Genomic DNA, 57671 nt, shown 5'->3' on the forward strand with positions numbered 1-57671 from the left:
ATTCCCCCCAGGCCAAAGACCAGAACCGGTCCAAAGGAGGGATCGCGCTTGCAGCCCAGGAGTACCTCCACTCCACCGGGCCTGTAGGGCTGGATGAGCACTCCCTTGATGGTGGCGTGGGGTGCCCGGGCAGAAACGCTGGCTAACATTTCGGAATAGGCTTTTTCCACCGCCCGGGCATCGGTCAAATTAACTCTCACTCCACCCACGTCCGATTTATGGGAGATCTGCGGGCTGACAATTTTCATTACCACCGGGTAGCCCAGGGCTCCGGCTATTTTTACGGCATCCCCGGCACTTTGCGCCACCCGGGAGGGAAGCACCGGAATGCCGGCCGCCTGCAGAATTTCCAGGGCGGTTTCGTTTATGGTTTTGAGCCCTTCCTGCCTGGCTGTTTCAAGGATAGCCTCGATGCGCTCCCCATGGATGCCGGAAAAGACCGGTGGGGATAAGGAAGTGCGGCTTTTAACTTCGTGCAGGTAGCGGTATAAAGCTGCCAGAGAAGCCATGGCCCGCTCCGGGGATGGATAGACCACCACCCGGTTTTCTTTTTCCAACCTGGCCGCCAGTTCCGGGCGGTAACCGCCAAAAATCCACAGGGCCAGGGGTTTTTCCGGGTACCGGGAAGCCATCCGGTTGATCGTGGGGGAAATGTCCAGGCGCGGGTCTTCTTCGGGATCCAGGTAAGCCGGACTGATCACCAGAACCGCATCCACGCCCGGATCGTCCAATATTGTATCCAGGGCCAGTTCCAGGATGTCCAGGTATCCCCTGGCCATACCCGCCGGCCAGATGTCCGCCGGGTTATTTACTTCCATCCAGCCGGGGAAAACGGCTGCCAGCTTTTGCCGGGTTTTTTCGCTGAACTGAGCCACTTCCAGGTCGCAGGCACTGCAGGCATCCACGGCCATGATGCCCGCCCCTCCGCTGATGGTCACCACGGCCACCCGCTGCCCGGGCATGGAAGAATAAGTGAGGAAGGTTTTGTTCAAGTAGCGCATTTCCTCTACGTCCCGTACCCTGATGATGCCGCATTGTTTAAAAGCGGCGCTAAAGACGTGATCCTCCCCGGCTAAAGAGCCGCTGTGGGAACTGGCGGCCCGGGCACCCGCTTCGCTGCAGCCGGTTTTCAGACAAAGCACCGGTTTTACCCTGCTTACCCGGCGGGCCACTTCCATGAACCGGCGCCCGTCCTGAATCCCTTCCATGTGCAGGTTGATGACCTTCACCTGGGGCTGTTGTCCCAGGTAGGCCAGGCTTTCGGTAAAACTTACATCGGCCGCATTACCGATGTCCACTCCCAAACCAATGCCCGCGGTAAAGTCAGCCGCACCCAGCAAAAAGATACCCGACTGGCAAATCATGGCCGTATCGGCCTTTTGCCGCAGGAAACCAATGAAAGAAGTGTTCAGGTTTTCATAAAGGTTTACGACACCGATGGTATTGGGTCCGACAATGCGTGTTCCATTATCCCGTACTGTTTCCAACAATTCCTGTTGCATTTGTTTTCCCCATTCATCGGCGTCGGCAAAACCCTGGGTAATTATGATTATGGCTTTAATGCCTTTGGCCGTACATTCCCTGACCACATCCGGTACAGCCGTGCGGGGGGTGGAGATTACGGCCAGGTCGGGTGTTTCGGGGATTTCGCTGACCGTGCGGTAAACCGGCAGGCCTAATATGGTCCCTCCCCTGGGGTTAACGGGATAAATGCGCCCCCGGTAGCCGCCGGCCTGCACCTGCTCCAGTATGTTAAAGGCCTGCAGGCCCGTTTTGGTAGAAACGCCGATGAGAGCTACAGATCGGGGGTGAAAGAAGGGAATGAGGCTTTCCATAATTTATAAAATTCCTCCTTTGTCCGGGCTGCGGCTATTTCAACTAATCTAAATCTTACCACAATAATCATTATCCTGGTATAATTTTTGTAAAGCAATGCCGGGAGGCGATAACTGTTGTACCGGACTTTGGAAAATATGAAGGTTCTGGATTTAACGCGGCTGTTGCCCGGTCCCTATGCCACCATGATCCTGGCTGACCTGGGTGCCGAGGTGCTCAAGATCGAGGATCCGGGTGCGGGAGACTACATGCGGGAAATGGGGCCCCGGTTGGGGCGGGAGAGCGTATGGTTTCACGCCGTCAACCGCAACAAGAAGTCCATGCGCTTAAACCTTAAAGCACCACAGGGGCGGGAAATATTTCTGCGTTTGGTACGGGAATTTAACGTGTTGATCGAGAGCTTTAGACCGGGGGTAATGGAGCGCCTGGGCTTGGGTTACGAAATTTTATCTTCCGAGAACCCCCGGCTGGTTTACTGTGCCTTAAGCGGTTACGGTCAGGATGGCCCTTACAGCCGGCGCCCGGGCCATGACATCAACTATATGGCCGTTGCCGGTGCTCTCGGTTTAACCGGCCACCGGGAGGGCCCGCCCGTCCTGCCTGGCGTGCAGGTAGCCGACCTGAGCGGCGGGTTGATGGCGGTAGTTGGCATCCTGGCGGCCTACGTAAAAAGCCTTACGACCGGCCGTGGCGCTTACGTAGATGTGGCTTTAACTGATACAGTAGTATCGTGGATGGCCCTGTACCTAACCCAGTATCTGGCGGGGGCCGGTGAGCCCCACCGCGGCACGGAAGAACTGAACGGGGGTCGGGCCTGTTATAACATCTACGCTACCAGGGACGGGTGCTATGTCAGTGTGGGCAATCTCGAGGCCAAGTTCTGGGAGACTTTTTGTAGCGTTGCCGGGCGGCCGGACCTGCTGCCCCTGCAGCACAGGGAGGACGACGAGGCACGGCAGGCGGTGCAGGAGTTTTTTAGCAGTAAAACGCGCGCCGAAATCATGGAACTATTTGGTACAGTTGACACCTGTATCGAGCCCGTTCTGGATGTTAGCGAGGTGCCGGAGCATCCCCAGATTAAGGCCAGAAATTTATTTATGGAGCTTCCCACCAGGGAAGGGAGTATAACCACGGTTGCCCAGCCCCTCAAGTTGCGGGGTGTGGAGGTAAAAGCCGATTTTCCTGCCCCGGGGGCGGGGGAGCATACGGCGGAGATCCTGCGCCGCCTGGGCTACCGGGAGCAGGACATTGAAGCCTTGAAGTCCGCAGGGGTGGCGGGGTAGGTACCTGTGACACATTCAGCGCCACCGACAGAACCCCGCCGGAGTCCGGGGTCGAGCGCTAGTTTTGGCCTGCGAGGCGAACGGAGCGAGCGCGTGCAAACGGCAGGCAAGTGCTATGTTCAGGATTAGGATTAAAAAAGGAGCATTGCCTAAAGGCGGTGGAAAACTATGTTGCCTGCAATCCTGCAGCACGGTAAAGGATATCACGAAATGGGGCCCATAAGACCCCCCAGCGAGGGCAAAGACCGCTCGCTGCTCATTCGCGTCACCAGAAACTGTCCCTGGAACCGCTGTGAGTTCTGCCGTACCTACAAGAACAAAACTTACAGCCTGCGGGGCGTTGAAGAGATCAAAGCCGACATCGATACGGTTAAAGCGCTGGCTGAGGAAATCAAGGCTGCTTCCTGGCGGCTTGGTTTCCGGGGCGCCATCAGGCAGGAAGTGGTGACCACCTTCATCAACGAAAACCCCGCCCTCTACAGCAGGGCTTACAACGATCCCGAAGCTGTGGAGCGGCGGTTGGAGAGCCTGGCCAATGTTATCCACTGGCTTTCCTCCGGGGCCAGGACTGTCTTTCTCCAGGACGCCAACGCACCGCAAATCAGGACAGCCGACCTGGTGGAAATCCTGCGCTACTTAAAGGAAACTTTCCCCACCATTGAGCGCATAACCTCTTACGCCAGATCCAAGACCATTGCTCGAAAGCCGCTGGAAGACCTGAAGCGGTTGCGTGAGGCCGGTCTTTCCCGGTTACATATCGGTCTTGAATCCGGGTGTGATGAGGTGCTGGCCTGTATCCAAAAGGGAACCACGGCGGACGAACATATCCTTGCCGGCAAAAAAACAAAGGAAGCCGGCATCGAGTTAAGCGAATATTACATGCCCGGCCTGGGTGGAAAGAAGTGGTCAAAAAAACATGCCCTTGAATCGGCCCGGGTTTTAAATGAGATTGACCCGGATTTCATCCGCTTAAGAACCCTTGTTCCCCGCCGGGGTACCCCCCTTTATGACAGGATGCTGGCCGGGGAATTTGAACCGCTCACGGAAGATGAAGTGGTGGAAGAAATTGCCCTGTTCGTGGAGCACCTGGACTGCCATGCCTACCTGGCCAGCGACCAGATGTGCAACCTCTTATGGGAAGTAGAAGGACAGTTGCCCGGCGATAAACCGGCCATTTTACAAACCATTTATGATTACCTGCAAAAGCCCCTTCATGAAAGGCTCAAGATCCAGCTGGAACGCCGCCTGTCCTCTTACCTGTTCATTGCCGGCCATTTGAACCGGGACCTGGCTGCCGATGTGGAGGCGGCGTGGGACGCCGTCAACCGGGGAAGCCCCGATGCGCCGGGAAAGGTGCAAGAGGTGCTGGATGCCGTTAAGCCGGCTTTTATTTAAACTCAAAAAAGACAACCAGCCCCCTTGCGCTGCCGGAGTTTTTCTTTTATAATAAGGCATAAATTATATCCCTAAAGTCGATGAAGGGGAAAAGTAGGCCGGAAACAGTTCTCCAGGGAGGAGGCGTCGGCGACTGGAAGCGCCTTCAGAACATGACCGGTTGAAGTTCTCCCCGGAGATGCAGGCTGAAACCCGTTACCGCGGGCAAGTAGGCCGTGCCGTAGTCTTCCCACGTTACCGGGAAGGGGGTATCGGAAAGACACATTCCCGTACCCTGTGTTGAGGTGGGCCGTTTTTGCGGTCAAGTAGGGTGGTAACGCGGAAAGCAGTATGCTTCTCGTCCCTAAAGGTGCGAGAAGCTTTTATTTTTCCCGTTGCTGTAAGGGGTGTTTGTTTTTCCCGTACCCTGCTCGAGGGGGCCGGGTTTTTCCGGCCAATTGGGGTGGTACCGCGGAAGTCCGCTGCTTTCGTCCCCAGGGATGAAAGCGGCGGACTTTTATTTTTAAAATCATGAATGGAGGGATTAATAAATGGTAGTAGTTATGGACGGGCGGGCTTCCGCCGAGCAGGTCGAGGCGGTAATTATGCGTCTGGAGGAATGCGGTTTTTCTGCCCACCCCATTTATGGGGTCAGGCGGATTGTCATTGGCGCCGTAGGCGACCGGCGCGTACTTAATTCCCTGGGACTGGAAACCATGCCGGGGGTGGAGAGGGTCGTGCCGATCATGAAGCCTTACAAGCTGGTCAGCCGGGAAGCCAGGGAGGAAAACACCGTTGTCCGGGTAGGTCACGTGGCCATTGGTGGCAGCCAGCTGGCGGTCATTGCCGGACCCTGTGCCGTGGAAAGCCGGGAGCAGTTGCTTGCAGCAGCCCACATGGTGCAGCAGGCCGGTGCTGCTATTTTACGCGGCGGCGCTTTCAAACCCCGTACTTCCCCCTACAGCTTCCAGGGGCTGGGGGAAAAGGGCTTAAAACTGCTGGCGGAAGCGGCCCGCCAGACCGGCCTGGCCACAGTTACCGAAGTGGTGGATGAGCACAGTCTGGAACTGGCCGTTGAGTACGTTGATATGCTCCAGGTGGGGGCCAGGAACATGCAGAATTTCCGCCTCCTGCAGATGGTCGGCCGCTCGGGCAAGCCGGTACTGCTCAAACGCGGCCTGTCGGCTACAGTGGAAGAGTGGCTGATGGCGGCGGAGTACATCATGTCCGAAGGTAACGGGCAGATAGTCCTTTGCGAGCGGGGTATCCGCACCTTTGAGCATTCCACCCGCAACACCCTGGACTTGAGTGCCGTACCGCTGGTGAAGTCTTTAAGCCACCTGCCAGTGATTGTGGATCCCAGCCATGCCACGGGGGACCGCCGGCTGGTGGGCCCCATGGCCAGGGCGGCGGTGGCTGCCGGTGCCGATGGTTTGCTGATTGAAGTGCACCCTGAGCCCACGCAGGCCCTTTGTGACGGTCCCCAGTCCCTGACTCCGGCGCAGTTTGTTTCCCTGATGGAGGAATTGCGGGCGGTGGCTGCTGCCGTGGGGCGGGCGGCTTGAAAGAAAGGAGCAAGAGCCATGGACAAAAAAATTGGTTACCTTGGCCCATGTGGTACCTTTTCGGAACTGGCGGTGCGGCAATACCTGGCCCGGCAGCCGGCAGGGGATGTCCAAATGGTAGCCCTGCCGTCCATATACGAGGTGCTTGCGGCGGTGGTGCAGGGAGAAGTGACCGAAGCGGTGGTGCCGCTGGAGAACTCCAGTGAAGGGGCGGTTAACCAGACTCAGGACCTGCTGGCCCATACTTTCCCGGACTTACGCATTAAAGGGGAGATCATCCTGCCGGTGGTCCACTGCCTTATGGCTCCGCCGGGAGTATCGCTAAAGACAATTGAAAGGGTGCTTTCCCATCCCCATGCCCTGGCCCAGTGCCGGGAGTTCATCTCCAGACACCTGCCCGGAGCTCAGGTGGTGGAAACCGCCAGCACGGCCGCTGCCGTGCACCTGGTGGCTTCCACCGGTGCTCCCTGGGCAGCCATTGGCCCCGTAACGGCTGCCCGGGAGTACGGGCTGGAAGTGCTGGTGGAAAAAATCAATGATTGCCCCGGCAACGCCACCCGGTTTATCGTGGTCGGTCGTGAGGACGGCGGGTGGGCGCCGGACTGCAAAACAACCCTTATTGTTTCCGTGGCCCACCGCCCGGGAGCCCTGTACGAGGTGCTGGGAGAGTTTGCCGCAAGGGGGATCAACCTGACGCGTATAGAGTCCCGTCCCTCCAGGCGCCGTTTGGGGGAGTACCTGTTTTTCATCGATCTGGTAGGCCACCGGCTTGATGAACAGGTACAGGAAGCTTTAGAAGCAGTGGCTTCCCGGGCAGAGTTGAGGGTGCTCGGTTCCTATCCCGCGGACTTGAGCGGGCCTGAGCATACTGCCGACCCGGTCGATAAAGTAAAACGGCCAGCTGACGACATCCCCAGCAGCTCAACGGTGGAGGCCGGGTTCACCGGTCAGGCGGTATCCCCATCCCCGGTACAATGGGAGGAAATTGAAGGGTTGCGGGAGGCCATCGATGAGGTGGATGAACAAATGGTGGAATTGCTGGCCCGGCGTAACGCTCTGGCGGTCCGGATAGGGAAATTAAAGGCAGGCGTTTGCCCGGTGCGCGATCCCCACCGGGAATCCCGGGTGCTGGCCCGGGTGCGCCGCCTGGCCCAACTAAAAGGGGTGGATCCGGCGATAGTGGAAAAAGTATATCGTTTGATCATCCAGCATGCCGTACGCCTGCAAAGGGAACAGCAGGGAGGCGCCCGGGCCGCCTGCACCCCGCCTGCCGGTGACTTTTAAGGCCGGGTTTCCCCCGGCCGCTTGAAAAAGGAAGATAGTGCTACTTGACTTCCGGGTTCCTTTCCCTCCGCCCTGTTTTACAGGACATCTGCCATTTTACCGCCTTGTTGGTTCCGTGGCGGTGGACGCTTTCCAGCTGTGCCTTTTGGGATTTAATCTCCCTAGGTTGAGGGATTCCCGGCGGGCGGTGGAGGTCCGCAATGGTTTCGGGTCTTTTGTAACCGTTGCCGGTCATGGGGCACCTCCTTTTTTGACTGTTTCATGCTTGATTTAGTGTTATTTTGCCCTGTCCTTTAATCACTAATCTCCCGCGGAATGGGTAAAAGAAAGTAAAAAACCCTTCTTAGCGGTACAGAAGGGTTTTGTTAGTTTTCTTCTTTAGATTGTGCGTTAGTGAAGGGACTTTTTATATTCTTTAGTAAGCTCAAAGATCTTTTCCAATTCGGCCCGGGTTTCCTCATCAAAAAGGTCCTTGATAAAAAGCATATGCTCCGTGAGTTTGTCGGTTACATATACCGGTGCCGCCGCCCGCAAAGCCAGGGCCACGGCGTCGCTGGGGCGGGCGTCCAGCACCAGACCATGTTCGGGTAGTGCCAGGTGAACCTCCGCGTAAAAGGTGCTGTCTTTGAGATCGGTGATTACCACCTGGGAAATCCGGGCACCCATAGCTTCACAGGCGTTTTTAAACAGGTCGTGGGTCAGGGGGCGGGGTGGAGGTACCTGCCCTAAGGCTACGGCAATGGAGTGGGCTTCCAGCAATCCCACCCAGATGGGTAACACCCTTTCTTCTTCCTGATCGGTTAGCAGTATGATTGGATTACCCGACATGTCATAGGCAATTCCCTTCACATTGACACGGATCACCGCTCCCACCTCCGTAAAACTTGCCCGGGCTAAACCTGCCCGTGACCTGCCCGATCTTATTGCTATTTTATCACTAAATTATCAATTTTTAAATAAAATATTGATTACCCAGCCCGCAACACTGGTCAGGAGAGCCCCCCAGAAGGCACCGCCAAAGCTATAGACGTGAAAGCCGGGTACCAGCCAGGCAGTTATGGTGAAGGTTATGGCATTGATGACAAAGATAAACAGGCCCAGGGTAATGACCGTTAACGGCAGGGTAAGGAATAATAACACCGGCCGCACAAAAGTATTTACCAGACCCAGGACAAAGGCTGCCAGTACCGCCGGGCCGATGCCCACGATACGAAACCCGGGTACGATTAAATCAATTAACAGCAGAGCCAGTCCGTTAAGACAGATGGTCGCAAGCCAGCGCATGAGAAAACTCCTTTTACTGAACATTTACTTAAATCTTTCGCCGCTTCTGGCCCGGTTCCTGCTGACAAACTTAAAAGTTCCGTCCCTATGTTGGCAGTGACGCGCCCCCCCTTGCCGGAGCAGGAATTAAAACCCACCTGTCGAATAACATATGACTAATGGAGGTGGGTGTGTGTCTACCCGAAAAGAAGTTTCCCGCCGGCCCGGTGAGGCCGGTTTGCCTGCCGCGTCTCTTCTGGAAGGGGCGGCTGTAGCCGTCCCGGCGGTGTTGACCGGGCAGAATTTTTATCACCCGCTGGTATTCCTGCTCCTGGGGTTCTATACCTCCTGGCGGGTGGGACGCGTCCGGCAGGCTTGCTTTTTTGGGGGCTTTTGCCTGGGGGCTGTGGCCACTGCTACGGCAATCTTCGGGGTAAGCGGTAAAGTCTTGCCTGCGAAAGCACTGGCAGTTATAATGCTGGTCATTGCCGTTTTTGCTGCTTACCGCCTTTTTTCCGGGGCACACTTTTTTGCTACTTATTACCACACGCCCCTGGCCTGGGTAACTACTTTGAGCTGGGCCCTTGTTACGGGTCTTTTCGTGCGGGGTGCCGGGGTCGGTGATGTGGGGGTGATGATCACTCCCATGCTCTGGCTTTGCCTGTTGCCCCTTTGGGCGTCCTCCTGGCGCCTGCTGCACAGCCTGCTCTTTGCCGTAACCTATTTGGCCGCGGTGTACCTGCCGGAGTTACCCGGCGGCGGTATTAACCTGCTGGCCGGGCAATGGCCGGTGGGAGTTGCCGCTCTGGGTCTGGCTCTGGTGCCTGAACTTTTGGGCTACCTTTACCCCGGGCGAAAACACCCCCTGGATTCCCTGCCGGTGATCACTCCAACGCTAAACTGGCGGCAGAAATTAAAGGCCTGGCGGGAGGTATTTTTTCTCCTGGGTGATTTCTATGCCCTGAACATGGAAAAGTATGCCTGGTTTGTGCGGTCGGCTCATTACGGGCGGTACTTCATTTTCCTGGGGGCAGCAGGGGAAATTGTGGCCCCGCTGCTGGATTTGCTGCCGTGGCTTGCATGGCTGGCCGGGTTTTTAGCCCTTGCCGGTATGCTGATGGAGCTGGGCGCTGGCAACTACGGGGTGATGATCCCCGGGCTGGGTTTCTACGGTGTGGCTATGGCTGCCGGCCGGGGTTTCCTGGCCGGCCCGGTCCAGTATTTTCCCCTGGTCTGTGGTACCCTTCTGGTTCTGCTGTCCTTTGTCCTCTGGCAGGGCCGGCCCCGGGAAACCCCGCAAGAGTTGCAAAGGTGGAAAGAATTGAACTTTCCGGCTACCTTGCCTTCCGACGGGCAATGATATGGTAGAGCCTGCCGTCATGGCTGCCCCGGGGCTGGTAGTCAAAACCGGCTGCCTCCAGGATTTCCGTAACCTGGTCGGCCTGGTGGGCGTCGGTAGCTTCCATAACGATGTTGAGCTCATCATCTTCGCCCAGGCCGTTTAAAGCGGACTGCAGCCGTGCTATTCCCCGTTCGTTAATAACCGGTTCCAGGTGAATGGTGATATCTGCCATCTCCATTTATACCTCCCATGTTAGCTTTTCCATTATAGCCTTGTCTATGTATGGTGCAGATGTTCGGTAAAAACCGCTTTGTTAACTACAGGGCACGGCGTTGCCCGGAAAGATAACCTATGAGGTGGAGCTGCAGCGTTAGCTGCGGCTTCTCTTTTTTGATCGGCAACAACACCGGCCTTTTTTAATTTCCCCCTCGATGGGGGGTTTTGGCGGAGGCAGGGATTGCAGTTTGATGACGCTGCGACGTGCAGGCCGGTTTACCCAAACACTCCTGTACCGCCTTTAACCCCCTTTTCCCTGAAGTGCGGTGTATGGGAGAGCCTGAATGTTTTTTGACTTTGTGGCGGCCTGCTGTCAGTGGAGATAGTGTAAAATAAAATCGAGGTTTCCAGTATAGAGGAAAACGGGAGGGAAAAGGGGTGCTAAAGTTGAATAGGTAAGGACGACGGCGAGGCCGAAGTAAGGGTCAAGATGTTCAACGCCGAATTGGTCCTGAACAGCTACGCTCAGGTGATGACCGTCCCGCCCAACGTGAAGTACGCCGACCTTTTCGCGGAGCTCCAGCGGGAGGCGCGGGAAGCCGGGAATGGCCTGTGGGGGGCGGTGGCCGCCGCGTACAACATGTGGGATTTGCAAAGTATTAAAGAAAGACACCAGCAAATGCTAAGTAAAGCTAAAAATTGTGGCTATAATTATTGACCAAATTCGTAAAGGAGCCAAACCATGATCAAAGTTACCGCAGCCATATTAATTAAAGATGGGCGGGTTCTGATTGCTAAACGTAAGGCAAATGATAAACTGGCCAATAAATGGGAGTTCCCGGGCGGCAAAATTGAGGCCGGTGAAAGCCCGGAAGAATGTTTACGCCGGGAAATGCGGGAAGAATTCCAGGTTGAGATAGCGGTGGAGGAGTTCTTTGGGGAGAGCATATATCGTTATGATCATACTACCGTTCACCTGCTGGCTTACCTGGCCCATTTGGAAAAAGGGGAGCTTAAACCAACAAGCCACGCTGAATATCGCTGGGTAAGCGCAGACGAACTGGACAAATATGATTTTGCTCCTGCTGATAAACCGTTCGTAGAAAAAATACAAAGCAGCAGGGTGATAGAATGAGTTTCCAACCTGGACTACAACCCGAAGTTTTTGTCCCTGGTAAATATACCTATATGGGGAGAGTAGAATTGGCCGGGCAACCTTATCAGGAAATACAACCCGATGCTGATGGTAACCCGCGCCGGGTATGGGTCTTCCCTCTTCGGTTAGTAGATACCTCGTCGCCGGTTCTTATACCGGAGGAGTTTGCAATCGATGCATGTTTTAGATCTCGCTGCAGACCGGGAAAAGTTACAAAAAGAGTTGCAGTTAATTAATGGGAGGAATAGTTAATGACCGAAAACACCAGCCTGGATCTCAGTACCCTGGAGAACTGGCTTTGGGAAGCGGCCTGTGTCATTCGTGGCCCGGTAGATGCCCCAAAGTATAAGGACTACATATTACCTCTGATCTTTTTAAAACGCCTTTCCGACGTCTTTGAGGATGAAGTGGCCAGGCTGGCCGACGAGATATTTGGTAGTGTAGAAGAATCACTGGAGCAGGTGGATGAAGATCACGAGCTGGTCAGGTTTTATATCCCCCAAATCGCCCGCTGGCCGTCCATTGCCCGGCAGACCACGAACATCGGGGAATATCTCACCGATGCCGTGCGGGCGGTGGCCCGGGAGAATCCCAAGCTGCAGGGCATTTTTGAACACGTAGACTTTAACGCCCGGGCAGTCGGCCAGCCTATTATAGACAACGACCGGCTTTTTACCCTGGTCCAGATCCTTTCCCGCTACCGGTTGGGATTAAAAGACGTGGAGGCCGACATTCTGGGCCGGGCTTATGAATACTTGCTGCGTAAATTTGCCGAGGGTCAGGGACAAAGCGCCGGCGAATTCTATACTCCCCGGGAAGTGACCTGGCTCATGGCCTATATCCTGGACCCCCAACCCGGCGATGAGATCTACGATCCGGCCTGTGGCTCCGGCGGTCTTTTAATCAAAAGCGTGCTGGCTTACCGGGAAGCATATGGGACTGATAGCCAGATCGCCCCGGTCAAGATTTACGGCCAGGAGATTAACTTCACCACCTTTGCCATGGCCAAAATGAACGCTTTCATCCATGATCTGGAGGCCGAAATCCGCCTGGGGGACACAATGGCCCGGCCGGCCTTTACCAACCCCGATGGTTCCCTGCGTGTTTTTGATAAGGTGACCGCCAATCCCATGTGGAACCAGAAGTTCCCCCTTTCCATATATGAAGAAGACCCCTTTGACCGGTTTAAGTTTGGCGGTATCCCGCCGGCCTCCAGTGCCGACTGGGGCTGGATCCAGCACATGTTTGCCTCCCTCAAAGAAAACGGCAAGATGGCCGTGGTTTTAGACACCGGTTCCGTTTCCCGGGGCAGCGGCAACCAGGGCTCCAACCGGGAGCGGGACATCCGGAAAGTCTTTGTGGAAAATGACCTGGTGGAATGTGTGATTCTGCTGCCTGAAAACCTGTTTTATAACACCACCGCCCCGGGCATTATCCTGGTGATCAATAAAGCCAAAAAACATCCGGGGGAAATTCTGTTAATTAACGCATCCAGGCTATTTACCAAAGGGCGCCCGAAGAACTACCTGGACGATGACCATATAAAGCAGGTATATGAGATTTACCGGGACTGGCGGGAAGAGGAGGGCCTGAGCAAAATAATCCGTACCGAGGAAGCGGCCCGCAATGATTATAACCTTAGCCCTTCCCTAGAACTATACACTTAAGTTTCGTGAAGAGATCACCAGTGGCGTATATTGTGAAAAGGGCGATATTCTATTAGCCCGGATTACACCTTGCTTTGAAAACGGAAAGCAAGGCATCCTACGAGATATTCCCACTTATTTTGCATATGCCACTACCGAGGTCTATCCATTGAAGCCCAACCCCTCGAAACTTGAACCCCTGTTCCTGTTTCATTGCTTACGCCAGCCGGATGTTAGAAGACAACTTGCTGGTAAGATGGAAGGAGCAACCGGGAGGCAAAGAATTCCTAAATCAGTATTAGAGGCGCACCTTCTCCCCCTCCCACCCCTCCCCGAGCAGCGCAAAATCGCCCACGTCCTTTCCACCATCCAGCGGGCAATTGAACTGCAGGACAGGATCATCGCCGCCGTCCGGGAATTAAAGCGGTCGCTCATGCGGCACCTCTTCACCTATGGCCCGGTGCCTGTGGACCAGATTGACCGCGTCCCCCTGAAGGAAACCGAAATCGGCCCGGTGCCGGAGCATTGGGAAGTAGTAAAGTTGGGAGATGTTGCAGATACAAAGAGTGGTGGGACACCTAGCAGAAACGTTCCTGAATATTTTAAAGGGAATATTCCGTGGGTAAAGTCTGGAGAATTAGATGATAATATTATATTTAAAACTGAGGAGCAAATTAGCGAAAAGGGATTAGAAAATTCTTCGGCAAAAATTTTTCCTAGAGGTACACTTCTTATTGCAATGTATGGAGCTACTGCAGGTAAAACAGCACTTTTAGATATAGATGCTGCTACCAACCAAGCTGTATGTGCGGTATTTCCTAAGGATAAATCCTTTGATCCACAATATATGAAGGCCTATATTATACACAGGCGCGAAGATCTCTTGAAAGAACGGTATGGGGGAGCACAACCTAATGTTAGCCAAACCATTATTAAGGCATTTCCTGTTACGCTTCCTCCTCTTCCCGAACAAAGCCAAATCGCGCACATTATTACTAGACTAGAACAAAAGGTTGAGGCAGAAGAGAAACGTAAGGTAGCTTTACAATCCCTCTTCCAAACCATGCTCCACCTGCTCATGACCGGCAAAGTGCGGGTAAAAGACCTGGAGGTGAATCTTGATGCCCCTGGGCGGTGAAAAGGCCACGGTCCAAAATCCCTTCATCCGTTACGCCACCGAAACGGGCTGGCAGTATGTCGCCCCATCTGATCTGGAGCTCCGGCGCGGCGGCGTGGGCGGGTTGGTGGTCCGGGATGTCTTTATCAGCCAGCTCCAGAAATTAAACCCCGGCGTAGTGGATCACCTGCGTGCCGAAGAGGTATTAAAGCGGCTGGAGCGGGTACCGCCCACCATTGAAGGGAACCTCCAGGCCTGGGAATACTTGAAGGGCCTGCGCTCGGTCTATGTAGAAACAGAAAAAAGAGAACGCAACATCCGCCTTTTGGACCTGGGCAACTGGCGGGCTAATGTCTTCCAGGTTTCCGACGAGTTTACGTATACCAACGGCACCTGTACCATTCGGGCCGATATTGTCTTTTTAATTAACGGGATCCCGGTGCTGGTGGTAGAAACAAAGTCCACCAGCGAGATCGAGGGCATCGCTAAAGCCCTGGATCAGTTGCGCCGTTATCACCAGCAGGCCCCGGAATTCATGGCCCTCTTGCAGGTATGTAACCTCACCCACCTGGTCCGCTTCTACTATGGAGCCACCTGGAGCCTGAGCCGCAAAAATCTTTTCAACTGGCGGGACGAGAACCAGAGCCAGGATTTTGAATCCCTGGTGAAAAACTTCATCCATCCCCAGCGGGTTTTGCGGGTATTGACGGACTTTATCATGTTTACCCGCAAAGATGACGTTTTGAGCAAGGTCATCCTGCGCCCCCACCAGATGCGGGCCGTTGGCCGGGTGCTAAACCGCGCCGCCGACCCGGCCAAAAAGCGGGGGCTGGTCTGGCACACCCAGGGTTCGGGCAAGACCTACACCATGATCACCATTGCTAAAAAGCTCATTGAAGATCCCCGTTTTAATAACCCCACGGTGCTCATGCTGGTGGACCGCAATGAGCTGGAACAGCAGCTTTTCAACAATCTCTCCGCCTGCGGCCTTGGCGCGGTGGAGGTAGCCAGGAGTAAAAACCATTTAAGAGAACTTTTAGCTTCCGACCGGCGGGGTTTGATCGTGAGCATGATTCATAAATTTGATGACATGCCGGCGGACCTTAACCTGCGTTCCAATATTTTTGTGCTGGTGGATGAGGCCCACCGCACCACTGGCGGAGACCTGGGCAACTACCTGATGGGCGCCCTGCCCAATGCCACCTATATCGGTTTTACCGGCACTCCCATTGACCGCACGGCCCACGGTAAGGGTACCTTTAAAGTATTTGGCTGTGAAGATCCCCATGGCTACCTGGATAAGTACAGCATTGCCGAATCCATAGAGGACCGGACGACGGTACCCCTGCATTACGCCCTGGCCCCCAATGACCTGCGGGTGGACCGGGAAACTCTGGAGGAAGAATTCTTAAATCTGGCCGCGGCCGAAGGGGTCAGTGACGTTGAGGAACTGAATAAGGTTTTAGAAAAAGCCGTTACCTTGAAGAATATGCTCAAAAACCGGGAGCGGATGGACCGGATCGCCGCCTATGTGGCCCGGCATTACCGGGAATACGTGGAGCCGCTGGGTTATAAAGCCTTTTTAGTGGGAGTGGACCGGGAAGCCTGTGTTCTGTATAAAGAGGCCCTGGACGAATACCTGCCGCCTGAATATTCGTCTGTGGTGATCAGCCGGGGGCATAATGATGAAGCTCACCTGGCCCGTTATCATCTTTCCGACGACGAAGAAAAGAAAATCCGTAAGGCCTTTGCCGATCCGGAATCACTGCCCAAGATTCTCATTGTAACCGAGAAGCTGCTTACCGGTTACGATGCCCCGGTGCTGTATTGCATGTACCTGGATAAGCCCATGCGGGACCATGTGCTGCTGCAGGCCATTGCCCGGGTCAACCGTCCCTATGAAGATAAAGATGGCCACCAGAAGCCGGCCGGCTTTGTCCTGGACTTTGTGGGTATCTTTGAAAACCTGGAGAAAGCTTTAGCCTTTGATTCCCGCGACGTGGAAGGGACAATCCAGCACCTCGACCTGTTAAAAGAGCGTTTTGCGGAAATGATGGCCAAAGCGAAAAGGGATTACCTGTCCATTATTGAAAATTACAGTTATGACAAAGCAGCAGACAAAGCCCTGGAACATTTCCGGGGCCAGGAGGCCAAACAGGAATATTACTGGTTTTTCAAGGAACTGGCCAACCTTTATGAAATTCTCTCTCCCGATCCGTTTCTCCGGGAATACCTGGATGACTATGATCAGCTGGCCAGATTATACCGATTGCTTCGGTCAACGGAGACAGTTCCTTTAGACAAGGAGCTGATGCGGAAAACAGCCCGGCTCGTGCAGGAACATACCCTGCCGGGGGCAATTAAAGATGGGGTGGACATCTATGAAATTACCGAGCACACCCTGGAGAAGCTGGCCGAGGACACCGCTCCCTATACGGTTAAGGTTTTTAACCTGCTAAAAAGCATCACCGAGGCGGTCGCAGAAAGAGCCAAGCAGGCGCCTTACCTCCTTTCCATCGGGGAGATGGCCGAAAGAATCGCCCAGGCCTACCAGGAGCGGCAATTGAATACCCAGGAAGCGCTTAAGCGCCTGCAGGAATTAATTGATGAATTTATGGCGGCGGAAAAAGAGCGGGCCGAGAAAAGAATGGCTCCGGAACCTTATGCCGTTTACTGGCTTTTAAAGCGGCAAAAGGTTAATGGAGCTGAACGGGTAGCCAGGAATATGGCCCGGGCCTTTGAACGTTATCCCTACTGGCAGAGCAGTGAAACCCAGGAACGGCAGATACGTTTGGAATTATATAAAAACCTCAAAGCAGCAGCCGTTAAGGAAATAAAAAATTTGGTAGACCAAATATTAAGCCTGTTAAAGGGGGCTGGACGATGAGTCTGGCGTTAGGCCATAACTTATTCGGCAGGCAACAGGGGCCTTCAACTGATAATCCGGCGTACGTTGCCGTAAAAGATCCCTTTGGGAAGCTAATGGAGCGCGGCGATGTATCCTATGATTCGATGAATTCTCTTGCCTCCCTGGATGAGCTTGAGGAAGTGATCCCCGAAGAAGTATTCCGGGCGGAAGTGGCTACCTGGGCCAGGCGGATCGGTGTGGAACCTAAACAGGTCCAGCTCCGGGCGATGAAAAAGAAATGGGCCAGTTGCTCCAGCAAAGGGAGGCTGACCTTTGACCCGGCCATATTACGCATGCCGGCAGCCTTCCGGGCGGAGGCCATTGTCCATGAGCTGCTGCACTTGAAGATACCCAACCACGGCCCACTATTTAAGGCGCTGCTGAGGGGGTTTTTAGCGAAGTATAGGGGGGAAGCCTGACCAAAGAAAGTACTTCTTTTGCTTTGCGTGATAGTCTTAGGACAAAAAACTCAAAATAGTGGGCATAGTTATTTTAAGTCCCAATTTTTTAGCGGCAAATTCGGTCAGGCCGGACGGCCGCCGGGGAAAAATTATTGTCAAATTACTGATTTTACAGTATAATCTTTCATAAGTACCCTGACGGATGGGGGCCAGGTGGCCCTGAACCGGAGGGGTATGATAACGGCATAACAGCCTTCCCTGCGAAAAGGGTTTTTCCTGTACTCAAGGGGGCAGCGAAGAAACCGGGCAGCAGCCTGCTTTTCGTGGGAGAAAGGCAGGCTTTTTTGTTTACATTAATAGCATCTTCTAAAAAGGGCATGGTGCGCTCATTTGTGAACGAATTGCGGGGTGCGTTTAAGTTGCGGCGTTGGGAGGTGAGGTTGTGGAAAGGCGCATTGGTGTCGTCGGCATCCTGGTCGAAGACCGCCAGCATGCCGCGGGAAAGATCAACAGCATCCTGGGGGAATATGCGGAGATTATTGTGGGGCGCATGGGCATACCTTACCGTGAGAAGAACCTTTCGGTCATAGCTCTAATTGTTGACGGCACCACCGACGAAATTGGGGCTATGACTGGAAAACTGGGCAGTATCAGGGGTGTGCAGGTAAAAAGCGCCCTGGTGTCCCGCAAGTAACACATTTAAAAAATATACTGTCGCAAAATCAGAAACAAAACGGGCGGCGGTCGTCCCTTAAGGAGCGACATTGCGGAGGGCCGGATACGACACACGGCGCTGCCGAGGTTAGCGAACCGGCAGCGCGAATCGCGCTGGTACCAGTATCGATAGAATGATTGAGCTACTTAAGCTGTAATTATCTCATGAAAAAATAAGACTTCCGGCGCATATGCAGCGCTGCCAGGTTCGCTCCGAGGCAAGCCGATGTTTCGTCCGGCCCGTAGCACGGAGCGACGGGGGACGACCGCCGCGCCGGGTAGTTATGCGACAATATCAAAAAGGGTGTTGGGTTGAGGTGTCCTACCGGGTAGAAAAAGATCTGCTGGGTGAAAGGGAAATCCCCCGGGAGGCCTACTACGGCATCCATACTTTAAGGGCCAAAGAAAATTTTGCCGTGTCCGGGGTTCCCGTTCACCGGGAGCTCATCTGGGCCCTGGCCCTGGTCAAAAAAGCCGCGGCCATGGCCAACAGGGAGATTGGTTTGCTGGAACCCCGCATTGCCGGGGCCATAGTGCAGGCGGCGGAAGAACTGGCCCGGGGGCAGTGGCATGATCAAATTGTAGTCGACGCCTTTCAGGGCGGGGCGGGCACTTCCACCAACATGAATGTCAACGAGGTCATTGCCAACCGGGCCATTGAAATCCTGGGGGGGACAAAGGGAGATTACTCACTGGTCCATCCGCTGGATCACGTTAACCTGGGCCAGTCCACCAATGACGTTTACCCTACGGCCCTGCGGGTGGCGGCCATCAAACTGGTGCGGGAGTTGAGCCAGGCCATGGCCGTTCTGCAGGGGGCCCTGCAGGCCAGGGAAAAGGAGTTTGCCACCATACTCAAGATCGGCCGCACCCAGCTGCAGGATGCAGTGCCCGTTACCCTGGGCCAGGAGTTCAGCGCCTACGCTGAGGCGGTAGCCCGGGACTGGTGGCGTTTGTACAAGGCAGAGGAACGCCTGCGGCAGGTTAACCTGGGTGGGACAGCCGTGGGGACGGGACTCAACGCCAGCCGGCGTTATATCTTCCGGGTGGTGGAGATCCTGCGGGAGCTGACCGGTTTTGGCCTGGCCCGGGCGGAAAACACCGTGGAAGCCACGCAAAATGCCGATATTTTCGCGGAGGTCTCCGGCTTTGTAAAGACCGCCGCCGTCAACCTGGCCAAGATCGCCGGGGATCTGCGCCTGTTATCTTCCGGCCCCCGGGCGGGATTGGGGGAAATCAGGCTGCCTGAGGTGCAGGCCGGTTCATCGATCATGCCCGGCAAGGTCAACCCCGTGATCCCCGAAATGGTCACCCAGGTGGCCTACCAGGTGATGGCCGGCGATGCGGCTGTTAACATGGCCGCGGCTTCCGGGCAGCTGGAGTTGAATGCCTTCCTCCCCCTGATTGCCCACAATTTGCTCCACTCCCTGGAAATGATGACCGGGGCGGCCAGGTTGCTGGCGGAAAAATGCGTCCGGGGCATTCAAGCTGATGAGGCCCGCTGCCGGCAGCTGCTGGAAGCCAGCCAGGGAGTGATCACCGCTTTTGTCCCTTACCTGGGCTACGAGAAGGCTACCGCCGTGGTTCTGCGGGCGGTCCGAAGCGGTCGGCCGGTGACGGAACTGCTGGTGGAGGAGGGGTTGTTCACCAGGGAGGAAATCGAAGCAATCCTTAAACCGGAAGAGCTGACCACACCGGGTGTGGCCGGCGTGCGGCATTTAAAACGTTTTTTAACCAGGGAAGGTGATTAAGCCATGAGCCTGAATGCCACCCCCCGGGGGCAGCGGCTGCACATTGCCCTTTTCGGCCGGCGCAATGCAGGCAAATCCAGCTTAATTAACGCCATAACCAACCAGGAAGTGGCCATCGTTTCCGGCATCCCCGGCACAACCACCGATCCCGTGGCCAAGGCCATGGAGCTCCTCCCCCTGGGGCCGGTGATGATTATCGACACGGCGGGGCTGGACGATACCGGGGAACTGGGCGCCCTGCGGGTGCAGAAGACCCTGGAGGTGCTCAACAAAACCGACCTGGCCCTTTTGGTGGTGGATCCCGGGCGGGGAATTGGGGAATATGAACGGGATGTGGTGAACCGGGCCCGGGAACAAAAAGTGCCGGTGCTGGGAGTAATCAACAAAATCGACCTCTACCCCGAAGCGGTTAACCGCCCGTGGCAGCAGGAACTGGATGTGCCCTTTGTGGCGGTCAGCGCTTTGACCCGCCGGGGCATCAATGAGCTGAAAATGGCTGTCGTAAAGGCTGCCCCCAGGGACTGGGCCCTTCCCACCATTGTGGGGGACCTGATTGAACCGGGGGACCTGGTCATGCTGGTCATCCCCATTGACAAGGCTGCTCCCAGGGGGAGGCTCATCCTCCCGCAGCAGCAGGTAATCCGGGACGTGCTGGAAAACGACGCCGTGGCAGTGATGGTCAAGGAGCGGGAGCTGAAGCACGCCCTGGCCAGCATGGCCGTGAAGCCGAAGCTGGTGGTTACCGATGCCTCGGCCTATCTCAAAGCTGTGGCCGACACACCGCCGGATGTGCTTTTTACCTCCTTTTCCATCCTGTTTGCCCGCTATAAAGGAGACCTGCCCACCCTGGTGGCCGGGGCCAGAGCCGTCAAGGATTTAAAGCCCGGGGACAAAATCCTCATTGCCGAGGCCTGTACCCATCACCCCATCCAGGATGATATCGGCCGGGTGAAGATCCCCCGCTGGCTCCGGCAGGCGGTGGGAGGGGAACTGGTATTTGACGTGGCCAGCGGCGGGAGCACCCTGCCTGAAAATCTCCGGGATTACAAGCTGATCGTGCACTGCGGGGCCTGTATGCTCAACCGCAGGGAAATGCTCTACCGGATCATGCAGGCCCAGGAAGCCGGGGTGCCAGTTGTCAATTACGGCGTGCTCATGGCCCACATTCACGGGGTTTTAAAGCGGGCATTATCCCCCTTCCCCCAGGCTTTAGCCATTCTTGAAGAGGAACAGGTGGAATTTGAAGACGAGCTGGCCCTGTTGAGCAGGTATCGCGAACACAGGTGATCCTATGCGGCACGAGTTCATGGAAGCGCTGGCCAAAGCCAGAGAAGCCCATAGCCTTGAGCACCAGGAAATCCTTATTCTCCTCCAGGCCAGGGGCGAAGAGGTTGATGCCCTCAGCCGGGCGGCCGATGCCGTGAGAGCAAAGTACCTGGGAGATGAGGTGCATTTACGGGGCATCATTGAGTTTTCCAACTACTGCCGCCGGAACTGCCTTTACTGCGGCCTGCGCCGGGACAACCGGCAGCTGCGGCGCTATCGTTTAACCCCCGGGGAAATCCTGGCCGCTGCCCGTAAGGCAGCCGGGCTGGGTCTTCCGACCATTGTTCTGCAATCGGGGGAAGATCCCCATTATACGGCCCCGGTTCTGGCGGATATCATCAGGCGTTTAAAGGAAGAGGTGGGGGTGGGAGCGGTAACCCTTTCCGTCGGCGAGCGTTCCTTTGAGGATTACCGCCTGTGGCGGGAAGCGGGGGCCGACCGCTACCTCTTGAAGCACGAAACTGCCGGCGCCGCCCTTTTTGCCCGGCTGCGGCCGGGTACCACCTTGCAGGACCGGCTGCTGCGCCTGAAGTGGTTGCAGGAGCTGGGCTACCAGGTGGGGTCGGGAAACATCGTCGGCCTGCCTGGCCAGAGTTTGGAAACCCTGGCCGCCGACATCCTGCTCCTGCGGGAATTGGACGTAGAGATGGCGGGCATTGGCCCCTTCATACCCCACCCGCAAACACCCCTGGCAAAAGAGCCTCCCGGAGAGCTGGAACTCACCCTGAAGGTGCTGGCCGTGTCCAGGTTGCTCCTTCCCCGGACCCATTTGCCCGCCACCACCGCCCTGGGTACCATCCACCCCGCGGGGCGCCGTTTGGGCCTGTGTTTTGGTGCCAACGTGATTATGCCCGATACAACCCCGCCGCCTTACCGCTACTATTACCAGATCTATCCCGGGAAGGCGGGACTGCACGAGGAAATGGAAACGACACTGGTTTCGTTGAAGAACCTGATCTTTTCCTTAAACCGGCGGGTGGGGAGCGGACCGGGGCATTCTCCAAAAATTCAAGGAGGGATGGAACAGTGAAGTGTGAACCGGCTACCTTTATCAACGAAGAGCAAATTAACGGTCTGCTGGAAGAAGGCCGCCGGGCAACTCCTGCCACGGCCCGGGAGATCATCGCCCGGGCGGAAGAGGCCAGGGGGCTCTCCCCCTTTGAAGTGGCCGTTTTGCTCCATGTAGAGGACCGGGGTACCCTGGACCTCATGTATGCCACCGCGCACCGGGTTAAAGAAAAGATCTACGGCAAAAGGCTGGTTCTCTTTGCCCCCCTTTATATCAGCAACTACTGCATCAACAACTGCCGGTACTGTGGTTACCGCCGGGACAACAAAGAACTGGTGCGGCGCCGCCTGACCATGGAGGAAATACGGGATGAAGTGATTGCCCTGGAAGCCATGGGACACAAGCGGCTGGCCCTGGAAACGGGGGAGGACCCCGTCAACTGCCCTATCGATTACGTGCTGGAAGCCATCGAGACCATCTACTCCGTTAAGGACAAGAACGGCAGCATCCGGCGGGTGAACGTGAATATCGCCGCCACTACGGTGGATGAATACCGGCTTTTAAAAAAGGTTGGCATCGGCACTTATATTTTATTCCAGGAAACTTACCACCGCGATACCTACCGGGCCATGCACCCCTCCGGCCCCAAGCGGGATTACGACTGGCACACCACGGCCATGGACCGGGCTATGGAGGCTGGAATTGATGACGTGGGCCTGGGCGTTTTATTTGGTTTATATGACTATAGGTTTGAAGTGCTGGGCCTGCTCTTCCATGCTTTGCATCTGGAAGAGCGCTTTGGCGTAGGTCCCCACACCATCTCGGTTCCCCGGCTGCGCCCGGCCTTAAATATCAATCTGGAAAACTTCCCTTACCTGGTTTCCGACCGGGACTTCAAAAAAATCATCGCCATTTTGCGCCTGGCCGTACCTTACACCGGCATGATTCTCTCCACCCGGGAACGGCCCGGGTTCCGGGATGAATTGATCTCGGTGGGCATTTCCCAGATCAGTGCCGGTTCGTGTACGGGCGTGGGAGGCTACCACAGGGCTTTGACGGGCGAGCACCGGGAAGAGGGAGATACTTCCCAGTTCCAGGTGGAGGATCACCGGAGCCCCGACGAAGTGCTGCGCAGCATTTGTTTATCCGGGTACATACCCAGCTTCTGTACGGCCTGTTACCGCAAGGGGCGTACCGGTGACCGGTTTATGTCTTTAGCTAAAACCGGCCAGATCCAGAACGTCTGCCAGCCCAACGCCATTCTCACCTTCAAGGAATTTCTCCTGGACTATGCATCGCCCCGGACCCGGCAGGTGGGTGAGGAGACCATCCAGAAGCACCTGGAGTTGATCGAAAATTCCGCCGTGCGCGAGGAAACCGCAGCCCGTTTGGAAATGATCGAAAAAGGACAGCGGGACCTGTACTTTTAGTTTTATATTAATATGCTCTTTCCCCCTTTGTTACCCTGATCATTGAAAATGTCTTTGGTAGCAAAGGGGGATTTTTTGTGGAATACGTTGGGAGGTGATAAAAAGAGATTTTTGTTAAAAAGCGGCGATACTGCCGTTAAGCCGTTTTATATGACCGCTTATTCCCTTCAAATGACCATTTAGCAAACTTGTATTGCTTTTTTGAAAAAAAGTATTATTCTGTTGTAATAAACAATTTTGATGACTAACGATAACGTAATATTATTGTATAGGGCGAATGATCAAAAAAGCTTTTTATGGCAGGTGAACGACAATCAAGTTACATGTCATTAAAGAGATGCTCCATGCCGATGTGCTCTGCGGTGCCGACCTGCTTGACATAGAGGTCACCTGCGGCTTTGGCTGTGACCTGATCAGCGATTCTTTGTGTTTTGCCAGGCCGGGTTGCCTTCTGCTCACCGGGCTTACCAATGTGCAGATCATCCGTCTTGCGGAAATGGTGGAGGCGCGGGCCATCGTTTTTGTGCGGGGTAAGAGGCCCGGTGAAGACGTAATCAAGCTGGCGCGGGAAAAGGGCCTTCCCTTGCTGGCGACCGATCTATTCCTGTTTGAAAGTTGCGGCATCCTCTACCAGGCGGGACTGCGGAGTTCCTGAAACGGGGGTAAGGTGCCTTGCAACTGAAGTTTCAGGTGAAGGGGATGGATTTTGGCCGGGCAGGCCAGGCCGCAACAAAGATCAAAAAAGCCTTACAGCTGGCCGGTATGGATCCCGCGACCATTCGCAAGGCCATCATCATTGCCTACGAGGCGGAGATGAACATCGTCATCCATGCCTATCATGGCACCCTGACGGCCAATATCACTCCCCACAAAGTGGAAATCATCGCCGAAGATGAAGGTCCGGGTATTCCCGATATTCCCCTGGCCATGCAGGAAGGATATTCCACCGCTCCGCCCCACATCCGGGAGATGGGTTTCGGAGCAGGCATGGGCCTGCCCAACATCAAAAAAAGCGCCGATGAACTGGATATCCAGTCGGAAGTAAATAAAGGCACCAGACTGTGGGCGGCAGTTTTCAACAATTAGTTGATACTGTCACAAAACCAGAAACTAGATGGGCGGCGGTCGTCCCATAAGGAGCGACATTGCGGAGGGCTGGATACGAAACACGGCGCAGCCGAGGTTAGCGAACCGGCAGCGCGAATCGCGCTGGTAGCAGTATCGATATAATGATTGAGCTGCTTAAGCTATAACTATTCATGAGGAAAGTAGACTTCCGGCGCATATGCAGCGCTGCCAGGTTCGCTCCGAGGCAAGCCGATGTTTCGTCCGGCCCGCAGCACGGAGCGACGGGGGAACGACCGCGCCCCGATAGTTATGCGACAGTAGCTAGCTAAGAGCTAAACGGAACGACGGGAGACGACCGCTGCCGGGGTATGCGACAAATATGTAGAAGTGGTGATTAAAAATGCAGCAATATTTCCATTCGGTGCGTCTCGACGAAGAAAAATGCAAAGGGTGCACCAACTGCATCAAACACTGCCCTACGGAAGCCATCCGGGTTCGCAAGGGTAGAGCCCGCATTATCGAGGAGCGCTGTATTGACTGCGGCGAGTGTATTCGCATCTGCCCCAACCAGGCCAAGCTGGCCATAACCGATTGCCTGGAAAAACTAAAAGATTTTAAATATACCGTTGCCCTCCCTGCTCCTTCCTTTTACGGTCAATTTAAACCCGAAGTTACCCCCTCCCGGGTATTAAGTGCCCTGCTAGCCCTGGGCTTTCATGATGTTTTTGAAGTAGCCCTGGCGGCTGAAGCGGTTTCGTGGGCAATCAGGCATTATATGGAAGTATGTGTTGACAGGCCCCGGCCGTTGATCTCATCAGCCTGTCCTGCGGTAGTCAGGTTAATCCAGGTGCGCTTTCCCAGCCTGCTGGAACACATCATTCCCATAGAATCTCCCATGGAAATAGCCGGGCGTATGGCCCGGGAGCAGTCCTGCCGGAAGACCGGGCTTGAACCGGACGAGATTGGCACCTTTTTCATTACCCCCTGTCCCGCCAAAGTGACGGAAGTAAAACAACCGTCCGAAGGTAGATCCAGTGTCGATGGGGCCATCTCCATGGCCGTGGTTTATGGTGCTCTGCTCAAACGCCTGGAAATGCCCGCACCATACCCGGTGGCTCCCCGGGCTTCGGGAGTGGGCATTGGTTGGGGCCGGGCAGGGGGAGAAAACGAGGCCATTAAAGCCGGGTCGCTGCTGGCCGTTGACGGTATCCACAGCGTGATTAGCGTTCTGGAAGAAATAGAAAGGGGAGGCCTTACGGACATCGATTACCTGGAGGCCCAGGCCTGCACGGGAGGCTGCATTGGCGGCCCCCTTGTGCCGCAAAATCCCTTCGTGGCACGCGTGCGCATGGGTAATCTGGTCAAATTGTACCCTGCCGGGGAACCATGGGACTTTCCCCGGGATTTCGACTACTATCGCCTGAAAACACCCATTCCGGCCCGCCCGGCCTTAACCCTGGCCAAAGACCCCCAGGTGGCCCTGGCCCGGCTGGAAGAAGCGGAGCGAATTTGCGCCGAACTCCCCGGGCTGGATTGCGGATCCTGCGGTTCCCCCAGCTGCCGCGCCCTGGCTGAAGATATAGTGCAGGGGTATGCCCGCCGCAGCTATTGTATCTTTGAACTGCGGGAACGGCTGCAGCAACTGGCGGAAGAGATGGTCGAACTGGCCCAGAAACAGCCGCCGGCCATGGGGCGGGATTGGAAACAGGCAAGGGACGGGGGTGGTGAAACTGATTGACTGGCGGGAAATAATTGCTGAACTGGAACTGACAGCCCATCACCACAATGCCCTGGCCCTGCCCCCGGTATACGGCGCCTACTGTGGTGATATGATGAGCGACGTGCTGGCCCGTGCCCGCCGGGGGAGCCTGTGGATTACCATCCAGCGCCACCGGAATGTAATTGCCGTGGCTTCCCTGGTGGGTTTAAGCGGGGTTGTTATTTCCGGAGGCCGGGTTCCCCCGCCGGATACCGTGGCCCTGGCCGAGAAGGAAGGTGTGCCCCTCTTCTCCACACCCCTTGATAGTTTTCATGCCGCCGGCAGGTTTTATTACCTGCTCACCAGGGCCGGTTTGATCAACCCGGGGGAAAATAGTACCGCTGAACCACAAAAATGAACGAGGATGGGTGCACCCGTTCCGATAGATTGAAGACCAGATCATGAAGGGAGGTGATGTATCCTTTTGGGGTCCGCTACCAGCATAGATAGACCATGAGCAAGGAGGTTGTTGTGATGTCCGTTGCTTGCAAGTGTAGCGGGGAATTGAACAGTAGAATGGATGCGCTGCTTGAGCAATATCGCGGGCAGCCCTCGGCGTTAATTCAAGTGCTGCACCAGGCGCAGGGGATTTACGGTTACCTGCCCAAAAAGGTACTGCAGAGGGTAGCCGAAGCTCTCAACGTACCCTTAAGTCAGGTCTACGGCGTGGTATCTTTCTACTCCTTCTTTACCATTCATCCCAAGGGCAAGCACCAGATCAGCGTGTGTAAGGGTACGGCCTGCTACGTGCGGGGGGCGGGGCAGCTCCTGGATCGCATCAAAGAAGAACTGGGCCTCAAGCCCGGGGAGACCACCGAAGACGGCCAGTTTTCCCTGGAAGTAGTGCGCTGCCTTGGGGCCTGCGGCCTGGGACCGGTGATCACTGTGGATGAAGACGTTCACGCCCGGGTTCAACCGGAGCGCCTGTCCGGTATCCTGGCGGCTTACCGGCAATAAGTGATGGGAGGGATTCCCATGATGGAAGAACTGGCTCACCACATTCTGGATATCGCCAGAAATTCCCTGGAGGCCGGGGCTACCCGTGTGGAGATTACCGTAGAAGAGGATCCGGCCAGCGACGTATTGCGTTTTTCCGTAATTGATAACGGTTCCGGGATGCCCCCATACGTGCTGCGCCAGTTGACCAACCCGTTTTTTACCACCAAAAGCGGTAAAAAAGTGGGTCTTGGGTTGCCTTTTTTACAGGCGGCGGTGGAGCGGTGCGGCGGCGACCTGGAAATAAAGAGTGACGTTGGCCTCGGAACAACGGTTGTAGCTACATTTCCTTATTATTGCTGGGACCGTCCCCCCCTGGGGGATATGCCCCGGACCATCGTTAGCCTGCTGGTGGGCAATGGCCATCTGGACCTGTGCTACCGTCACATTTTCAACGGTCAGAGCTTTGAGCTGGATACCAGGGAAATCAGGTCCCGCCTCAAAGGGATATCTCTGGATACACCGGAGGTACTTATCTGGCTGCGCCAGTATCTTACCGAAAGTTTAAGCATACTTAGCGGAGGTGGTGGGTATGAAATCGCTCGCCGAGCTGGATAAGCTCAGGGAGAAGCTGCAGGAAGAGATGCGCCTGCGGGAGGGCAGGGAGGACGTTAAAGTGGTGGTAACCATGGGTACCTGCGGGATTGCCTCGGGGGCCCGGGAGGTGCTCACTGCCATCCTGGAGGAAATCAGCAAGAGGGGACTGAAGGGTGTAACGGTAACCCAGACCGGGTGTGCCGGCCTGTGCCATTGCGAGCCGCTGGTGGAAGTGGAAAGGCCCGGCCGGGATAAGGTTACCTACGGACACGTGGATGAGAAAAAAGCGCGGGAAATTGTGGTTTCCCACCTGGTCAACGGCCAGATAATTAAAGAGTGGACTATTAAGTAAGTAGGGGGGGTCGGTATGGAACTTTACAGGGCTCATGTTCTGGTCTGTGCCGGGGCCGGGTGTATTTCCTCGGGGTGCCAGGCAGTAAAATCTGCCCTGGAAGAGAGCATAGACAGGCTGGGTTTAAAGCGCGAAGTGAAGGTGGTTGAAACCGGCTGTATGGGTCCCTGCGACCTGGGCCCGGTAATTGTGGTTTATCCCGAGGGAGTGTTTTACCGCCAGTTAAAACCCGCGGATGCAGTGGAAATCGCCGAAGAACATTTGTTAAAGGGGCGGGTGGTGGAGCGCCTGCTGTACAAGACGCCCGAAGACGGCAAGACGGCGGTGACCTCCGATCAGATAGATTTCTTTAAAAAGCAGACCCGCATTGCCCTGCGCAACACGGGAATCATCAACCCTGAATCGGTGGAAGAATACATTGCCCGCGACGGGTACCGGGCTTTGGGCAAAGTGCTTACCAGCATGACCCCGGAAGAAGTCATCGAGTGCATCAAAAAATCCGGTTTACGGGGGCGGGGCGGCGCAGGATTTCCGACCGGCTTGAAGTGGGAGTTTTCAGCCAAAGCGCCGGGGAAGCCCAAGTACGTGGTCTGTAACGCCGACGAGGGCGATCCGGGCGCCTTTATGGATAGAAGTATTCTCGAAGGGGATCCCCATAGCGTGCTGGAAGCCATGGCCATCTGCGGCTACGCCATAGGAGCAAACCAGGGCTACGTTTATGTCCGGGCCGAATACCCCCTGGCGGTGCAAAGATTGAGCCTGGCCATCGAAAAGGCCCGGGAATACGGCCTGCTGGGAGAAAACATCTTTGGCACGGGCTTTAGTTTCGACGTGGAAATCCGGGTGGGAGCCGGCGCCTTTGTCTGCGGCGAGGAAACGGCCCTGCTGGCTTCCATTGAAGGCCGCCGCGGTGAACCAAGGCCCAGACCTCCCTTTCCTGCCCAGGAAGGCCTTTGGGGAAAGCCCACGGTGATCAACAACGTGGAAACATGGGCCAACATTCCGCCCATTATCCTGAAGGGGCCCGAATGGTTTGCCTCCATCGGCACGGAGAAGAGCAAGGGAACGAAGGTCTTCGCCCTGGCCGGTAAAGTAAACAACACCGGTCTGGTTGAGGTGCCCATGGGTACCACCTTGAGGGAAATTATCTTTGATATTGGCGGTGGCATCCCGGGAGGCAAGCAATTCAAGGCCGCGCAGACGGGAGGCCCCTCCGGCGGCTGCATCCCGGCCCGATACCTGGACGTGCCGGTGGATTACGAGTCGCTGACCCAGCTGGGAGCCATCATGGGCTCCGGCGGTTTAATTATCATGGATGAGGATACCTGTATGGTGGACCTGGCCCGGTTCTTCCTCGAGTTTGTCCAGGACGAGTCCTGCGGCAAGTGTTCTCCCTGCCGCATTGGCACCAAGCGCATGCTGGAGATTGTGGAGCGGATAACCCGGGGTGAGGGCCGGGATGGGGATATCGAGCTTCTGGAAGAGCTGGGGCACGGCATCAAGTCTTCCGCCCTGTGCGGCCTCGGACAGACCGCTCCCAATCCCGTGCTCAGCACCATCCGCCACTTCCGCGACGAGTATGAAGCCCATATATACCACAAGAAGTGTCCCGCCGGGGTTTGCCGCGCCTTGATGGTGTACGCCATAGACGAAGAAAAATGCAACGGCTGCGGGCGCTGCGCCCTGGTATGTCCGGCAAAAGCTATTTCCGGAGAGAAAAAGAAGCCCCACCGGATAGACCTGGAAAAATGCCTCCGGTGCGGCACGTGTATGGAAAAGTGCAAGTTTGGTGCTATCTATATCATTTAAAGCTGGAGGGAGAGACATGTCCCTGGTGACGCTTACTATAGATGGGCGACAGGTTCAGGTGCCGCCCGGCACCACCATCCTGGCGGCGGCCAGGCAGGCTGGGGTAAAAATCCCCACGCTCTGTTACCTGGAGGAGTTGAACGTCATCGGTGCCTGCCGCCTGTGCCTGGTGCAGGTAGAAGGAGCCCGCGCGCTGGTGGCTGCCTGTGTAACCCGGGCCGCCGAGGGGATGGTGGTTCATACCAGCACACCGGCGGTACGGCACGCGCGCCGGCTTAATTTGGAACTGCTCATGTCCAACCACCCCCAGGAGTGTCTGACCTGTGTACGCAATACCAGCTGCGAGCTGCAGCAACTGGCGGCCGAACTGGGAGTGGGAGAAATTCGCCTCCAGGGGGAGATGTCTCCCTACGAGGTGGACGATTCCAGCCCCTCTATAATCCGTGACCCGCGCAAGTGCGTCCTTTGCCGCCGCTGCGTGGCGGTGTGCGAAAAGGTGCAGGGGGTCAGCGCCATTGCCGTCCAGGAACGGGGCTTTGATACCGTGGTGGCACCGGCCTTCCTGGCGCCGCTGGGCGAGGTAAACTGTGTCAACTGCGGCCAGTGCTCGCTGGTTTGTCCCACGGCGGCCATTCACGAGCGGGATGAAACGGACAAAGTTTGGGCCGCCCTGGCCGACCCGGAAAAGCACGTGGTGGTGCAAACCGCCCCTGCCGTGCGGGTAAGTATCGGCGAGATGTTCGGGCTGGAACCGGGAAGTATTGTTACGGGTAAGCTGGTGGCCGCTTTAAGGCGCCTGGGATTTGATAAAGTCTTTGATACTGATTTTACCGCTGATTTAACGATCATGGAAGAGGGTAGCGAGTTAATTCACCGCCTGCAGAACGGCGGCAGGCTCCCCCTGATTACATCGTGCAGCCCGGGGTGGATCAAATTTATTGAGCACTTTTACCCCAACCTGCTGCCTAACTTATCAACCTGCAAGTCGCCGCAGCAGATGTTCGGTGCCCTGGCCAAGACCTACTATGCGCAAAAAGAAGGTATCGATCCGGCCAGGATCTTCGTAGTTTCCATCATGCCCTGTACGGCGAAAAAATACGAAGCCGGCCGCCCGGAGATGAACTCCAGCGGCTACCGGGATGTGGACGTGGTGCTCACCACCCGGGAACTGGGTAGAATGCTCAAGCAGGCGGGTATTGATTTCGAGTCCCTTCCCGAGGAAGATTACGACGCGCCCCTGGGTATTTCCACCGGAGCGGGAGTCATCTTCGGGGCCACCGGTGGGGTGATGGAAGCAGCCCTGCGGACCGCTTATGAACTGGTCACGGGTGCTACCCTGCTGTCCCTGGACTTTGAGGAGGTCCGCGGGCTTGAAGGGGTGAAGGAAGCTTCCGTCAACCTGGCCGGGACGGAGTTGAAAGTAGCCGTGGCCCACGGGCTTGGCAATGCCCGCAGGGTCCTGGATGCCGTGGCAAACAAGGAAAGGGAGTACCATTTCATCGAAATCATGTGCTGCCCCGGCGGATGTATTGGCGGCGGCGGCCAGCCGGTTCCCGTGGACAATGAGATCCGGGCAAAACGTATCGCAGCCATCTACCAGGTGGACCGGCAGATGCCGCTGCGTAAATCCCACGAAAACCCGGCCGTACAGGCCCTGTACAGGGAGTTCCTGGGCGAGCCCCTGGGGCACAAGTCCCACGAGCTTCTGCATACACATTACACTCCGAGGGAGCGGTTTTAAAACCTCAACATAAACCCCGGAGAACCGGGGTTCATCAAAAAACCCGAGAGTCCCGGACTATTCCGGGACTCTAATTATGTGCGCCGGGCACGAGCGTTGACCTGTCGGCCATAACATTTCTCCTACCCGGACGACATTGGAGGCAAAGGGTATCTGCCATCTAACCATGCGGTTGAAATCCCCGGCTTAGCCCGTTTTCCCCAGTAAACGGCGGCATAGTTCCCTGTCCATGAGGAAGCTTTTGAAGATGCTGGCTGTGAGGCCGTTGCTGACCTGCCGGGGCCAGGCCAGGTACAGGTAGTAACGAATTTGCAGTTCCGGGATGATTACCTGGGCCACTTTGCCTGCTTCCAGGGCATCGTGGGCCGCACGGCGGGAAACCGCGGCTATCCCCAGCCCGGCCCGGACCGCCTGCACCATGGACTGGCTGCTGCCCAGTTCAAGTATGCTGGGAAAATGCTCCACGGTAATGTTGTGTTCGGCCAGTTTGGCCTCCAGGGCCTGCCGGGTGCCCGAACCAACTTCGCGTATGATCAGCGGTTCGTGGGTCAATTCCTCCAGGGAGATGTTGTTCCCTGCCCAGGGATGCCAGGAGGGGACGATAAAAATCAACTCGTCTTCCAGCCAGGAATGGTACTCAATACCGTCCCCGCCCACTGCCGTTCCAAGCACGCCAATGTCGATTTCCCTGTCCTGCAACCAGCGTGCCACTATGGTGCTATTGCCAACCTGCAGGCTTACCCGGACCCCCGGGTATTGCTCACGGAAGCCTCCGATAAAAATGGGGAGGAGGCATTCGGCGGGCATGCTGGTAGCTCCAAGCATCAAATGGCCGCTTTTCAAACCCTGGAGTTCATTGACCATGGCCCGGATTTTCCGGTAATGGCGCACCATTTGCTTGATTTCCGGGTAGAGAAGCCGTCCGGCCTCGGTAAGCAGCACCTTTTTTTCATTGCGCTCCAAAAGGGTAACGCCCAGCTCTTCCTCCAGTGCTTTTATCTGGAAACTTACGGCCGGCTGGCTCATTCCCAGTTGCCCGGCGGCTTTAGTAAAATTGCGCAATTCGGCGACCAGCAAAAAGGCTTCCAGCTGTTTTATATTCATGGAAAGTTGCAACACCTTTCGGTAAAAAGAAAGCTTAAGTTTCAAAATTACGTTGCTCTTCGTCGAAAAATTATAAGCTTGTTCTTTCTATATGATATAATAAAAATCCTGCCGCATGCTTAATCTAAAATACCTTCGGGCCTGCTGTTGTTATTTACCTTTGACAGAACAGTAACGGCAAATATAATTAGGGTGTATATACTCGAAGGGTTAACTTTCGAAAGTTCAAGGAGCGGTTTAATCTTGAGCAAAGAGTTTCAGCGGTATGTAGTTACCCGGGTAAAACGGGCCATTGTGGATTACGGTATGATTGCAGATGGGGACCGGGTGGCGGTAGGTCTTTCCGGGGGGAAGGACAGCAGCGTGCTTTTGCATGTCCTGAACCTTGTCCGGCGGGTGGCACCCATTAAATTTTCCCTGCACGGCATTTATGTAGATCCCGGCTGGGACATGGAAGTAAACGTGTTGCGGGAATTTTGTGAGTACGAAGGGGTTCCTTTTTATTATAAACCCACCAACATTGCCGAGGTAGTTTTTGATATCCGGCAGGAGAAAAACCCCTGTGCCCTGTGTGCCAACCTGCGCCGGGGGGCTTTAAACAATACCGCCCGGGACCTGGGATGCAACAAAGTGGCCCTGGGACATCACCTGGATGATGTGATTGAAACCTTTTTCATGAGCCTTTTTTACACCGGGCAGTTTCGTACTTTTTCCCCCATTACTTATTTAAGCCGGAGCGGTGTCACCATGATTCGTCCTTTAATCTATTTAACTCAGGAGCACGTACGGGAAATGGCGCGGCAAAAAAACTTGCCCATTTTAGAAAATCCCTGTCCCGTTAACGGCAGGACCAAGCGGCAGGAAATGAGGGAGTTCGTGGCAAATCTACTTACCAGATATCCCGATCTACACCTGCGCTTTCTCAATGCTTTCAAGACGGCAGACTTACGTAACCTGTGGCCGGTAACAAAGTAAAAACTGCTGAGGTGAATAGAGCTTAAGGATCTTTTCTGGCTTCGGATGTAACTACTAGTATAGCCTTTTTATTTGAAAAATGCTACAAAACATTAAAATCTCATTTTCGTTCAATTTACAAAATTACTATTTTAATTCGTGCCCGAAGTAGATATTTACTCACACTTTTCGCCCCTTTATAATGAAGAAAAGAAACGTTTGTGTATTGTATGCTGTATAATTAGTTTTTAAGTTTTCGCTTAATTTGCACCAAGAAGGGGTGAGAATGTGGGACTACTGAACAACTTTTATAACCCGAATGCGGTAGCCGTTGTCGGTGCCTCAAAAAAACCCGGTAAAGTAGGCCACTCTATAGTGAAGAATCTAATCGAGTCAGGATTTCCGGGACAAATTTATCCGGTTAATCCCAAGGAGGAGGAAATTGAGGGTTTAACGGTTTATCCATCGGTTACAGCCATTCCAGAGCAGGTGGACCTGGTCGTTGTAGCCGTTCCCGCAGCCAGAACCCTGGATGTAGCCAGAGAGTGTGGGGAAAAGGGTGTCAAAAACCTGGTAGTGGTCACTGCCGGGTTTAAGGAAATTGGCAAAGAGGGTCTGGATCTCGAAAAAGAACTGGTAGCTATCTGCCACCAGTATGGCATGCGTATGCTGGGGCCAAACTGCGTGGGCATGATGGACACCCATACGCCCATCAACGCTTCTTTTACCAAAACTTTCCCCTTGAAAGGCGACATAGCCTTCCTCTCCCAGAGCGGTGCCACCCTGATTGCCATCCTGGACTGGAGCCGCTCCGTTGGTCTTGGTTTCAGCAAGATGGTCAGTCTGGGTAATAAAGGAGATCTTTCGGAAATTGATTTCATTGCCGAAGCTGCCGAGGACCCCTATACCCGCGTAATCGCCTGCTACCTGGAAGACGTGGCCGACGGGTCTCGTTTCCTGGAAGTGGTCCGCGAGGCCACCCGTAAAAAACCCGTAATCATTCTCAAGTCCGGTACCAGCCAGGCCGGTGCCCAGGCCGCTTCTTCCCACACCGGTGCCCTGGCCGGTAGTGACCTGGCTTACGACACGGCCTTCCGGCAGTGCGGCGTAATCCGCGCCCGGTCCATGACCGAGCTCTTTGAGCTGGCCATTGCCTTTTCCCGTTGTCCGGTTCCGGCCGGCAAGAAGGTGGCCATTGTGACCAACTCCGGGGGTCCGGGCATTGTGGCTACGGATAATGTGGAAGCCAGGTCCCTGACTATGGCGCGGTTTACCAGGGAAACCATTGAAGAATTGCGTGGGGGACTACCCGCCGAGGCCGCCCTGTACAACCCGGTGGACGTGCTGGGTGATGCCAGGGCCGACCGTTATCGTTTTGCCCTGGAAAAGGTTCTTGCCGACCCCAATGTGGACAGTATCGTGGTTTTAATGTGTCCCACCGCCGTGGCCCAGCCCCTGGAAACCACCCAGGCCGTGATTGAGCTACAAAAGAAATATCCCCATAAGCCAATTATGGGCGTTTACCTGGGCGGCGAATCCATGGCTGAAGGTGCACGACTCATGTCCGAAGCCGGCATGACCTGTTTTACTTTCCCCGAGCCGGCTATTGCGGCGATCAACGGATTGGTTAGTTACGGTGAATTTCGCAATACCCCCGTAGGGGAAAGTGATCTGATCTATCCCGATGTGGACAAGAAAGCGGTCAAGGCCATTTTTTACGATGCCATGCGGGATAACCGCCTGGTGCTGCTGGGCAGCGAAGCTGCAGCCGTTGCCAGGGCGTACGGCATCCCGGCCGCTCCCATATCCCTGGCCACCACCCCCGAGGAGGCGGTGGAGGAAGCCGAGAAAATGGGCTACCCGGTGGTGCTTAAGGTGGCTTCTCCCAAGATCCTGCACAAGACCGACGTGGGCGGCGTGAAAATTGGCCTTGATTCTCCCGAGGCAGTACGCAAAGGTTTCATCGAGATTATGGAGAACGTCCATCGCCTGCTGCCCCAGGCGGTGGTCTACGGCATAGAGGTACAGAAAATGATGCCCAAGGGCGTGGAGCTGATCATCGGCATGACCCGGGATGTCCAGTTTGGCCCCATGATTGCCTGCGGTCTGGGTGGTATTTACGTCAACCTGCTTAAAGATGTTTCCTTCCGCCTGGCCCAGGGGCTCACCCGGCGGGAGATTGAGGCCATGCTCAGCGAAACCAAGGCCTATACCCTCTTGCGGGGTTACCGGGGCGAGAAGCCGGCCGACCTGCCGGCGCTGGTGGAAGCCATCGGCCGTACGGCCCGGCTGGTGCTTGACTTCCCGGAGATCAATGAAATCGATATTAACCCCGTCTTTGTCTATAACCAGGGCTTAAGTGCCCTTGATATCAAAATTACCATATCGTGAGGTGTTGGCCTGATGAGAAATCTGTACATTATGGGCACTCCGGCCAGCGGTAAAACGGCCCTGGCCCTGGGCCTGGCTCAAAAATTGCAAAAAGAAGGCTTTCGGGTTGTATACTTCAAGCCTATCGGGAGCCCTTCCCGGGGACCGGAACGGATGGATGAGGATGCCGTTTTAATGCGGGAAGTGCTGGGGATGGACGTGCCCCTGGAATTAGTGGTGCCCCGGATGATCGGCCCATCCTACCTGTCCGGCAATGGTTGTAAAGACGCTCTTGCCCACGTCCGCGCAGCCTACGAGCAGATTTCCGCAGGTGCCGATGTGGTGATTATCGGCGGGGCAGCCTACCCCTACGCTTACGCCGCCTGCGGGTTGGACGATATTACCCTGGCCAGACAACTGGACGCTCAGGTATTGCTGGTGTTAAACATTGAAAATGATTTTGGCTTTGACCAGGCCCTGTTCTTTAACCGCAGCTTTACGGCGGCGGGGGTAAATCTTTTGGGGAACATTTTCAACAACATTCCCCGTCCTCTCCTGGCCAAGATCGAAGGCATCTACCGGCCCCTTTTAGAGGAACACGGCTACCGCACTTTGGGTGTGATCCCGCGCCGCCCGGAAATTGCTTCCCCTACCGTGGAAGAATACTATGAAGTTCTGGGCGGGGAAATCCTGACCGGCAGCGAAAATCTAAAGCGCCTGGTGGAGGATGTGGTGGTCGGGGCCATGACCGCCGAGAGCGCCCTGACCTATTTCCGCCGCACTGCCGATAAGGCGGTGATTCTGGGTGGTGACCGGGCCGATGTTGCCCTGGCCGCCCTGGAAACCAGCACCTCGGTGCTCATCCTGACTGGCGGCCTCTATCCCGACGTGAAGGTCATTGCCCGGGCGCAGGAAAAGGGAGTGCCCCTGATCCTGGTTCACTATGATACCTATACTACTATCGAAAAAATCAGCCACTTGTCCCGTCGTTTAAAGCCGGGCGATACCACCGGAATTAAAGTGGCCCTGGAAAACGTGGAACAGTATTGCCAGTGGGAGGCCATTGTGGAGGCTTTGCGCTAATTTTAGGCCAGCAGCTACACCGCCGACCGTGCAGCCGGCGGTGTTTTTATGCCACCGGGGGGGGAGGCTGCCCAGGCATTTGCCTTGACAAAGGGACGACACCCCTATATAATGAGTTTTGTTAAATTAAGGGGTGTTTGACATGCGTATTGATGTGACGGATTTAAAAAAGAGCCCCGGGGAAAGCATACAGGTGGAACTCTCTTCTCCATTGCCAGAACTGGAGTTCTACGGGGAAAGGTTGAGCTTTGAGGGTCCCGCCCGGGCTTCCCTGGAGATTAGCAATACCGGGAAAGCCCTTTTGGTGGAGGGTAAGGTCAAGGGTACGCTGGGAGTCCGTTGTGCCCGCTGTTTGGAACCTTTTCGCTGGCCGGTAGAGGCCACGCTAAGCGAAGTGTACTATCCTGCGGACAGTGAAGAGCTGGTTGTTGTAGAGCCAACTCAAGGAGAGTACCAGGAATGGATCCCCTTTTCCGGCGATGTCCTGGATATTACGCCGGAAGTACTGAAGAGCATTTTGCTTGTGTTGCCCATGCGTTTCCTTTGTAAAGAGGGTTGCCGCGGTCTGTGTCCCCGGTGTGGCCAAAACCTGAACATGGCACCCTGTGCCTGTCCCGGGGAAGATGTGGACCCGCGCCTGATGATACTCAAGGACATGTTTAAGGACAGCAACCGGTAACCATTGGTTAAAGGGGGGGTGGATTGGTATGGGTGTTCCGAAAAGGAAAACTTCTAAGCGGCGGGCCAGAATGCGGCGGGCCCACTGGAAGATAGAGGCCCCGGGACTGGTGCGTTGTTCCCAGTGCCATGCCCTGATCGTGCCTCACCGGGTTTGCCCGGAATGCGGGTATTACAAGGCAAAAGAAGTGGTGAGAGTTCAGTAGTTAATCCGGTTGCAAAAAGTTTAATCCATCTATAATCAGGTTTTAGCTCAAGCAGCTCCGGTAAAGGCGGGTATGTTTGTTGCCCTGCCTGCGCCGGAAAATTTTTTTGCCCTGGAGGAGTTGCTTTTTTTTGGCATTCCCGCTATACTTATTTTAGTACCTGGTGCTAAATTTTTTGGTGATGGGGCAATGTCCAAAAGTCATACGGGAAAACTGAAGCGCCAGCAGCTGGTTGCCCGCTACCTGAGCGGCAACCCTTTCCTCACCGATGAGGATCTCGCCGCCATCCTGGGGGTCAGCGTACAGACCATCCGGCTGGATCGCAACGAGTTACATATTCCGGAAAAACGTGAGCGTTTGGAGCAGGTGGCCCGGGGCGTTTACGGCCAGCTCCGGGCTTTGAGTGAGACCGATCTGGTGGGTGAGCTGGTGGAGCTGAACATAGGCAAATCGGGCGTTTCTATACTAACCATTACCGATGAGATGACCCTCAAACGCACCCGCGTGGCCCGGGGGCATTATTTATTTGCCCAGGCCAACTCTCTGGCGGTGGCTTTATGCGATGCCGAGGTGGCCCTTACCGGCACCACCAAGGTGAGTTTCCGCCGGCCGGTGTTTTGCGGGGAAAAGGTGGTGGCCAGGGCGTTTGTAAGGCGAAAAAAGGGCAATAAATATATGGTAAGGGTTGCCTCAAGAGTCAATAACGAGGTAGTGCTGGAAGGAAAATTTCTCATCTTCGCCATAGCAGAGGAGGTCTGGCGGCAGTGAAAATTGCCGTTGATGCCATGGGCGGTGACCATGCGCCGGCGGAAATCGTGCGGGGGTCAGTGGAAGCGGCCCGGGAATACCGCCAGGAGATCATTCTGGTGGGGGACCGGGAAAAAATTCTGGCCGAACTGGGCCAGTCACCCCCTGATCATATTGAGGTGTTTCACGCCCCGGAAATTATTACCATGGAGGAACAGCCGGCCGTAGCGGTCCGGAAAAAGAAACAGTCTTCCATTGTGCAGGCTGTGAGGCTGGTTAAGGAAGGGGAGGCAGCAGCCCTGGTTTCTGCCGGCAGTACGGGAGCGGCCATGGCGGCTTCCCTTTTAGGTTTGGGACGCATCCAGGGGATTGACCGCCCGGCCATAGCCAGTATTTTACCCCGGCGTGGGGGAACCACCGTCCTTTTAGATGCGGGAGCCAACGTGGACTGCAAACCCCACCATTTACTGCAGTTTGCCATTATGGGTTCCCTGTACGCCGAAAAGATCCTTGGCGTTCCCCGGCCCCGGGTTGGCCTTTTAAATGTGGGGGAAGAAGAGACAAAGGGCAACGAACTCACCCTGGCCACCTTTCCCCTCCTGCGCCAGGCAAGAATTAACTTTATCGGCAACGTGGAGGGGCGGGATATCTTCGCCGGTACGGTAGACGTGGTAGTTTGCGATGGCTTTGTGGGGAACATTGTTTTGAAGGCCGGAGAAGGGCTGGCCACGGCACTGCTTGGAATGATCAAGGAGGAAGTTACCAGGAGCTGGCTGGCCAAAATGGGTACGGCCATGGCCATCCCTGCATTAAAGTGTTTCGAAAGGCGCATTGATTATGCCGAGTACGGTGGCGCGCCGCTTTTAGGAGTCAACGGGGTATCCATCATTTGTCACGGCAGTTCCACTGCCCGGGCGATCAAAAACGCCATTAAAAGGGCCAGGGAAGCAGTTGAAACCGGCCTGGTAAGCGCCATCCGGAGCAGTATTGAAGACATCGCTGAGCACCAGAAAGTGGGGATAAGTTAATGTCCAAAGAAATTTTGCCCGTGGGAATTTGGGGCACGGGCATTTATGTGCCTGAACGGGTGCTTACCAATGTGGATTTGGAGCGTATGGTGGACACCAGTGACGAATGGATCCGCACCCGCACGGGCATCCGGAAAAGACATATTGCCGCGGATCACGAGGCGGCTTCCGACCTGGCCGTTCGGGCCGCCCGGCAGGCCATGGAGAATGCCGGGGTTACCGGGGAGGAAATTGATTTAATTATCGTCTCTACCAACAGTCCAGACATGCTGTTCCCGGCAACGGCCTGTCTGGTGCAGCATGCCCTGGGGGCAAAAAAGGCCGGGGCTTTTGATGTTCAGGCGGGGTGCACCGGCTTTATATACGCCCTGGCCTGCGGCAGCCAGTTTATCGCCGCCCGGGCGGCCAGAACCGTTCTGGTCATTGGTACGGAAGTCCTGAGCCGCCTGGTGAACTGGCAGGATCGCAACACTTGCGTCCTCTTTGGTGACGGCGCCGGGGCAGTGGTTATGGGGCCGGTTCCGGAGGGCTATGGCATCCTGGCCACCCGTCTGGGTGCGGATGGGTCAGGGGGGCCGCTTTTATCCCTTCCGGCGGGGCTTTCCCGTTACCCGGCATCAGAGGAAACACTGGCAAAAAAACAGCACTTTATACATATGAATGGCCGGGAAGTATTTAAGTTTGCCGTCAAGGTGATGGAGGAGAGCTGCCAGGAGGTTTTGCAGGCAGCCGGTCTGGATACGCCAGAGCTGGATTTTTTGATTCCCCACCAGGCCAACACCCGTATTATCGAGGCTGCCGCTAAAAGGCTGGGCCTGCCTTTAGAGCGGGTATGGATCAATGTGGACCGTTACGGTAATACTTCCGCCGCTTCTATTCCCCTGGCTTTGCACGAGGCCCTGGAGGCGGGGCGGATCCAGGACGGCGATCACGTGGTGCTGGTGGCCTTTGGCGCAGGTCTCACCTGGGGAGCCACCCTGCTACGCTGGTATGATTATCGATCAAAACCTTTGAGAAGGGAGACGGATAACCATCATCCGCACGAAGCTTTGTGATTTGCTGGGAATCGAATATCCCATCATCCAGGGTGGGATGGCCTGGGTTTCCACCGCTGAACTGGCGGCCGCAGTTAGTGAGGCCGGCGGGTTGGGAATCATTGGTTCCGGCCAGGCTCCCCCGGAATGGGTGCGGGAGCAGGTACGCCTGGCCCGAAAACTGACGTCCAAACCCTTCGGGGTAAATGTTATGTTACGCTCGCCTTATGTAGACGAAGTGATGCAGGTGCTTTTGGAGGAACGGGTTCCGGTAATTACCACCGGGGCGGGCAACCCGGGCAAATATCTGACCGGCCTGCAGGCGGCGGGCATCCGGGTAATTCCGGTGGTGGCTTCGGTGGCCCTGGCCAGGCGCCTGGCCAGAAGCGGTGTGGACGCCCTTATTGCCGAGGGCATGGAGAGCGGCGGCCATGTGGGTGAGCTTTGCACTTTCCCCCTGGTCCCGCAAATTGTGGACGCGGTGGGTATTCCCGTCATTGCCGCCGGCGGTATTTACGACGGCCGGGGTCTGGCAGCCGCCCTCATGCTGGGGGCGCAGGGTGTACAAATGGGTACCCGTTTCATGTGCGCGGCGGAGTGTACCATTCATCCAGCCGTAAAGGAGATGGTGATTAAGGCCAGGGACCGGGATACAGTGGTCACCGGCCGGCCCACAGGCCACCCTGTGCGGGTATTACGCAATAAATTGAGTAAACAATTCGAAGAACTGGAAAGCCGCTGCGCCCCGCCGGAAGAACTGGAGAAACTGGGCATAGGGAAACTGCGGGCGGCCATGGTTGACGGCGATGTGGAATACGGTTCGGTAATGGCCGGACAGGTGTCGGCCATGGTGCGGGAAATTCAGCCCGCCCGGGAAATCGTCCTGGAAGTGGTGCGGGGTGCGGCAGCCCTGTTGTCGGACGCATCCCGGTGGGTGGTGTCCGGGAAATGAAGCTGGCCTTTATCTTCCCCGGCCAGGGGTCGCAGTATGTGGGTATGGGCCGTCAGATGTACGAGTGCTTCCCGGTTGCCCGGCGCACTTTTGAAGAGGCCGACGCCTCTTTGGGCTTTACCTTAAGCCGCTTATGTTTTGAAGGCCCGGCAGAGGAACTGCAGCATACCATGAATGCCCAGCCGGCCATCCTCACGGTAAGTGTGGCCTGTTTACGGGTGCTCCGGGAAAAAGGGGTAGTACCGGACGTGGCTGCCGGCCACAGCCTGGGGGAATACAGCGCCCTGGTGGCGGCGGGGGCCATAACCTTTGCCGATGCGGTAAAAATAGTGCGCAAGCGGGGCCAGTTCATGCAGGAGGCGGTACCCCTGGGAGCCGGGGGGATGATGGCCGTCCTCGGACTGGATGTTCCAACGGTCGAAGAGATCTGTCGCCGGGCATCCGATGCCGGGGTGGTGGAAGCGGTCAACCTCAACTGTCCGGGCCAGGTGGTCATTGCCGGGGAAATGCAGGCTCTGGAACGGGCCTGTGTGCTGGCCAAAGAAGCGGGAGCCAGGCGTTGCGTTCCCCTGGCCGTAAGCGCTCCCTTCCACTCCAGCTTGATGCGCCCGGCCGGGGAGAAACTGGCCCGGGAGCTGGAGCAGGTGGCCATGGCCGATCTCCGGTTTCCCGTGGTGGCCAATGTTACGGCCGACTTCGTGACCTCCAAAGAGGAGGTAAAAAGGCTCCTGGTGCAGCAGGTTTACAGCCCCGTGCGCTGGGAGGAAAGCATGCGGCGGCTCATTGCCGGCGGCGTCCAGGCCTTTATCGAGGTGGGTCCCGGGACGGTGCTCTGCGGCCTGTTGCGCAAGATTGACCGTCAGGTACACTGCTGGTCGGTCCAGGATCCGGAGTCCCTGGAAAAAGTCCTTGCATGCCTTAAGGAGGTTAGCTAAAATGTTACTTGACGGTAAAAAGGCCATTGTTACCGGTGCTTCCCGGGGCATCGGCCGGGCCATTGCCCTGGCTTTGGCCCGGGCCGGGGCGGACGTGGTGGTGAATTTTAACGGTCAGGCCGCCGCCGCCGAGGAAGTAGTTACCCGGATCCGGGAGATGGGCCGGCAGGCGGTAACCTGCCAGGCGGATGTTTCCGTGCCTTCCGAGGCGGCAAAACTGGTTAATGTGGCCGCCGAGCAACTGGGCGGACTGCATATCCTGGTGAACAACGCCGGCATCACCCGGGATAACCTGGTGATGCGCATGGCGGATGAAGATTGGGACCGGGTGCTGGACGTAAATTTAAAGGGTGCTTTTAACACCATCAAGGCAGCTTCCCGGTTGATGATGAAAGCCCGCTGGGGCCGCATTATCAACATCAGTTCGGTGGTCGGCATCACGGGCAACGCCGGCCAGGCCAGTTACGCCGCCAGCAAGGCCGGGCTCATCGGTCTGACCAAAGCGGTGGCTAAAGAACTGGGCTCCCGGAACATTACCGTTAACGCGGTGGCACCGGGGTTTATCCTTACCGATATGACCGGCTCCCTTTCCGGGGCCGTCAGGGAAAAGATGTTAAGCCGGGTGGCACTGGGCCGTTTCGGGCAGCCTGAAGAGGTAGCCGCGGCAGTGGTTTTCCTGGCCAGCGATGCTGCGGGGTATATTACCGGGCAAACCATTGTCGTTGACGGCGGTCTAACTATATAGGCTGATTACATAAAGTTAGTGTGAATAGCATTGGAAGGGGGTGAAACATTTGTCCGTTTTTGAGAAGGTTAAAGCCATCATTGTGGAACAGTTGGGGGTAGATGAATCAGAAGTGACCATGGAAGCCTCCTTCATTGAGGATTTGGGGGCTGACTCCCTGGACATTGTGGAACTGGTGATGGCCCTGGAAGAGGAATTTGACCTGACTATTCCCGATGAGGATGCGGAGAAGATCCGCACTGTGGGTGAGGCCGTCAGATATATTCAGGAGCATTTATAAGTAAAATCCCAGGTCCCGCGATCATTACGCGGGACTTTTTGAAATATGCTTTCATGAATCGCTTAAGGAGGTAAGGTTTTGTCCAATAGAGTTGTGGTAACCGGTGTGGGCATAATATCCCCGGTGGGTACTGGTGTGAAGGACTTTTGGGCCAATATTACGGCGGGGAAAAGCGGCGTAGGGCCCATTACCCGCTTTGACGCCAGTGCCTACGATACCCGCTTTGCCGCCGAGGTAAAGGATTTTGACCCCACCCGGTACATAGACAAAAAAGAAGCACGGCGCATGGATCGCTTTACCCAGTTTGCCCTGGCCGCCACGAACATGGCCTTAGAAGATGCCGGTCTTGACCTGGAACAGGTGAACAGGGACCGGGTCGGTGTTATTTTGGGCTCGGGCATTGGCGGTATTGAGACACTGGAAGAGCAGCACCAGGTCCTTCTTAAACGCGGCCCGGGACGGGTGAGCCCCTTTTTCATCCCCATGATGATTGCCAATATGGGAGCAGGCCAGATTGCCATTACCCACCGGCTGCGGGGTTGTAATTTAACTGTCACCAGTGCCTGTGCCTCCAGCAATCATGCCGTGGGTGACGCCTTTCGCCTGCTCCAGTGGGGCCATGCGGATATAGTAATCACCGGCGGCAGCGAGGCGCCCATCACTCCGCTGTCGGTGGCGGGTTTTTCAGCGATGAAGGCCCTTTCCACCCGTAATGACGAGCCGGAGAAGGCAAGCCGGCCCTTTGATGCCGGGCGGGACGGTTTTGTCATTGGTGAAGGGGCGGCCATCCTGATCCTGGAGACCCTGGAGCACGCTCAAGGACGAAAGGCCCGCATTTACGCCGAGGTGGCGGGTTACGGTACCAGCTGTGACGCCTACCACATTACGGCGCCCGATCCCGAGGGCAGCGGGGCGTCTTTATCCATGGAATTGGCCCTCAAAGATGCCGGCCTGCCGCCGGAAAAGGTGGATTATATCAATGCCCACGGTACCTCCACCCCTCTGGGAGACCGGCTGGAGACAGTGGCCATTAAACGTGTCTTTGGTGATCACGCTTACCGGCTGGCCGTCAGTTCCACCAAGTCCATGACCGGCCACCTCCTGGGGGCGGCGGGTGGCCTGGAGGCGGTCGTCTGCGTGCTGGCTATTTACCACGGGGTGATCCCCCCAACCATCAATTACGAGGAACCGGATCCGGAATGCGACCTGGATTACGTACCCAACCAGGCCCGGAAGGCGCCCGTGGAGGTTGCCTTAAGCAACTCCTTTGGTTTCGGGGGACATAACGCCACCCTTATATTCCGCAAGCTTCAAGGCTAAAATGGTGATGAGATGACGGGAATTGAAGAGAAAATCAGCGTCTTGAAAGAAAAGCTGGGGTTCCTCTGGCAAAATGAGGATTTGTTGCGCCTGGCTTTGACCCATAGTTCCTATGCCTACGAAAAAAATTTCCGGAGCCAGGAAAACAACCAGCGGTTGGAGTTCCTCGGCGATGCGGTACTGGAACTGGTGGTCAGCGATTATCTCTACCGCACCTATCCCGGGCACACCGAAGGGGAATTGACCAGATTGCGGGCGGCAGTAGTGTGCGAGCCTTCTCTGGCCCGGACGGCCCGGGAACTGGATCTGGGTTCCTGCCTTTATATGGGCCGGGGGGAGGAACGTTCGGGGGGGCGGGAACGCCCCTCCATCCTGGCTGACGCCTTTGAGGCCCTTTTAGGGGCCATTTACCTCGACCAGGGGCTGGCAATGGCCAAAAAGGTTGCTCTTCAATACCTTAAGCCGGTTATTAAAGATGTGATGGAAGGTCGCGTGGAGCGGGACTATAAAACTGAATTGCAGGAAATCCTGCAAGAGGAAGGTAAAGTAGGCATCAGTTACGCCATTTTACGTGAGGAAGGTCCCGATCATCATAAAACCTTTACTGCCGCGGTATATTTTGGAGGTAAGGAGATGGGTCGGGGACAGGGGCGTTCGAAAAAAGAAGCGGAGCAACAGGCCGCATGCCGGGCACTGGCCAGGCTGGGATATCTCCACGGGACGGAGCAGTAGGAGGTTTTTAGGGATGGGGTTTTTTAACCGCCTGAAAGAGAGTTTAACGAAAACCCGCCAGGGTCTGGTGGAAAAAATCGAAAATCTCATTATCGGACGCCAGGCCATTGATGAAAGCCTCTTTGATGAGCTGGAGGAAGTGCTAATCGGAGCCGACGTGGGGGTGGAAACGGCCCTGGAGTTGATGGAAACCCTGCGCCGGCAGGTTAAAGAACGAAAGATAAAAGATCCCGAACAGTTAAAGCCCCTTTTGCAGGACCTCATCCAGGACATCTTAAGCACAGGCGAGAGGTCCCTTAACCGGGGTGGCCCCCCCACGGTAATCCTGGTAGTGGGGGTTAACGGCGTGGGCAAGACCACCACCATCGGTAAGCTGGCCCACTACTTCAAATCCCGGGGAGAGCGGGTACTTCTCGGGGCGGCGGATACCTTCCGGGCGGCGGCCATCGATCAGCTGGAGATCTGGGGCCGGCGGGTAGGAGTGGATGTGATCAAGCATAAAGAAGGGTCTGACCCGGCAGCCGTAGCCTATGATGCCCTGCAGGCGGCCAGGGCACGAAAAATGGACATGCTCATTATCGATACCGCCGGCCGGCTGCACACCAAAAGCAACCTCATGGATGAACTGAAAAAAATCCGCCGGGTGCTGGGTCGGGAACTGCCCGGGGCACCCCACGAGGTGTTGCTGGTGCTGGATGCCACCACAGGGCAAAATGCCATTTCCCAGGCCTGCCTGTTTGGCGAGGCCACCGGTGTGACGGGCATTGTCCTGACCAAGCTGGATGGTACGGCCAAGGGCGGGGTGATTATCGGCATCCGCCAGATCCTGGACATCCCGGTTAAATTCATTGGTATCGGTGAAGGAGTGGAGGACCTGCGTCCCTTTAACCCGCAGGAGTTTGTAGCCGCCTTATTTGAGAAATAGTCATTGCGAACCGGGTAGGAGGCCTGGTTTTCTTTTTACATCCCGGGGTGGATTTTTTGCTTTAATTGCTGCAAGAGGTTGAGCAATTCCGTGCCGTATTGTAATACGTCAATGTTGGTATTGTAAATGAGCTGTTTTATCCCGGGGGTGCTGACCAGTTTTACCAGGTTGTCGAAATCGGCGTTGTTCATATTGTTGAGTATCTGGCGTAAAGTTGCCAGGCGGGTGATCTTCCGTCGTAAATCGCGGGTCAGGTTGGTGTAGGATTCCCCCCGGGCCAGTGCCCGGCCGGCATAAACCCCGCTCCTAATGGAGAACATGACGCCGAATCCTAAAAAAGGCTCCATAAATCCCCCGGCATTCCCGATCATCAATATATTGCCTACTTGCGGCGGGTAGCAATAGCCACTGATATGTTGTAGGGAAAAATTATCTAACACCTGGTAATCAAGTTTTTCCATTTCCCAGAAGAGACGCCATTTCTCTTCAATCTCATCGGCATTGCTATTGCTAACTATTAAAATCAGGGAGGCGCGGTGAGCATTAAAAGGTGAGAGGTAGGCGTAGGCATGGCGTGAGTATTTAGTATTGACCCACATGATCAGGGTATTGGGGTCGAAGTTCCCCAGTACCACCGCTCCCCGCACCCAGGTTTTCAAGAAGTCCTGCCAGCAGCCCAGCGTGCGCGCGACCGTTGGTGTGCCGTCGGCCACCACCACGTAATCGTAATGGCGCGCCAGCACCTGCCAGTCGGCATAACGGTTAAAATATACCGGCGTTTTTAAAAGGGAGTAGAGCTGGCTTTCCGTGGAATTTTCGTCCTGCCCCCGCTGGATGAAATAACCCAGGTGTCCGGTAACAGTGCGGGTGACGTTGGGCATATGCATAATTACTCTTTTCCAGGGGGCCAGGGGCTTGATGGGCAAATGCAGTTCGTTTTTTAAGTAATCCATCTGGTCTTTGATGGGCCGGGACATAAGTTGTAAAAGCCCGCCTACATGGTTAAAAGCTTCCCCTGCCCGGGAGCGCTGCTCAAAAATAGCCGGGGCAATACCGTGACGCTCCAGTTCCAGGGCGCAGGCCAGGCCGGAAATACCGGCGCCGATAATGGCAATCCGGGGCGTGTGGCGACCCATGTTTTGTCCCTCCCATGAAACAAACTTTTACCTTAGTATACCCTTGAGGTTTTCATATAAGCCCTAACCCTGTATATCTACCCCCGTTTCCATACACAATACTATGGAAGTAAAAGGGGGTGCAGTCAGTGGATCAGGGTGGAGGCGATAACCTCATTGAAAAAGGGCGAATTTCCTCCCGCCAGTTAGCCATGTTGCTCTTTACCCTGGTCATATCGACCATCGATGTTTACCTGCCGGCAGTGGTGGCCGGTGTAGCCGGAAGGGATGCCTGGATTGCAGTAATCCTGGCGGTTTTCTATGCCCTGATCATCTGGGCAGTGGCCATAGCCCTGGCCGCTCGTTTTCCTCGTCAGACGATTATCCACTACAGCAAGGAAGTGTTAGGCCCCATCCTGGGGGGCTTCATTGGATTGTTACTGATTATTTTTTTCTTTTTTGTGGGGACTAGCATCACTCGCATGCTGGCCGATGTCATGGTCACGGCCTTTATGCCAGGCACACCTCTAGTGGTTTTTACCACGAGCGTTATGCTGGTGGCTTCTTATGCAGTCTTTAGCGGGCTTGAGGTCATAGCCCGGGTAAACGAAATTATGCTCCCCCTGGGACTCGCCGCACTCATTTTTGTTGGTTTCGGTTCTTTGCCTCAGGTAGATTTTGGTAACTTCTTACCCGTGATGGAACAGGGCCTGGGGCCGGTGAACTGGGGAGGTGTCATTTTAGTCAGTACCTTAGCCGAAATTGTGATCGTACTGATGCTCTATCCATATATAAATGACCAGACCCGGGTCGGAGTAAATGGCCTGTGGGCGCTCCTGGGTTTGGGGGCGGCCATGCAAATTGGCGTGCTGGCCATCGGTCTTTTTACCGCAGAGGTTACCGCTACCATGAACTTTCCGGCCCTGGAAATGGTGCGGGCCATCAGGTTGGGAGCTTTTATAACCCACCTGGATGTGGTAATCGTGGCTGTTTGGGTGGGAGGCATTTTTTTAAAGCTGGCCCTGCTTTATTATGTGGTGACTTTAGGGCTGGCCCAGTGGCTGGGCCTGTCCAGCTACCAATCCCTGTTGGCACCAGTGGGGATCTGGATGGTTATCTATTCACTGTTCGCCTATCATTCCATAGCCGATTTTTGGGCCCTGGAGTTGAAGGTGTTTCCCGGATACTCTTTGTCTCATACATTTTTAATTCCCTTGTTTCTTTTAGTGGTGGCGTGGGTGCGCGGATTGGGGGCGAAAAGTTAATTTATTAAACTCAGACAAAATGGCATAAATTTTAGGGATTATATCCAGCCCGGAATGGTAGATAAGGTGCTTTATGCCGGGTATCCCCAGAATGCCTACCAGGCGGTCCAGACCGTGGTTGTCCAGTTTGTCCAGGCTGGAGCGCAGTTCGTTCAGCTCGTTAATGCGCCGGGTCAAAGGCTTTACCAGCCTTTCATAATCATCATTGCTGGCAATGGCCCGTGCGGCCAGCACACCGCTGATCATCCCGGAAAAAAGGCCCAGGCCGAGGAGGCTGCTGACAAAGCCCCCGCTATTGCCAACCAGGAGGATGTTGCCCACCTGGTGACGGGTGACCTGGCCGCAGTGAAATTGCTGTTCATAAGTTTCTGTGATGTGGTAATGCAGATTTTCCGCTTCCAGAAAAAGTTCCCAGTAATCATCCATTTCCTCGGGTTTAATTCCTCCTACACAGAGGTGCATACTGGCCCGGCCCCGGTCGAAGGGAGCCAGATAACCATAGCTGTGACCCGCGTAACGGGTATCCCAGAACATATGGAAGGTGTGAGGGTCAAATTGCCCCAGTACCAGGGCTCCCTTGATGACTACATTGGTATATTCCTGCCACAGGCCCAACTGGCGGGCGGTTTTGCTGTCTCCCGTGGCCACTACCACCCAGTCGAATTCCCGGGCCAGGTCCCGCGGATCGGCAATGGTCTCAAAAACTACCGACGAGTTGAGCCGGGCTGCCAGCTGGTTTTCAATGGAAAGGGGAGAGCGCCCCCGGTAAACCAGATATCCCAGACGCCGGGATCGGATGACCGACCGGTGGCTGGGGCTGTACATAACAATAGAGTGCAGGGGAGCCAGGGGGTGTAGATAAAGACCATATTTACGGGCCAGATAAGCCAGCTGGTCTTTCACGGGAAGCCACGCCATGTGCAAAAGTATATCCACCCGCTCCACCGGGTGGCCTACGCGGTGATACCGCTCAATAATAACCGGTTTTATCCCGAGCCGTTGCAGTTCCAGGGCGCAGGCCAGACCGCTGGGCCCGGCGCCAATGATGGCTACGCGCAAAAAGAATCACTCCCGCCTGACTTTCTATTAGCTTTACTCATATTGTTTGATACAGCAGGAGATATTATGAGTTAATCATATTCGGATTCGATTCAGCCTTACCCCAAAGCGGGTGGAAGACATGCCGGGCAAAATGGAAGGGGAGACAGGTGACGCATGCCCTGGGTTATTTCCTTTGCGATTAGCTGGCTGGTTTTCTTTGCCCTGGCGGACCGCCGGAGGTACATGCCCCTGTTAGTGGGGGGGCTGGCGGCCGTGATTGTTCAGCTTTTAACCGATAATATGGGACATTACCTGAATCTTTACCGTATATCCGATCCCGTGCTCCCTATCTTTTATTCTTCCGCGTTTTTTACCTTTGGACCCGTGTTTACCATGGGTGCCCTTTTCGGCCAGTACCTTCCTTCCCTGCGCTGGCTCCAGGGGCTCCACATTATGGCCTTTTCCGGCCTGTTCCTGTTGGAAGAGCGTATGTTTATGCTGGCGGGCGTTCTGGTATATACCCATTGGGATCATTTTGCCAGTCTACTTGTGAATACGCTGGTCTTCACTGGCCTGGCCTGGCTTGTGGAGAGCCAGCGTGTGGGCTGGGGTAGCCCGGGTTAAATCCTTTGTTCCAACCGGGTTCCTTTCTCTGGATCGAGGCTGCAAGACCGGGGATCGGTAGATTTCAAATTTACACGGGTTTCACAGCAATTAAGTGGACCTATTAATTTAAAAATAGGTTTGCCACCTGATGGAGGGTATGAGGTGAATCTCTTTACTTTTACCGTTTTTTCTGTTGGGGTGGCCCTGGCCGTGGTCCTGTGGCTGCTGGTAATCAGAATGCTGGAATCGTGAAATGTTAGGGTAGGTATGGGGCTTTGGTCTGGTTGATATGGTTTATCTTTTCACTGGGATTATCTATTTTAGCGGCGGGAAAGAAAGGCTGGCTTCAGTTCTGGCCTGTGGGTCTGGTTGCCCTGGTAGTGGTCTATGTCCTGGACAGCGCCCTTGTCGATTTGGGGGCTTTTTCCTATCATTACGGCGTGCCGGCTTTGGGGGGGCTGCCCTTGCTGTACTTTTTATCCATTTTTCCCAACGGCATTATTTTGGCCCGATTTTACCCGCTCCGGCGCCGCTTGCGCCTGCCGTATGTGCTGGTGGTGGCGGCATTGTTTTTATTTGTGGAGCGGTTTATGATCATCACGGGTAGTTTCCGGCACCTGCATTGGACGCTGGAGTATAGCCTGGTGTTGAATGTAATTGGAATGATCCTGGTTCTGTGGTTGGGAGAGTGGCTGGGGGTGATTAAACCGGGGGAGTAATGTGAGGAAGTTTCCGGGGCAGGCGGTAAGTATAATTACAGCCGGAAGCGGGGGCGCGTTTCCAGCCCGGGCAGAATTTTAGTGGGAGCGAAGGGATTGGCTTCCATAGCTATTATTTCAGTGCGCAGGACAAGCACATGTTGTGTTTCTTCATCCCTCAAACGCATGAAAAGCTCCCGGGCAACCGGGTTGACCATTAGCAGCATTTGTTCATTGTAAAAGGTCTGGCTCCATATCTTGTCTATCAGTACATCGTACAGTAGATCCAGCTTATTCACGGTTTTTTTCACCTCAACGAATGTTTAATTCCTTCATTTCCTTTTTAAGCATGGCAACACGCCGGCGGCTTGTCACGGCAAAGTGGCCAAAGAGTTCCTTTAACTTTTTATCCCGGGCGTTACGGGCTAAAAAGGCGTATTTTGACTGGCGCTTTTGTTCCATATCTATGGCCAGTTTAATGGCATTGTTGAGAACTTCCTTTTCGGTAAGCAAAGACAAGTCAACCACCTCACTATATTTAGTCTTTTCTTTCAAGGCTCCGGTTATGCGCTACAACATTCATTAAGACCTTCATCAAATCTTTGACCAGTTCATTGGTCACGGTATAACAAATTTCTGTTCCTTGGCGCCGGCCCCTGATGATTCCCCGGGATTTCAAAATGCCTAAATGTTGGGAAACGGTGGATTGTGGTAAATCGAGGCATTCTCGCATTCTGGTCACGTTGCATTCGTTGTTGATCAGCCCGTCTACAATACACAGGCGAATGGGGTGGGCCAGGGCTTTCAGGAGTTCGGCCTTTTCCTCGTATTGCTGGAATTTGTTCATAGCATCACCTGCTATCGTTTTATCCATATATTACGATTTTAAAGTAGCCCTTTTTGCCCTGTCAATGATTTGTTGGTGGTTCAATATTTTTAAAAGTCGAAAGGAAAGTGGGGAGGAAGGGCGAATAGTAGGAAAGGTTAAAAAGAAGGCTAATTAAAAACCCGATGGATGGCATGGCTATTCCGGCGGGAAATACTGCTACGGAGGGCTTTCATTATGACTGTACGCATAGCCATCATTGGCGGGACGGGAGTGTACGATCCCAATATTTTAAGCAATGTTCGCCAGAAACGCCTGGAAACCCCCTTTGGTCCGGCCTGGGTAAAGATCGGCACCTACCAGGGCAGGGAGGTGGCCTTTATGGCCCGGCACGGGGAAGACCACTCGGTGCCCCCACACCTTGTTAACTACCGGGCCAACATTTGGGGTCTCAGGCAGCTGGGGGTGAAAAACGTCTTTGCCACGGCCGCCGTGGGTTCTTTGAATCCGGAAATGAAGCCCAAACAGTTTGTTTTCGTGGATCAGTTTCTGGATTTTACCAGGTCCCGGGTTCAGACTTTTGTGGAGAAAGGGGTGGTTCACCTGGACATGACCGACCCCTATTGTCCCGAATTGCGAATGACGCTGGCCCGGGCCGCGCAGGAGCTGGAACTGGAGTATCATGCCAAAGGTATCTATGTTTGTACTGAAGGGCCGCGCTTTGAAACCCCGGCGGAGATCCGCATGTTCCGGCAACTGGGCGGAGACCTGGTGGGCATGACCAGTGTGCCCGAGGTAGTCCTGGCCCGGGAGGCAGGTATTTGTTATGCCACCATTGCCATGGTGACCAATTTTGCTGCAGGTATTTCGCCCACCCGCCTCTCCCACCAGGAAGTGGTGGATGTGATGGCCGAAAATGCAGGCAACCTGCGCCGGCTGGTTATGCGGGCCATTGAGCTTTTGGACCCGGATCGCACCTGCCTGTGTCACGAGTCACCGCTGGATCCCTCGGCGGTGAAATAAAGGAAGGGGTGGGTACCTTGGACACCATGCGCTGGGAGAACGGGATGCTGGTGCTCCTGGATCAAACTAAATTGCCCGGTATGGTGGAATATATCCACTGCCGGGATTACGAAACTGTGGCTGAAGCCATTCGTAGTTTGCGGGTACGGGGGGCGCCGGCCATCGGGGCGGCGGCGGCCTACGGTCTGGTGCTGGGGGTGCTGACAGCGGAAGCTAAAAACCGCGAGGAACTGCTTGCCCGGGCCCGGGAGGTGGCAGACGTTCTTGCCTCCACCCGGCCCACTGCCGTCAACCTTGCCTGGGCCTTGAACCGCCTGCTGGCCCGGCTGGAGGCTTCCATGGCCACAGAGCCGGAAGAATTAACGGAGCTTTTAATTAACGAGGCCCACGCTATTTACCGGGAGGATCTGGAGGGCAATAAGCGCATCGGGCAATTTGGCCAGGAGCTAATTCCCCACGGGGCGAGGATTCTCACCCATTGCAATGCCGGCGCGCTGGCCACTGCCGGTTACGGCACTGCCCTGGGGGTGATCCGGGCTGCCCACGAAGCCGGGAAACAGGTCAGCGTTTATGCCGATGAGACCCGGCCCCTGTTGCAGGGAGCACGCCTTACCACCTGGGAGTTGATCCAGGATAATATACCGGTTACCCTGATCACCGATAATATGGCTGCTTATCTTATGGCCCGGGGTATGGTGGACCTGGTGGTGGTAGGGGCGGATCGCATTGCGGCCAACGGTGACGTGGCCAACAAAATTGGCACCTACGGCCTGGCCGTACTGGCTAGAGAACACGGCCTGCCCTTTTATGTGGCTGCCCCCCTGTCCACCATAGACCTTTCCCTGGCCAGCGGTGAGGATATTCCCATTGAGGAGCGGAAGCCTGAAGAAGTAACCCACCTGGCCGGCATACCGGTGGCTCCCCCTGGAGTTAAAGTGTGGAACCCCGCCTTTGATGTTACCCCGGCGCGGCTGGTTACAGCCATCATTACCGACCAGGGAGTGGCCCGGCCGCCTTACGGGGAAAGCCTGGCCGGGCTGGTGCGGGGTAATGGTGTAGTGTGACCGGTAAAAACATAAAGTTGAAGGAGAGCAGTAGAATATGCAGGATTATCTTGTACGGGATATCAACCTGGCACCCGGGGGTAGACTGAAAATAGACTGGGTGCGGGTTCACATGCCTGTTCTAAATGCCATCCGGGAGGAATTCGAGAGGGAAAAGCCCTTTGCCGGAGTGCGGGTGGCCATGAGCATTCACCTGGAAGCCAAAACGGCTTACCTGGCCGAGGTGCTCAAAGCCGGCGGGGCTCACGTAGCCATTTCCGGGTCCAATCCCCTCTCTACCCAGGACGACGTGGCTGCGGCTTTGGCAGCGGCAGGTATTCATGTCTATGCCTGGCATGGCGCCACCAGCCAGGAATATATAGATCACCTGATTAAGGTGCTGGAAATTCGCCCCCATGTGGTGATCGATGACGGCGGTGACCTGGTTCACCTGCTGCATACCCGTTGTCGGGAACTGGCCTCGGAGGTAGCCGGGGGATGCGAGGAAACCACCACCGGGGTATCCCGCTTGAAAGCCATGGAGCGGGAAGGCAAGCTCCTTTTCCCCATGATTGCCGTCAACGATGCCCGGTGTAAGTTCCTTTTTGATAACCGCTACGGGACCGGGGAATCGGTATGGGCCGGCATCATGCGCACCACCAATTTGCTGGTGGCAGGTAAGACCGTGGTGGTGCTGGGTTACGGCTGGTGCGGCAGGGGTGTGGCCATGCGTGCCTCCGGGTTGGGCGCCAAAGTAGTGGTCTGTGAGGTGGACCCGGTCAGGGCCCTGGAGGCATATATGGATGGCTACCTGGTGATGAAAAGCGAGCAGGCTGCCGGGGTGGGGGATATCTTCATCACCGTTACCGGCTGCCGCGATGTTTTAAGGGGTGAGCATTTCCGGCGCATGAAGGACGGGGCCATTCTCGCCAATGCCGGCCACTTTGACGTGGAGATCAACAAGCCCGAGCTGGCTGCAGCGGCCGTTTCCCGCCGGGTGGTGCGGCAGAACATCGAAGAATTCACCCTGCCCGACGGGCGGCGCATTTACCTCCTGGGGGAGGGGCGCCTGGTGAATCTGGCCGCCGGGGATGGCCATCCGGCAGAGATCATGGATATGTCCTTTGCCCTGCAGGCCCTGTCCGCCCGCTACATCTGGCAGCATAAAGGCCGCCTGGGACCCCGGGTGTACCTTGTGCCGGCGGAGCTGGACCGGCAGGTGGCGGAGCTCAGACTCACCTCCCTGGGCGTTGAAATTGACCGGTTGACGCCGGGGCAGGAAGCTTATATCCTGAGCTGGCAGGGCGAATGAGCTTTTAAAGATTTATGCAACCGCGGGAGGAATCGGTTTTTCATGACGGTGGCAGCGGAAAAGTATAAAGAACAGGTATACAAGATGGGCCTGCGCATGGCCACCAGCGGGCTGGTGACGGGCACCTGGGGCAATCTTTCCGCCCGGGTGCCCAGGGAAGATCTGGTGGTGATCACGCCCAGCGGCTTGCCCTATACCACCCTGCAGGTCCGGGATATGGTGGTTATGGATATGAACGGCCAGGTGGTGGAGGGAGAACGTTGCCCCTCCACGGAATTCCAGCTGCATCTGGCCATTTACCGCGCCCGTCCCGACGTCTATGCCGTGATGCACACCCACAGTGTTTTTGCCAGCGCCCTGGCCGTGGCCCGCAAGCCCATCCCTCCTATTTTGGAGGACCTGGCCCAGACGGTAGGCGATGGTGTGCCCGTGGCCAGCTATGCCCGGGCGGGTACCGAGGAACTGGCCCGGGCGGCGGTGGAGGCTTTAGGAAACCGGGGGGCGGTGCTCCTGGCCAACCACGGCGTTATCGGAGTCGGGCGCAACCTGGAAGAAGCATTTATGGTCTGCCAGATAGTGGAGAAATCGGCCAAAGTTTATGTCTGGGCCGACCTGGTAGGAAAGCCCGCCATCTTACCGCCGGACGAGGTGCAGGCATTGAGGGATTCTTACCTGAACAGTTACAGCCAGGCCGCCATACGGAATTACGCCGTGAACGACCGGTAAAGTATGACTGGCCTGCCGGGACGGTATCAAGTTCTGCCCGCGAAAGTTTGGAAAAGTTTTTGGGGTTTGGAGGAGTTAATAATGGGTATGTTGATCCGCGGAGCTGCCGTGCTGACCATGGAAAAGCCTGAGTCTCTGCTGCCAGACGGGGAAATAATTGTTGAGGGGCAGTATATAACCCATGTGGGTCCGGCCGGGAGCGTTTCCCCGGAGCGCACCTTTGAGCGGGTGATCGACGCCCGGGGTATGCTGGCCATGCCGGGTTTTGTGAACTGCCATACCCATGCGGCCATGACTTTATTTCGCGGTTATGCCGACGACCTGCCCTTAATGCAGTGGCTGCAGGAGAAAATCTGGCCTGTGGAAGAGCGGCTGGAGCCCGAGGATATTTACTGGGGTACCATGCTGTGCTGCCTGGAAATGATGCGGTCCGGGACCACTACCTTTGCCGATATGTACTTCCATATGGACGAGGCAGCCCGGGCTGTGGAAAAGGCAGGGTTGAGGGCCAGCCTGTCCCGGGGGATGATTGGGCTTTCCCCTGGGGCGGGGGAGGCCCTGGACTACAGCCGCCGTTTTATCCGTGACTGGCATGGCCAGGCCGGCGGGCGCATTACTACCATGCTGGGACCCCATGCACCCTATACCTGCCCGCCCGATTTTTTGCACCGGGTTATGGAAGTTGCTGCCGATTTGAAGGTGGGAATCCACATCCACATTGCGGAAACCCGGGCTGAGATCGAGGAAATACGTCAGAAATACGGCAAAACACCTGTTGTGCTCATGGATGAGGTGGGCCTGTTTGAGTTTCAAGTGCTGGCCGCCCATTGCGTCCATCTCGATGAAAACGACATCCGTATTCTGGCCGAAAAGAAGGTAGGTGTAGCCCATAACCCTGAAAGCAATATGAAACTGGCCAGCGGTATTGCCCCGGTAACCCGTTTGCTGGCTGCCGGAGCGCTGGTGGGCCTGGGCACCGACGGGGCGGCCAGCAACAATAACCTGGATATGATGGAAGAGATGCGTTCTGCGGCGCTGCT

The 57671-nt window shown here is 55.7% G+C and carries 59 protein-coding genes and 1 other annotated feature (2 of these 60 only partly in view); of the genes, 48 read left to right on the plus strand and 11 right to left on the minus strand.

Annotated features, from left to right (window positions below; genetic code table 11):
* A protein-coding gene (locus D7024_RS05680) for an acetate--CoA ligase family protein (protein WP_121450922.1) crosses the window boundary here: on the minus strand, window positions 1-1835 show its 5' portion. The gene continues 271 nt to the left of window position 1, outside the view; only the first 1835 of its 2106 coding nucleotides appear in the window; its start codon is at window positions 1833-1835; the stop codon falls past the left edge of the window.
* A 117-nt stretch (window positions 1836-1952) separates the two neighbouring features.
* Between D7024_RS05680 and D7024_RS05685 the strand changes: the two genes are divergently transcribed.
* The 4 genes from D7024_RS05685 to pheA all read left to right on the plus strand — a co-directional run bounded on the left by D7024_RS05685 (window position 1953) and on the right by pheA (window position 7342).
* Window positions 1953-3119, plus strand: a complete 1167-nt coding sequence (locus tag D7024_RS05685) for a CaiB/BaiF CoA transferase family protein (RefSeq protein ID WP_243113707.1) — start codon at window positions 1953-1955, stop codon at window positions 3117-3119.
* Between the two features lie 168 nt (window positions 3120-3287).
* A complete protein-coding gene (locus tag D7024_RS05690) occupies window positions 3288-4514 on the plus strand; it encodes a radical SAM protein (RefSeq protein ID WP_121450923.1) in 1227 nt (408 codons plus the stop codon).
* 71 nt (window positions 4515-4585) lie between these two features.
* Window positions 4586-4862 (plus strand) — a binding site (T-box leader).
* 182 nt (window positions 4863-5044) lie between these two features.
* Window positions 5045-6058 (plus strand): 3-deoxy-7-phosphoheptulonate synthase, encoded by a 1014-nt coding sequence (aroF, locus tag D7024_RS05700; protein ID WP_121450925.1) that lies wholly within the window; start codon window positions 5045-5047, stop codon window positions 6056-6058.
* Between the two features lie 18 nt (window positions 6059-6076).
* Window positions 6077-7342, plus strand: a complete 1266-nt coding sequence (gene pheA / locus D7024_RS05705; RefSeq protein WP_121450926.1) for a prephenate dehydratase — start codon at window positions 6077-6079, stop codon at window positions 7340-7342.
* 40 nt (window positions 7343-7382) lie between these two features.
* Here pheA and D7024_RS05710 read toward each other — a convergent pair whose 3' ends face one another.
* The 3 genes from D7024_RS05710 to D7024_RS05720 all read right to left on the minus strand — a co-directional run bounded on the left by D7024_RS05710 (window position 7383) and on the right by D7024_RS05720 (window position 8626).
* On the minus strand, window positions 7383-7577 hold the full coding sequence (locus D7024_RS05710; protein ID WP_121450927.1) for a hypothetical protein: 195 nt from the start codon (window positions 7575-7577) through the stop codon (window positions 7383-7385).
* A gap of 155 nt (window positions 7578-7732) precedes the next feature.
* The gene (locus D7024_RS05715) at window positions 7733-8206 is read right to left on the minus strand and encodes a bifunctional nuclease family protein (RefSeq protein ID WP_121450928.1); all 474 of its coding nucleotides are present in this window, start codon (window positions 8204-8206) and stop codon (window positions 7733-7735) included.
* 81 nt (window positions 8207-8287) lie between these two features.
* Window positions 8288-8626, minus strand: a complete 339-nt coding sequence (locus tag D7024_RS05720; RefSeq protein WP_121450929.1) for a phage holin family protein — start codon at window positions 8624-8626, stop codon at window positions 8288-8290.
* A 172-nt stretch (window positions 8627-8798) separates the two neighbouring features.
* On the opposite strand from D7024_RS05720, the gene D7024_RS05725 reads away from it, so the two are divergent.
* Complete coding sequence (locus D7024_RS05725) at window positions 8799-9965, plus strand: hypothetical protein (RefSeq protein WP_121450930.1); 1167 nt, start codon at window positions 8799-8801, stop codon at window positions 9963-9965.
* Here D7024_RS05725 and D7024_RS05730 read toward each other — a convergent pair.
* Window positions 9940-10185 carry a hypothetical protein gene (locus tag D7024_RS05730; protein WP_121450931.1) on the minus strand — a complete coding sequence of 82 codons (246 nt, stop codon included), beginning with the start codon at window positions 10183-10185 and terminating at the stop codon, window positions 9940-9942. The two genes, D7024_RS05725 and D7024_RS05730, sit on opposite strands and share 26 nt — an antisense overlap.
* A gap of 468 nt (window positions 10186-10653) precedes the next feature.
* Here D7024_RS05730 and D7024_RS05735 point away from each other — a divergent pair, with 468 nt between their 5' ends.
* The 20 genes from D7024_RS05735 (at window position 10654) to D7024_RS05835 (ending at window position 31883) form a co-directional block, all read left to right on the plus strand.
* The gene (locus tag D7024_RS05735) at window positions 10654-10881 is read left to right on the plus strand and encodes a thermonuclease family protein (RefSeq protein WP_121450932.1); all 228 of its coding nucleotides are present in this window, start codon (window positions 10654-10656) and stop codon (window positions 10879-10881) included.
* 24 nt (window positions 10882-10905) lie between these two features.
* Window positions 10906-11298 carry an 8-oxo-dGTP diphosphatase MutT gene (mutT, locus tag D7024_RS05740; protein WP_121450933.1) on the plus strand — a complete coding sequence of 131 codons (393 nt, stop codon included), beginning with the start codon at window positions 10906-10908 and terminating at the stop codon, window positions 11296-11298.
* 272 nt (window positions 11299-11570) lie between these two features.
* A complete protein-coding gene (locus tag D7024_RS05750; RefSeq protein WP_121450934.1) occupies window positions 11571-12986 on the plus strand; it encodes a type I restriction-modification system subunit M in 1416 nt (471 codons plus the stop codon).
* Window positions 12987-12999: 13 nt separating this feature from the next.
* On the plus strand, window positions 13000-14103 hold the full coding sequence (locus D7024_RS05755; RefSeq protein WP_279221016.1) for a restriction endonuclease subunit S: 1104 nt from the start codon (window positions 13000-13002) through the stop codon (window positions 14101-14103).
* Window positions 14087-16969: a type I restriction endonuclease subunit R gene (locus D7024_RS05760; RefSeq protein ID WP_121450936.1), complete on the plus strand. Its 2883-nt coding sequence runs from the start codon at window positions 14087-14089 to the stop codon at window positions 16967-16969. The genes D7024_RS05755 and D7024_RS05760 overlap by 17 nt, the downstream gene beginning before the upstream one ends.
* A complete protein-coding gene (locus tag D7024_RS05765; protein WP_121450937.1) occupies window positions 16966-17409 on the plus strand; it encodes a M48 metallopeptidase family protein in 444 nt (147 codons plus the stop codon). Before D7024_RS05760 ends, D7024_RS05765 begins: the two co-directional genes overlap by 4 nt.
* Window positions 17410-17833: 424 nt before the next feature.
* Window positions 17834-18085 (plus strand): TM1266 family iron-only hydrogenase system putative regulator, encoded by a 252-nt coding sequence (locus D7024_RS05770; RefSeq protein ID WP_121450938.1) that lies wholly within the window; start codon window positions 17834-17836, stop codon window positions 18083-18085.
* 337 nt (window positions 18086-18422) lie between these two features.
* Window positions 18423-19856 carry an aspartate ammonia-lyase gene (locus D7024_RS05775; protein ID WP_435374055.1) on the plus strand — a complete coding sequence of 478 codons (1434 nt, stop codon included), beginning with the start codon at window positions 18423-18425 and terminating at the stop codon, window positions 19854-19856.
* A 3-nt stretch (window positions 19857-19859) separates the two neighbouring features.
* Window positions 19860-21143, plus strand: coding sequence for a [FeFe] hydrogenase H-cluster maturation GTPase HydF (hydF, locus tag D7024_RS05780; RefSeq protein WP_121450940.1), 1284 nt, complete (start codon window positions 19860-19862; stop codon window positions 21141-21143).
* A 4-nt stretch (window positions 21144-21147) separates the two neighbouring features.
* The gene (gene hydE, locus D7024_RS05785) at window positions 21148-22212 is read left to right on the plus strand and encodes a [FeFe] hydrogenase H-cluster radical SAM maturase HydE (RefSeq protein WP_121450941.1); all 1065 of its coding nucleotides are present in this window, start codon (window positions 21148-21150) and stop codon (window positions 22210-22212) included.
* On the plus strand, window positions 22209-23621 hold the full coding sequence (gene hydG / locus D7024_RS05790; RefSeq protein ID WP_121450942.1) for a [FeFe] hydrogenase H-cluster radical SAM maturase HydG: 1413 nt from the start codon (window positions 22209-22211) through the stop codon (window positions 23619-23621). The genes hydE and hydG overlap by 4 nt, the downstream gene beginning before the upstream one ends.
* A 337-nt stretch (window positions 23622-23958) precedes the next feature.
* Window positions 23959-24276 (plus strand): DRTGG domain-containing protein, encoded by a 318-nt coding sequence (locus D7024_RS05795; RefSeq protein WP_207666895.1) that lies wholly within the window; start codon window positions 23959-23961, stop codon window positions 24274-24276.
* Between the two features lie 17 nt (window positions 24277-24293).
* A complete protein-coding gene (locus D7024_RS05800) occupies window positions 24294-24707 on the plus strand; it encodes an ATP-binding protein (protein WP_121450944.1) in 414 nt (137 codons plus the stop codon).
* A 382-nt stretch (window positions 24708-25089) separates the two neighbouring features.
* Window positions 25090-26427 (plus strand): [Fe-Fe] hydrogenase large subunit C-terminal domain-containing protein, encoded by a 1338-nt coding sequence (locus D7024_RS05805; RefSeq protein ID WP_121450945.1) that lies wholly within the window; start codon window positions 25090-25092, stop codon window positions 26425-26427.
* Window positions 26414-26806, plus strand: a complete 393-nt coding sequence (locus D7024_RS05810; protein WP_243113708.1) for a DRTGG domain-containing protein — start codon at window positions 26414-26416, stop codon at window positions 26804-26806. Before D7024_RS05805 ends, D7024_RS05810 begins: the two co-directional genes overlap by 14 nt.
* 116 nt (window positions 26807-26922) lie before the next feature.
* A complete protein-coding gene (gene nuoE, locus D7024_RS05815) occupies window positions 26923-27405 on the plus strand; it encodes an NADH-quinone oxidoreductase subunit NuoE (RefSeq protein ID WP_121450947.1) in 483 nt (160 codons plus the stop codon).
* Window positions 27406-27423: 18 nt separating this feature from the next.
* Window positions 27424-28002, plus strand: a complete 579-nt coding sequence (locus D7024_RS05820; protein WP_243113709.1) for an ATP-binding protein — start codon at window positions 27424-27426, stop codon at window positions 28000-28002.
* Entirely contained in the window at window positions 27977-28333 is a 357-nt protein-coding gene (locus tag D7024_RS05825; protein WP_013823359.1) for a (2Fe-2S) ferredoxin domain-containing protein, read from the plus strand. The genes D7024_RS05820 and D7024_RS05825 overlap by 26 nt, the downstream gene beginning before the upstream one ends.
* A 15-nt stretch (window positions 28334-28348) precedes the next feature.
* Window positions 28349-30142, plus strand: a complete 1794-nt coding sequence (gene nuoF / locus D7024_RS05830) for an NADH-quinone oxidoreductase subunit NuoF (protein ID WP_121450948.1) — start codon at window positions 28349-28351, stop codon at window positions 30140-30142.
* A gap of 16 nt (window positions 30143-30158) precedes the next feature.
* Window positions 30159-31883, plus strand: coding sequence for an NADH-dependent [FeFe] hydrogenase, group A6 (locus D7024_RS05835; RefSeq protein ID WP_121450949.1), 1725 nt, complete (start codon window positions 30159-30161; stop codon window positions 31881-31883).
* Window positions 31884-32069: 186 nt separating this feature from the next.
* Here the strand turns inward: D7024_RS05835 and D7024_RS05840 are convergent, their stop codons facing one another.
* Window positions 32070-32987, minus strand: coding sequence for a selenium metabolism-associated LysR family transcriptional regulator (locus tag D7024_RS05840; protein WP_121452480.1), 918 nt, complete (start codon window positions 32985-32987; stop codon window positions 32070-32072).
* 243 nt (window positions 32988-33230) lie between these two features.
* Here D7024_RS05840 and D7024_RS05845 point away from each other — a divergent pair, with 243 nt between their 5' ends.
* The 15 genes from D7024_RS05845 to ftsY all read left to right on the plus strand — a co-directional run bounded on the left by D7024_RS05845 (window position 33231) and on the right by ftsY (window position 46976).
* Complete coding sequence (locus D7024_RS05845; protein WP_121450950.1) at window positions 33231-33962, plus strand: tRNA lysidine(34) synthetase; 732 nt, start codon at window positions 33231-33233, stop codon at window positions 33960-33962.
* A gap of 267 nt (window positions 33963-34229) precedes the next feature.
* On the plus strand, window positions 34230-36332 hold the full coding sequence (gene acs, locus D7024_RS05850; protein ID WP_121450951.1) for an acetate--CoA ligase alpha subunit: 2103 nt from the start codon (window positions 34230-34232) through the stop codon (window positions 36330-36332).
* A 12-nt stretch (window positions 36333-36344) separates the two neighbouring features.
* On the plus strand, window positions 36345-37394 hold the full coding sequence (locus D7024_RS05855; protein ID WP_121450952.1) for a phosphotransacetylase family protein: 1050 nt from the start codon (window positions 36345-36347) through the stop codon (window positions 37392-37394).
* A 142-nt stretch (window positions 37395-37536) separates the two neighbouring features.
* Window positions 37537-38073 carry a YceD family protein gene (locus D7024_RS05860; RefSeq protein WP_121450953.1) on the plus strand — a complete coding sequence of 179 codons (537 nt, stop codon included), beginning with the start codon at window positions 37537-37539 and terminating at the stop codon, window positions 38071-38073.
* Window positions 38074-38101: 28 nt separating this feature from the next.
* Window positions 38102-38278 (plus strand): 50S ribosomal protein L32, encoded by a 177-nt coding sequence (gene rpmF, locus D7024_RS05865; protein ID WP_072868064.1) that lies wholly within the window; start codon window positions 38102-38104, stop codon window positions 38276-38278.
* 189 nt (window positions 38279-38467) lie between these two features.
* Window positions 38468-39046 (plus strand): transcription factor FapR, encoded by a 579-nt coding sequence (gene fapR / locus D7024_RS05870; protein WP_121452481.1) that lies wholly within the window; start codon window positions 38468-38470, stop codon window positions 39044-39046.
* Window positions 39043-40053, plus strand: a complete 1011-nt coding sequence (plsX, locus tag D7024_RS05875; RefSeq protein ID WP_121450954.1) for a phosphate acyltransferase PlsX — start codon at window positions 39043-39045, stop codon at window positions 40051-40053. Before fapR ends, plsX begins: the two co-directional genes overlap by 4 nt.
* Entirely contained in the window at window positions 40053-41108 is a 1056-nt protein-coding gene (locus D7024_RS05880; RefSeq protein ID WP_121450955.1) for a beta-ketoacyl-ACP synthase III, read from the plus strand. Before plsX ends, D7024_RS05880 begins: the two co-directional genes overlap by 1 nt.
* The gene (gene fabK / locus D7024_RS05885; protein WP_121450956.1) at window positions 41086-42039 is read left to right on the plus strand and encodes an enoyl-[acyl-carrier-protein] reductase FabK; all 954 of its coding nucleotides are present in this window, start codon (window positions 41086-41088) and stop codon (window positions 42037-42039) included. The genes D7024_RS05880 and fabK overlap by 23 nt, the downstream gene beginning before the upstream one ends.
* Window positions 42036-42974, plus strand: coding sequence for an ACP S-malonyltransferase (gene fabD / locus D7024_RS05890; protein WP_121450957.1), 939 nt, complete (start codon window positions 42036-42038; stop codon window positions 42972-42974). The genes fabK and fabD overlap by 4 nt, the downstream gene beginning before the upstream one ends.
* A 1-nt stretch (window position 42975) precedes the next feature.
* Complete coding sequence (gene fabG / locus D7024_RS05895; RefSeq protein ID WP_121450958.1) at window positions 42976-43719, plus strand: 3-oxoacyl-[acyl-carrier-protein] reductase; 744 nt, start codon at window positions 42976-42978, stop codon at window positions 43717-43719.
* A 49-nt stretch (window positions 43720-43768) separates the two neighbouring features.
* Entirely contained in the window at window positions 43769-43999 is a 231-nt protein-coding gene (gene acpP, locus D7024_RS05900) for an acyl carrier protein (RefSeq protein ID WP_013823343.1), read from the plus strand.
* 78 nt (window positions 44000-44077) lie between these two features.
* Window positions 44078-45319: a beta-ketoacyl-ACP synthase II gene (gene fabF, locus D7024_RS05905; RefSeq protein ID WP_121450960.1), complete on the plus strand. Its 1242-nt coding sequence runs from the start codon at window positions 44078-44080 to the stop codon at window positions 45317-45319.
* Between the two features lie 12 nt (window positions 45320-45331).
* A complete protein-coding gene (gene rnc, locus D7024_RS05910) occupies window positions 45332-46051 on the plus strand; it encodes a ribonuclease III (protein ID WP_121450961.1) in 720 nt (239 codons plus the stop codon).
* A 13-nt stretch (window positions 46052-46064) separates the two neighbouring features.
* On the plus strand, window positions 46065-46976 hold the full coding sequence (gene ftsY / locus D7024_RS05915; protein WP_121450962.1) for a signal recognition particle-docking protein FtsY: 912 nt from the start codon (window positions 46065-46067) through the stop codon (window positions 46974-46976).
* 35 nt (window positions 46977-47011) lie between these two features.
* On the opposite strand, the gene D7024_RS05920 is transcribed toward ftsY, so the two are convergent.
* Entirely contained in the window at window positions 47012-48112 is a 1101-nt protein-coding gene (locus tag D7024_RS05920) for an NAD(P)/FAD-dependent oxidoreductase (protein WP_121450963.1), read from the minus strand.
* 128 nt (window positions 48113-48240) lie between these two features.
* Between D7024_RS05920 and D7024_RS05925 the strand changes: the two genes are divergently transcribed.
* Complete coding sequence (locus D7024_RS05925; RefSeq protein WP_121450964.1) at window positions 48241-49356, plus strand: GerAB/ArcD/ProY family transporter; 1116 nt, start codon at window positions 48241-48243, stop codon at window positions 49354-49356.
* Here the strand turns inward: D7024_RS05925 and D7024_RS05930 are convergent.
* Window positions 49315-50415: an NAD(P)/FAD-dependent oxidoreductase gene (locus D7024_RS05930; RefSeq protein WP_121450965.1), complete on the minus strand. Its 1101-nt coding sequence runs from the start codon at window positions 50413-50415 to the stop codon at window positions 49315-49317. The genes D7024_RS05925 and D7024_RS05930 overlap by 42 nt on opposite strands.
* 156 nt (window positions 50416-50571) lie before the next feature.
* Here D7024_RS05930 and D7024_RS05935 point away from each other — a divergent pair, with 156 nt between their 5' ends.
* Window positions 50572-51021 (plus strand): hypothetical protein, encoded by a 450-nt coding sequence (locus tag D7024_RS05935; RefSeq protein ID WP_121450966.1) that lies wholly within the window; start codon window positions 50572-50574, stop codon window positions 51019-51021.
* A 257-nt stretch (window positions 51022-51278) separates the two neighbouring features.
* Entirely contained in the window at window positions 51279-51722 is a 444-nt protein-coding gene (locus tag D7024_RS05940) for a CBO0543 family protein (protein ID WP_125185629.1), read from the plus strand.
* A gap of 35 nt (window positions 51723-51757) precedes the next feature.
* Here the strand turns inward: D7024_RS05940 and D7024_RS05945 are convergent, their stop codons facing one another.
* From D7024_RS05945 to D7024_RS05955, 3 genes are read right to left on the minus strand one after another with little or no spacing between them, the layout of a single operon-like run.
* The gene (locus D7024_RS05945) at window positions 51758-52000 is read right to left on the minus strand and encodes a hypothetical protein (protein ID WP_121452482.1); all 243 of its coding nucleotides are present in this window, start codon (window positions 51998-52000) and stop codon (window positions 51758-51760) included.
* Between the two features lie 13 nt (window positions 52001-52013).
* Window positions 52014-52220, minus strand: coding sequence for a hypothetical protein (locus tag D7024_RS05950; protein ID WP_125185630.1), 207 nt, complete (start codon window positions 52218-52220; stop codon window positions 52014-52016).
* A 19-nt stretch (window positions 52221-52239) separates the two neighbouring features.
* On the minus strand, window positions 52240-52548 hold the full coding sequence (locus tag D7024_RS05955; RefSeq protein ID WP_121450969.1) for an ArsR/SmtB family transcription factor: 309 nt from the start codon (window positions 52546-52548) through the stop codon (window positions 52240-52242).
* A gap of 216 nt (window positions 52549-52764) precedes the next feature.
* Here D7024_RS05955 and mtnP point away from each other — a divergent pair, with 216 nt between their 5' ends.
* The 5 genes from mtnP to D7024_RS05980 all read left to right on the plus strand — a co-directional run.
* The gene (mtnP, locus tag D7024_RS05960; RefSeq protein WP_121450970.1) at window positions 52765-53550 is read left to right on the plus strand and encodes an S-methyl-5'-thioadenosine phosphorylase; all 786 of its coding nucleotides are present in this window, start codon (window positions 52765-52767) and stop codon (window positions 53548-53550) included.
* A 17-nt stretch (window positions 53551-53567) separates the two neighbouring features.
* Complete coding sequence (gene mtnA / locus D7024_RS05965) at window positions 53568-54614, plus strand: S-methyl-5-thioribose-1-phosphate isomerase (RefSeq protein WP_121450971.1); 1047 nt, start codon at window positions 53568-53570, stop codon at window positions 54612-54614.
* Window positions 54615-54651: 37 nt separating this feature from the next.
* A complete protein-coding gene (locus tag D7024_RS05970) occupies window positions 54652-55905 on the plus strand; it encodes an adenosylhomocysteinase (protein WP_121450972.1) in 1254 nt (417 codons plus the stop codon).
* A 42-nt stretch (window positions 55906-55947) separates the two neighbouring features.
* On the plus strand, window positions 55948-56631 hold the full coding sequence (locus D7024_RS05975) for a class II aldolase/adducin family protein (RefSeq protein WP_121450973.1): 684 nt from the start codon (window positions 55948-55950) through the stop codon (window positions 56629-56631).
* Between the two features lie 81 nt (window positions 56632-56712).
* Window positions 56713-57671: the 5' portion of an amidohydrolase gene (locus tag D7024_RS05980; protein WP_435374056.1), read on the plus strand. 343 nt of this gene lie beyond the right edge of the window; the window shows 959 of its 1302 coding nt (coding positions 1-959); its start codon is at window positions 56713-56715; its stop codon lies off the right edge, out of view.

This window comes from Desulfofundulus salinus (genome assembly GCF_003627965.1).
GTDB lineage: Bacteria > Bacillota > Desulfotomaculia > Desulfotomaculales > Desulfovirgulaceae > Desulfofundulus > Desulfofundulus salinus.

Bases quoted from the DNA above. Each gene is read 5' to 3' on its own strand.
- rnc (WP_121450961.1), top strand. From the start codon at position 45,332: ATGACGGGAATTGAAGAGAAAATCAGCGTCTTGAAAGAAAAGCTGGGG.
- D7024_RS05820 (WP_243113709.1), top strand. From the start codon at position 27,424: ATGATGGAAGAACTGGCTCACCACATTCTGGATATCGCCAGAAATTCC.
- nuoF (WP_121450948.1), top strand. From the start codon at position 28,349: ATGGAACTTTACAGGGCTCATGTTCTGGTCTGTGCCGGGGCCGGGTGT.
- D7024_RS05720 (WP_121450929.1), bottom strand. From the start codon at position 8,626: ATGCGCTGGCTTGCGACCATCTGTCTTAACGGACTGGCTCTGCTGTTA.
- D7024_RS05805 (WP_121450945.1), top strand. From the start codon at position 25,090: ATGCAGCAATATTTCCATTCGGTGCGTCTCGACGAAGAAAAATGCAAA.
- D7024_RS05760 (WP_121450936.1), top strand. From the start codon at position 14,087: ATGCCCCTGGGCGGTGAAAAGGCCACGGTCCAAAATCCCTTCATCCGT.
- D7024_RS05765 (WP_121450937.1), top strand. From the start codon at position 16,966: ATGAGTCTGGCGTTAGGCCATAACTTATTCGGCAGGCAACAGGGGCCT.
- D7024_RS05710 (WP_121450927.1), bottom strand. From the start codon at position 7,577: ATGACCGGCAACGGTTACAAAAGACCCGAAACCATTGCGGACCTCCAC.
- ftsY (WP_121450962.1), top strand. From the start codon at position 46,065: ATGGGGTTTTTTAACCGCCTGAAAGAGAGTTTAACGAAAACCCGCCAG.
- D7024_RS05935 (WP_121450966.1), top strand. From the start codon at position 50,572: ATGCCCTGGGTTATTTCCTTTGCGATTAGCTGGCTGGTTTTCTTTGCC.
- D7024_RS05835 (WP_121450949.1), top strand. From the start codon at position 30,159: ATGTCCCTGGTGACGCTTACTATAGATGGGCGACAGGTTCAGGTGCCG.
- D7024_RS05970 (WP_121450972.1), top strand. From the start codon at position 54,652: ATGCAGGATTATCTTGTACGGGATATCAACCTGGCACCCGGGGGTAGA.
- hydE (WP_121450941.1), top strand. From the start codon at position 21,148: ATGCGGCACGAGTTCATGGAAGCGCTGGCCAAAGCCAGAGAAGCCCAT.
- fapR (WP_121452481.1), top strand. From the start codon at position 38,468: ATGTCCAAAAGTCATACGGGAAAACTGAAGCGCCAGCAGCTGGTTGCC.
- D7024_RS05880 (WP_121450955.1), top strand. From the start codon at position 40,053: ATGTCCAAAGAAATTTTGCCCGTGGGAATTTGGGGCACGGGCATTTAT.
- D7024_RS05975 (WP_121450973.1), top strand. From the start codon at position 55,948: ATGACGGTGGCAGCGGAAAAGTATAAAGAACAGGTATACAAGATGGGC.
- D7024_RS05795 (WP_207666895.1), top strand. From the start codon at position 23,959: ATGCTCCATGCCGATGTGCTCTGCGGTGCCGACCTGCTTGACATAGAG.
- D7024_RS05920 (WP_121450963.1), bottom strand. From the start codon at position 48,112: ATGGGTCGCCACACGCCCCGGATTGCCATTATCGGCGCCGGTATTTCC.
- rpmF (WP_072868064.1), top strand. From the start codon at position 38,102: ATGGGTGTTCCGAAAAGGAAAACTTCTAAGCGGCGGGCCAGAATGCGG.
- pheA (WP_121450926.1), top strand. From the start codon at position 6,077: ATGGACAAAAAAATTGGTTACCTTGGCCCATGTGGTACCTTTTCGGAA.
- D7024_RS05735 (WP_121450932.1), top strand. From the start codon at position 10,654: ATGTTCAACGCCGAATTGGTCCTGAACAGCTACGCTCAGGTGATGACC.
- mtnP (WP_121450970.1), top strand. From the start codon at position 52,765: ATGACTGTACGCATAGCCATCATTGGCGGGACGGGAGTGTACGATCCC.
- D7024_RS05855 (WP_121450952.1), top strand. From the start codon at position 36,345: ATGAGAAATCTGTACATTATGGGCACTCCGGCCAGCGGTAAAACGGCC.
- D7024_RS05690 (WP_121450923.1), top strand. From the start codon at position 3,288: ATGTTGCCTGCAATCCTGCAGCACGGTAAAGGATATCACGAAATGGGG.
- D7024_RS05840 (WP_121452480.1), bottom strand. From the start codon at position 32,987: ATGAATATAAAACAGCTGGAAGCCTTTTTGCTGGTCGCCGAATTGCGC.
- D7024_RS05955 (WP_121450969.1), bottom strand. From the start codon at position 52,548: ATGAACAAATTCCAGCAATACGAGGAAAAGGCCGAACTCCTGAAAGCC.
- aroF (WP_121450925.1), top strand. From the start codon at position 5,045: ATGGTAGTAGTTATGGACGGGCGGGCTTCCGCCGAGCAGGTCGAGGCG.
- fabG (WP_121450958.1), top strand. From the start codon at position 42,976: ATGTTACTTGACGGTAAAAAGGCCATTGTTACCGGTGCTTCCCGGGGC.
- D7024_RS05750 (WP_121450934.1), top strand. From the start codon at position 11,571: ATGACCGAAAACACCAGCCTGGATCTCAGTACCCTGGAGAACTGGCTT.
- hydF (WP_121450940.1), top strand. From the start codon at position 19,860: ATGAGCCTGAATGCCACCCCCCGGGGGCAGCGGCTGCACATTGCCCTT.
- D7024_RS05860 (WP_121450953.1), top strand. From the start codon at position 37,537: ATGCGTATTGATGTGACGGATTTAAAAAAGAGCCCCGGGGAAAGCATA.
- D7024_RS05730 (WP_121450931.1), bottom strand. From the start codon at position 10,185: ATGGAGATGGCAGATATCACCATTCACCTGGAACCGGTTATTAACGAA.
- fabD (WP_121450957.1), top strand. From the start codon at position 42,036: ATGAAGCTGGCCTTTATCTTCCCCGGCCAGGGGTCGCAGTATGTGGGT.
- D7024_RS05825 (WP_013823359.1), top strand. From the start codon at position 27,977: ATGAAATCGCTCGCCGAGCTGGATAAGCTCAGGGAGAAGCTGCAGGAA.
- mutT (WP_121450933.1), top strand. From the start codon at position 10,906: ATGATCAAAGTTACCGCAGCCATATTAATTAAAGATGGGCGGGTTCTG.
- nuoE (WP_121450947.1), top strand. From the start codon at position 26,923: ATGTCCGTTGCTTGCAAGTGTAGCGGGGAATTGAACAGTAGAATGGAT.